This window comes from Caenimonas soli, from assembly GCF_013155545.1.
Classification (GTDB): Bacteria; Pseudomonadota; Gammaproteobacteria; order Burkholderiales; family Burkholderiaceae_C; genus Ramlibacter; species Ramlibacter soli.
Genome location: NZ_JABJVV010000009.1, coordinates 218885 through 276261 on the forward strand (window position 1 = coordinate 218885; position 57377 = coordinate 276261).

A 57377-nucleotide genomic window follows, 5' to 3' on the forward strand; every position below is an offset into this window, starting at 1 on the left:
TGCTTGCTGAATGTCGAAGCGCCGCAGGCCGGGCAAACCGTGAGCGGCGCGTCCGAGATTTTTTGCAGCGCGTCCTTGGCATGGCCGCAGGAGCCGCATTTGTACGCATAGATGGGCATTGGCGCTAACGGAGGTAATTGAGGTGCAAAGCCTTCAATTATAGGCGGGGGCTCAGACTCAACCCTGGCCCGCCTTATGTCCTCACTGGGGCGTCAAGCCCGCCATGGCCTTGCGCGGCTCCTGGCGGTTCCGCAGCATCTGGGGCGCCAGTGATCCCGCGACCATGCCGGCGAAGGCGGCAATCAGGCCGGCCAGCTGGCCCGGGAACGCCTTGCTCAGCTCCTCGCCGCCCACTTGCGGGAAGAACATCACCCAAACCGCGATCCCGGCTGCGACCGAGACGATGGCGCCCTGGGTGGTGGCGCGCTTCCAGTACAGGCCCATCACCAGCGGCACGAAGGCGGCGACCAGGGTGACCTGGTAGGCGGTGGACACCAGGTCGTAGATGGAGGTGCCCTTCATGGCGATGGCATAGGCCAGCACGACGCCGGTAAAGGCCACGATGGTCAGGCGCATGGCCAGCAGCTGCTGCCGGTCGGTCATGCCGGGGCGCAGGTTCTTCAGGATGTTCTCGACGAAGCTCGTCGAGGGCGCCAGCAGGGTGGCCGAGGAGGTGCTCTTGATGGCCGACAGCAGCGCGCCGAAGAACAGGATTTGCATCACCAGGGGCATCTTGGTCAGCACGAACGTCGGCAGCAGGCGCTGGTAATCGTTCTTGGCCAGCTCCATCGCGCCGTCGCCCATGACCACCACGGCGCTGGCAACGATGAACATGGGCACGAAGGCGAACAGGATGTAGCTCACCCCGCCGATGACCGCGCCGTTGCGCGCCGTGTCGGCGCTCTTGGCGGACATCACGCGCTGGAAGACGTCCTGCTGGGGGATGGAGCCCAGCATCATGGTCAGCCCGGCCGCGATGAAAAACGCGATCTCGGTGAAGCTGGGTTGAGGGAAGAAGTTGAGCAGGTTCTGCGAGGTAACCATCGAGATCACCTGGCCCGAACCGCCCGCCAGGTCGCTGGCGAAAACAGCGATGACGGACATGCCGATCACCAACACGATCATCTGGATGAAGTCGGTCCAGGCCACGGCCAGGAAGCCGCCGATGACCACATACACCAGCACCGCCATGGTGCCGACGATCATGCCGGTGGTTTCGGACATCGCGCCATTGGTGAGCACCGAGAAGACCAGGCCGAGCGCCGTGATCTGCGCCGCCACCCAGCCCAGGTAGCTCAGGATGATGGCGACCGAGCAGAACACCTCGATGCCGCGGCCGTAGCGCTGCCGATAGAAATCGCCGATGGTCAGCAGGTTCTGCTTGTACAGCTTCGCCGCGAAGAACAGCCCCACCAGCACCAGGCAGGTGCCGGCGCCGAACGGGTCCTCCACGACGGCGTTCAGGCCGCCCTGCACGAACTTGGCCGGGATCCCCATCACGGTTTCGGCGCCGAACCAGGTCGCGAAGGTGGTCGTGACCACCATGATCAGGGGCAGGCGCCGGCCGGCAATGGCAAAGTCAGCCGTGTTCTTGATGCGGGTGCCGGCCCAGACGCCGAGGGCCAGGGTCCCCAGCAGGTACAGGACGACAAACGAGATCAGCGTGTAGTTCATCGACGGCCCTCCAGCCAGCTCTTCCTGTCGAAATTATGCCCGAGGCTGAGGCGCATTCAGAAGAAGCGCACTCGCACCACGATCTGCATGACGATCAATCCCAAGGCAAATCCGATACCGCCGTAGATAAGACTTTGCAGCAGCCGGTTGGTTCTTTTCTGCTCAGCCAGCAGTTCCAGCAGCTCGCGCCGGTCGTCCGCCGGTTTTTGCTGCAGGAACTGGTACAAGAGCCGCGGCAGCTCGGGCAGCAGCTTGGCGTAGCGCGGCGCCTGGTCGCGCAGTTCGTCCATCAGCTTTTGCGGGCCGACCTGTTCGAGCATCCACTTTTCCAGGAACGGCTTGGCGGTGTTCCACAGGTCCAGATCCGGGTCGAGCTGGCGGCCCAGGCCCTCGATGTTCAGCAGCGTCTTTTGCAGCAGCACCAGCTGGGGCTGGATCTCGACCTGGAAGCGCCGCGAGGTCTGGAACAGGCGCATCAGCAGCATGCCCAGCGAAATCTCCTTGAGCGGGCGGTCGAAATACGGCTCACAGACCGAGCGCACCGCCGCTTCGAGTTCGTCCACGCGCGTGTCGGGGGGCACCCAGCCCGACTCGATGTGCAGCTGTGCCACCCGCTTGTAGTCGCGCCGGAAGAACGCCGTGAAGTTCTGCGCCAGGTATTCCTTGTCGTGCTCGGTCAGCGTGCCCACGATGCCGAAGTCCAGCGAGATATAGCGCCCGAAGGTTGCGGGCTCGATGCTGACCTGGATGTTGCCGGGATGCATGTCCGCGTGGAAAAAGCCGTCGCGAAACACCTGGGTGAAGAAGATGGTGACGCCGTCGCGCGCCAGCTGGCGGATATCGACGCCGGCCTGCCGCAGCCGCTCGAACTGGCTGATCGGAACGCCGTTCATGCGCTCCATCACGATCACGTCGGGGTGGCAGTAGTCCCAGTGCATTTCGGGAATCAGCACCAGGTTCAGGCCGTCCATGTTGCGGCGCAGCTGCGCGGCGCTGGCGGCCTCGCGCACCAGGTCCAGCTCGTCGTGCAGGTACTTGTCGAATTCGGCGACCACCTCGCGCGGCTTCAGGCGCCGGCCGTCGGCCGACAGCCGCTCCAGCCAGCCCGCCATCATGCGCATCAGGCTCAAGTCTTTCTCGATCACGGGCAGCATGCCCGGGCGCAGCACCTTCACCGCCACGTCGCGCAGGATGCCGCCCTTGTCGATCAGCGTCGCGAAGTGCACTTGCGCGATCGAGGCACTGGCGACCGGCTCGCGCTCGAAGCTGGCGAAGATGGTGTCCACCGGACGGCGGAACGCCCGCTCTATGGTGGCGATGGCAACGCTGGAATCGAAGGGCGGCACGCGGTCCTGCAGCCGCGCGAGTTCGTCGGCCACGTCGGCCGGCAGCAGGTCGCGCCGGGTGGAGAGCACCTGGCCGAACTTCACGAAGATCGGCCCCAGGTGTTCCAGCGCCATGCGCAGGCGCTGGCCGCGCGGCGCCTTCAGGTTGCGGCCGAAGGAAAGGACACGGGCCATCGAACTCAGCCAGGGCCGCTGGAAGCTGTTGAGAACCAGCTCGTCCAGTCCGTAGCGCAACGCCACCCAGACGATGATGACCCCGCGCAGATAGCGCGTCATGCCCCGGCCTGCCCTGAGCCGTTCGAAGCCTTCGGAGCCGGCGACGCCGCCGGCGGCTGGACCGGCGGCTGGGCCGCGAATTCGCGCAGCGCGGTCACCATCCGCCGTCCCACGTCGCCGATGGCGTGTGCGGGGGCGTCGCCGACCAGCCGCGACAGGTCTTCCTCGAGGTCCCAGCGCACGTGCTCCACCAGCCAGTTGATCTCCGCGGCGAACTGCACGTCGCCGGCGATGCGAACCGCCGGCTTGTCGCCCCGCAGCGCGGCCTGGGCCAGCTCCCAGGGCGACTCTTCGGTCACCGTGAGCGTAAGGTCCGGCTGGCCCCCATTCGGGGCGACGTCCAGCAGCCCGGCGGGCGTGGCCATCAGCCGCACGACGAAAACACGCCAGCGTGCCTCGACGACGCGGCCGGCCTGGCGCGCCAGCCGGGCCTGGGCCTCGGACTCCTGCATCAGCACGTGATTGGCGAGCAGCACGAGTCGCCGCTGCACTTCCTCCACCACCCACGCCGGGGGCTGAAGGCTGCTGGTCAGCCTGGAGAACAGGTCGTCCAGAAAAGGAAAAGGGGACTGTGTTGCCATAGTCCCCGATTTTGACCTAAAGGCCGAGCACTACTGGAGCGCCTGCACCCCCGCCACCAGCCAGCCGCTGTGGCCGGCCTTGGGCTTGGTCATGTTCCACACTTCGCGGAACGGGCTGGGCCCGGCGCCCGGCTCCTCGCGGATCATCCCGGAGAACTCCACGCTGGCCATGTAGTCTTGTCCCAAGTCTTCGATACCCAGCAGCTGCGCGTCGAGCATCACCACCTCGGTCTTGTTCGGCTGGCCGCCCAGGTGGCTTTCGCGCTCGTTCAGTTGCGACTTGATCTCGCCCAGCATGTCGTCCGTCATCATCGAGCGCAGGCTCGCGACGTCGGAGCGGTCCCAGGCGTCCTGGAGGGTGACGAAGTTGCGCTTGGCCGCGGCCACGAAGCCTTCGGTGTCGAAGCCCGGGGGCACGCCCCAGTTCTGCGATCCGGCCAAGGCCGCGCCGATCTGCACGCCGGCGCCCTGGCCCTTGCCCGCATCGAACGCCATGGCGTTGCGCTCCCACGGCCGGGCGGAGGCATCGTTGCCCACCTTGTCCGGGCTGTATTGCGGCGGCAGCGTGGGATTGTCGGCGCCGGCCCCCGCCCCCTGGAAGGCGAACGGCCGGTTCGGCGATTGGGCATTGCGGCGCGACCGCATGATCATGCCGATCACGACCATGACGACCATCGCCAGCAAGGCGAACATCAGGAACTGGCCGAAAGCTTCGCCCAGGCCCAGCGAATGCGCCAGCCAGGCCAGGCCCAGGCCCGCGGCCAGGCCGCCGAGCATGGCGCCCCAGGGGCGCTTGGGCGCCGCCGCGGCTGCACCAGGATTGGCGCCGGGCTGCGCGGCAGGCGCGGCCTGGTTCTGTCCCTGGGCGGGCGTGGCAGGCTTGGCCGCCTCGCGTTGCGTCACGTTGCCCGATTGGCGTCCGACCGAGCCGCCACCCCCGAGGCGGCGGGCCGCCTCGGATTCGAAACTCGCGAAAGCCAGCACCGCCACCAGTGCCCATGACCAAATTCTCATACTCATATTGCCTCCATAAGGCGAAGCCGCCTCAACACTTGATTCCAACATGCAATGCCACTACGCCGCCTGTCAAATTGTGATAGTCCACATGGCCGAAACCCCTTTGCTTCATGAGGGTCTTCAGCTCTTCCTGGCCGGGGTGCATCCGAATCGACTCGGCCAGGTAGCGGTAACTGTCGCTATCGCCGGCCACCAGCCTGCCGAGTTGCGGCAGGATCTTGAATGAATACCAGTCGTAGGCCTTCTCCAACGGCTTGGCGACCTTGGAAAACTCCAGCACCAGCAGCTTGCCACCGGGCTTGAGCACCCGGTTCATCTCCGCGAGGGCGCCGTCCTTGTGGGTCATGTTGCGCAGGCCGAAGGCCACGCTGACGAGATCGAAGCGGCCATCGGCAAAGGGAAGCTTCTCGGCATCGCAGACCACGGTGGGCAGCGACACGCCGGCGTCGAGGAGCCGGTCGCGCCCGGTGCGCAGCATCGCCTCGTTGATGTCGGTGTGCACCACCTGGCCGGTGGCGCCGGCCTTCTTGGCGAACGCCAGCGCCAGGTCGCCCGTGCCGCCCGCGATATCCAGTACCTGCTGGCCCGGCCGCACGTTCGCCACGAGCACGGTGTAGGCCTTCCAGGCGCGATGCAATCCCATCGACATCAGGTCGTTCATCACGTCGTAGCGCGGCGCGACCGAATCGAACACACCGCGCACGCGGCGGGCCTTCTCTTGCTCGTCGACGGTTTCGAAGCCGAAATGGGTTTTGCTCATGTCGTGACGCTCAATGGCCGCAGGCGTGGCCGGCCTTCTCGGGCATGGGTGCGTCGCGTTCCACGCCCGCTGCTTTCAGCCGGCGCTCGTAGTCGGCCCACAGCTGGGTCTGCTGGGAGCCCAGGAAGTAAAGGTAGTCCCAGGAGAAGATGCCGGTGTCGTGCCCATCGGAGAACGTGGGCTGCACTGCGTAATTGCCCACCGGCTCCAGGCCGGCGAGGTCCACGTTGCGCTTGCCGGTCTGCAGCACTTCCTGGCCCGGGCCATGGCCCTGCACTTCGGCCGACGGGGAATAGATGCGCATGAGTTCGAACGGAATCCGGAACTCGGCGCCGTCGGAAAAAACCACCTCGAGCACGCGCGACTGCCCATGCACGGTCAGGGAGCGCGGAGTGGGACTATCGGAAGTGAGACCGGCCATAGCCGGATTCTAGGCCCTGCCGCGTTAGAAGCGCATCGACAGGTTGACATAGAACCTGTCGTCGCCCTGTTGCGGCGCGGCGGAGTTCAAGGCGAGCGGCACGCGGCTGCCCTTGACCAGGCGCCCATAGTCCAGCGATACGGCGAAAGGCTCCTTGGCAAAGCGCAGGCCCAGGCCGAGGCTGGCCAGACGGTCGCTCGAAGGCCTGTTGAAGCCGTCGGGGCTGTTGTTGCCCAGCCAGCCCGCATCCAGGAAGCCCAGCAGCCGCAGACCCGTTGCCAGTTCGGGGGTGGTGATTTCGAACGAAGCCGAAACACCCTTGTCGCCCGTGATCGGGCGGTCGATGCTGGTGCCGCGCACCGAGCCCACGCCGCCCAGGCCGAATTGCTCGCCCGAGATCAGCACGTCGGGGCTGTACTGGTACTGGCTGCGCGCCGACCAGATCCAGGTTTGCGCGAACGGGGCGGAGTAGCTGAGGCCGCCGCGCAAGGCCTTCCAGTGCACGGTGCTGATGCGCGGATCCTCGTTCTGATAGGACGCGAGGTCGTTGTTGCGGCCGCTGCCGGTATTGAACGCGAGGTCGACGTTGTAGGCCCGCACGGCCGCATCCGATTCGGTGCGTGCCGAATAGCCCAGGGTGATGGGGCGGCTGCGCCGGTCCACGCCGACGACGATGCCGCTGATCTGCGTTGCGTCGAACACCTTGTCTTCGAGGCCGAAGGTCACATAGCTGCGCCGGCCGCCCTGGGGCGCCAGGTACAGGGTGTAGTTCACACCCAGCGTGTGGCCCGCGCCGGTGCTGGTGAAGGTGCCGAAGTTGCCCACCACGTCGGAGCGCGTGTAGCTGGCGCCGATCACGCCGCCCAGGCTGTACAGCGGCACCTTGTACGCCAGGCCCAGCTGCTTGACGTCTTCCGTACGCTCGATCGAGGTGGTGTAGGCGCCGACGAACTGGTGGTCCCGGTTGAACAGGTTGGTGTGGCCGCCCGATACCGTCAGGCGGTCGCGCCCGGACGATTCGGAGCCGGCATTGGACAGGCCCACGGCGAAAGTCCAGGGGCGGCTTTCCTTCACGGTGACGGTGGCCTCGATCTTGTCCGGCTCATCCGCTTCACGCAGGCCCACCTGGATCTGCTTGTTGGGGTTCTCGTTGGCGATGGCCGTCTGGATGGCCAGTGTCTTGAAATTGGGGCTGTGCCCTTCGCGCAACTCGGGCAGGCTACGGCGGATGTTGCCCTCGTCGTAGATGCTGCGCCCGTCCATGTTGACCTTGGCGACCGTGAACTTCACGATGGTCAGCGAAACGGTATCGCCCACTTCCTGCGGCGGCAGGGCCACGCGGTGCAACCCATAGCCCTTGTCGCGCAGCGCGGCTTCGAGGGCCGCGGTGGCCTTCTGCAATGTCTCTATGGTGGCGTCGGCCCGCAGGAAAGGCGCGAGCACGCGGGTGGTCTCGCCGTCACCCAGCGGGTTGTCTCCGGTGACCTTGAAGCCCTTGATGGCAAAAACCGGGGATGGCGCGGCGGCTGCCATGGGGGCGGGGGCAGGCGCGGGAACCGGTGCGGGCGCCTGGGCCAACGCAGGGGCGGTTGCGGCCATCGCCGCCAAAGCCAGCACGCCAAGACGGGCGCGCCCGCCGCTGCGCGAACGGGGCGCACAAAACCCTGTGATCATATTTACCCTCGCCCCTCTTGTATTCAGATCCGGATGAGCAGGAATTCTCTCACTACCTGCACTGGTTGTTCGGCCTCACGCCGGACTCGGCCAGCACGTTCACCAGCAGCGGATTCCTGGCGGTCGGCAGCGGGATGCGGTCGAAGTCGATGAACTTGGGAATGTTCACCGGCCGCTTGGCGTCGCCGGCGTTGCCCGCGAAGCCGGCCTCGCCCTTGCCCAGGTGCAGGATTTCGCCGGCGGTCGCGATCTCGATGTGGCCGTCGCGGACGAACACGAAAAGGCCTTCCTCCGCATCGGAGACGTTGTCGCTGGAAAACAACTTGGGCGGCACGTTGACCGAATCGGGACGCGGACCGTCGATCGCCGGTTGGCTGTCGATGGGCCTGATGCCGCTGGGGGAAATGAACAGGCCCTGCCCCTCCTGCAGCACTTGCAAGGCGGTCTGCCCCGTCGGCGTGACGGCGATGGAGCCCAGCCACGTGAAGAGCGTGAGGCCCGAGCCCGAATCGCCGGCTTCCCCGGCGCAAGCGCCGGTGCAATTGATATCCAGGCCGGTGCCGCGGATGCCGATGGTGGCCGTGGCCGTGCTGAAGCCGACGTTACGGTTGTTGGCCTTGGCGATCAGGCCGGTGAGGGCCCGGACCGAGCCCTTGAGCACGGACACCAGGAAGCGGCCGTCCCCGGCGTTCTGGTCGTCATAGACAAAGTTGTCCACGCGAAAGCGGGTGGTGGACCCCAGCGTGATCCGGGTGTCGTCGCGGAACGCCAGCACGGCCCGCGTGCTGCTGCCGGTTTCGATCAGGTCGCCCGGGTAGATGCTGCCGCCATCGACCAGGCGGCGGCGCTGGCCGGCGCCGTCCACGGCGTTGACTTCGCCTTGGGCTGAAATGATCTTGGCGCTGGCCTGCACGGCGTTGGGGCGGGCGGCGGCGATCACGCGCGCCGACTCGGCGCCGCAATCGCGCGAGCACACACGGGCGTCGAAATCGGTGCCGCGAATGCCGATGGTGGCGGTGTTCGTCTGTACCTTGGCGGCATTGGGCGAATTCTTGGAAATCAGCCCCGTCACGGCCCGGAAGCCGCCGCGCACCAGCTGCATCAGCATGCTGTTGTCCGGCGCGTTCGCCTTGAATTGGTACTGCTGCAAGACCAGCTCGGAGTTGGGCCGCACGGTCATGCGGGTGCCGTCTTCCAGCTTGATGATGGCCGAGGCGCCGTCGGAGGTGGTGAGCCGGTCCCCTTCCTTCAGGGCCAGGCCCTTGCCCAGCGTGCGGGGCGTCTGGCCCGGCGTTTGGGCGAAGCCCACACCGCGGGCGAACTCGACTTCGCCGGCCGATTGCGCGCCGGCACCGGCGGCTGCGGCGAACAGGCAAATCCCCAGGATGGCGCGCGCCAGGGGCAATTTATTAATATTGGGGGCGACCATGGCTCAATAACCTCCGGAAACCATTCTTTCCTCTGCACACCTCTGCTCATCGGGGTTATACACGGTTGCGCCACGTGCACCTACCCCCCGTTGGCCCATTCGCAGTGTCAACGGGAGGATTTCACGAAGCTGTGCAATTTCCGGACCCGGGGCGCGCCCGGGCCCGCGCATCAGACCAGTACGCGCTCGATGCCGCCGCTGTTGGCGGCGTGCACGTAATCGGGCATCCAGTTGTCGCCCAGGATCCGGTTGGCCATTTCCACGACGATGTAGTCCGCTTCCAGCAGGCCGTTCTGCAAGTCGTTGCCGTAGCGCGCGAGGCCTTGCAGGCAGCTGGGGCAGCTGGTCAGGATCTTGATGTTTTCCTTCTCGCCCACGGCGCCGCTGGCGCGCAGGGCGGCCTCGTCCTTGCGCAGTTCTTCTTCCTTGCGGAAGCGCACCTGGGTGGAGATGTCGGGACGGCTGACACCCAAGGTGCCCGATTCGCCGCAGCAGCGCTCGGACTTGCGCACGTTGTCGCCCACCAGCGCCTTGACGGTCTTCATCGGCTCCTGCAGCTTCATGGGGCTGTGGCAAGGGTCATGGAACATGTACCCGCCGCCCGCCCCGTTGGACGCATCGAGCTTGATGCCTTTTTCGAGCAGGTATTCGTGGATGTCGATGATGCGGGAGCCGGGGAAGATCTGGTCGAACTCGTACCCTTGCAGCTGGTCGTAGCAGGTGCCGCAGCTGACCACCACGGTCTTGATGTCCAGGTAGTTCAGCGTGTTGGCAACCCGATGGAACAGCACACGGTTGTCCGTGATCATCTTCTCGGCCTTGTCGAACTGGCCGGAGCCGCGCTGCGGGTAGCCGCAGCACAGGTAGCCGGGCGGCAGCACCGTTTGCACGCCGGCGTGCCAGAGCATGGCTTGCGTGGCCAGGCCCACCTGCGAGAACAGGCGCTCCGAGCCGCAGCCGGGGAAGTAGAACACCGCCTCGGTCTCCGAAGTGGTGGTCTTCGGGTCGCGGATGATGGGGACGTAGTCCTTGTCCTCGATGTCAAGCAGCGCGCGCGCAGTTTTCTTGGGCAGGCCGCCAGGCAGCTTCTTGTTGATGAAGTGGATGACCTGTTCCTTGACCGGCGCCGACCCGCCATGCGTGGACGGCGGGCGCGTCACCTGCTTTCGGGCAAAGCCGCGCAGCAAATCGTTGGCCAGGCGCTGCACCTTGTAGCCGATGCCCACCACGGCGCCACGGATCAGGTTGATCGCTTCCGGGCTTGTCGCATTGAGCATCAGCATCGCCATGGCGTTGCCGGGACGGAAGCTCTTTTGCCCCATCTTGCGCAGCAGGTTGCGCATGTTCATCGACACGTCGCCGAAGTCGATCTTCACCGGGCATGGCGATTCGCACTTGTGGCACACGGTGCAGTGGTCGGCCACGTCCTCGAACTCTTCCCAGTGCTTGATCGACACGCCGCGGCGCGTCTGCTCCTCGTACAGGAAGGCCTCGACCAGCAGCGAGGTGGCCAGGATCTTGTTGCGCGGGCTGTACAGCAGGTTGGCGCGCGGAACGTGGGTCGCGCACACCGGCTTGCACTTGCCGCAGCGCAGGCAGTCCTTGATACTGTCGGCGATGGCGCCGATGTCCGACTGCTGCATGATCAGCGACTCGTGCCCCATCAGCCCGAAGCTGGGCGTGTAGGCATTGGTCAGGTCGGCATACACCGAGGTGGCCGAATCGGCCTGGGCGTGGCGCAGCAGCTTGCCCTTGTTGAAGCGGCCTTCCGGGTCCACCTGCTGCTTGTAGTCGGCGAAGGGCTTGAGCTCCTCGTCGGTGAGAAATTCCAGCTTGGTGATGCCGATGCCGTGCTCGCCCGAGATCACGCCGTTGAGCGATCGCGCCAGGATCATGATGCGCTTCACGGCGCCGTGCGCCGACTGCAGCATCTCGTAGTCGTCGCTGTTCACCGGGATATTGGTGTGCACGTTGCCGTCGCCGGCGTGCATGTGCAGCGCGATCCAGACGCGGCCCTTGAGCACGCGCTTGTGGATGGCGTTGGCCTCGTCCAGGATGGGCGCGAACGGCTGGCCGGCAAAGATGGCCTGCAGCGGCGCGCGGATCTGCGCCTTCCAGCTGGCGCGCAGTTCGTGGTCCTGCAGCCGCGGGAACAGGATCTCGACGTTATCCAGCCAGCTCTCCCACAGCTCGCGGACCTCGCGCACCTTGCTCAGCGCCTGGGCCACGCGGTCTTCCAGCAATTCGGCGGACGGGATTTCGCTGGCGTCGTCCTGCTTGCCCAGCGGCAGGTTGCCGCGGCTGAAGAAGGTTTCCAGCTCGCGGGCCAGCTTGATCTTGTTGGCCAGCGACAGCTCGATGTTGATGCGCTCGATGCCGTCGGTGTACTCGGCCATGCGCGGCAGCGGGATCACCACGTCTTCGTTGATCTTGAAGGCGTTGGTGTGCTTGCTGATGGCGGCCGTGCGCTTGCGGTCCAGCCAGAATTTCTTGCGCGCCTCGGGGCTGATGGCGATGAAGCCTTCGCCACTGCGCGAGTTGGCGATGCGCACGACTTCCGAGGTGACACGCGCCACGTCGTCGGCGTCGTCGCCGGAGATGTCGCCCACCAACACCATCTTGGGCAGCCCGGCCCGCTTGGACTTGGTGGAATAACCCACCGCCTTCAAGTAACGGTCGTCCAGGTGCTCCAGGCCCGCGAGCAGCACGCCGGAGCGCTTCTGTTCGGCGAACATGAAGTCCTTGATCTCCACGATGCTGGGCACGGCGTCCCGCGCGTTGCCGAAGAACTCCAGGCAAACGGTGCGGGTGTGCTCCGGCATGCGGTGCACCACCCAGCGGCCGCTGGTGATGAGGCCGTCGCAGCCTTCCTTCTGGATGCCGGGCAGTCCGGAGAGGAACTTGTCGGTCACGTCCTTGCCCAGGCCCTCCTTGCGGAAGGTGTGGCCGGGGATGACCAGGCTCTGGGTGCGGATCGGCGTCTTGCCGTCGGCTTCGAAATACTTCAGCTCGAAGCTCGCCATCTCGGCGTCGTGGATCTTGCCCAGGTTGTGGTCCATGCGCGTGACTTCCAGCCACTGCGCCTCGGGCGTCACCATGCGCCAGGAAACCAGGTTGTCCAGCGCCGTGCCCCAGAGCACGGCCTTCTTGCCGCCGGCATTCATGGCGATGTTGCCGCCGATGCAGGAGGCCTCGGCCGACGTCGGGTCCACCGCGAAGACGAATCCCGCGCGCTCGGCCGCGTCGGCGACGCGCTGGGTCACCACGCCGGCCTCGGTCCAGATGGTCGGCAGGGGCTGGGCATGGCCCGGGACCGAGACGAATTCGACCTCGGTCATGGCTTCGAGCTTCTCGGTGTTGATCACCGCGCTCTTCCAGGTCAGCGGTACGGCGCCCCCGGTGTAGCCGGTTCCGCCCCCACGCGGAATGATGGTCAGGCCCAGATCGATGCAGCCCTTGACCAGGCCGGCCATCTCGGCCTCGGTGTCGGGCGTGAGCACGACGAACGGGTATTCGACGCGCCAGTCCGTAGCGTCTGTCACGTGCGAGACACGCGACAGCCCGTCGAACTTGATGTTGTCCTTGGCGGTGAGGCGGCGCAAGGCACGCTGGGTCTTGCGCCGCAGGTCGGCCATCTCCTTGAAACTGGCATCGAAAGCCTGGACCGCGCGCCCCGCGGCTTGCAGCAGCTCGCCCACCAGGGCGTCGCGCTCGGCATCGGTGTCGGGCGTGCGGCGCTTGCCCACCTCGGCCAGGCGGTGATTCAAGGCATCCACCAGCATGCGGCGGCGCTTCGGGTTGTCCAGCAGGTCATCCTGCAGGTAGGGATTGCGCTGCACCACCCAGATGTCGCCCAGCACCTCGTACAGCATGCGGGCCGAACGGCCGGTGCGGCGCTCCTCGCGCAGCTTGTTCAGGACGTCCCAAGCATGCGCACCCAACAACCGTATAGCGATCTCGCGATCGGAGAACGAGGTGTAGTTGTACGGGATCTCGCGCAGGCGCGGTGCGTCGCCATCGACGGCGGCGACGAGTTGGGTGATCGTATTGGGTGCGTTCATCTAGGCCAGAAAATGTCAGCCAAACGAATGCAACACGGCTGAAGAGAGATGTTACCGCAGTGCAGCAACCCCGCCCTTCCTTATGGAAACCCCGCTTGTGAGCCAACCGGGCGGTCGGTTAAATCGCCTGTCACAAATAGTCCGTAACCTTCAAAAAGGTTCTCTCATCCAGGAGTTTTCATGAAACTGCAACTTTCCGCCGCGGCCCTCGCACTCGCCTTTGCCCTGCCGGCCCAGGCCCAGACCGAAGTCCAGTGGTGGCATTCCATGGGCGGCGCACTTGGCGAATGGGTCAACGACCTCGCCAGGGACTTCAACGCCAGCCAGAAGGACTACAAGGTCACGCCGACCTTCAAGGGCAGCTACGCCGAGTCGATGACCGCCGGCATCGCCGCCTATCGCGGCGGCAACGCGCCGCACATGATCCAGGTGTTCGAGGTGGGCACGGCCACCATGATGGCCGCCAAGGGCGCCGTCGTCCCGGTCGCCAAGGTGATGACCGACGCCGGCCTGAAGTTCGACCCCAGCATCTACGTGCCGGCGGTCTCGGGTTACTACACCGCCCCCAACGGCCAGATGCTGAGCTATCCCTTCAACAGCTCCACGCCGGTCTTCCACTACAACAAGGACGCCTTCAAGGCCGCCGGCCTCGACCCCGAGAAGCCGCCGACCACCTGGCCCGAAGTCGCCCTGGCGGCCGCCAAGCTGAAGGCCTCCGGCCACAAGTGCCCGTTCACCACCAGCTGGATCAGCTGGACCCAGCTGGAAAGCTTCTCGGCCTGGCACAACGTGCTGTACGCGAGCAAGAACAACGGCTTCGGCGGCCTCGACACGCGCCTGGCGTTCAACAGCCCGCTGCACGTGCGCCACATCGAGAACCTGGCCAACATGGCCAAGAGCGGCCTGTTCGTCTACAAGGGCCGCGAGAACAAGGCCGACGCCACCTTCGTCTCGGGCGAGTGCGCCATGGCGACCGGTTCATCGGCGCTGGCCGGCGGCGTGAAGCGCAACAGCAAGTTCGCCTATGGCATCGGCACCCTGCCCTACTACCCCGACGTCCAGGGCGCCCCGCAGAACACCGTGATCGGCGGCGCCAGCATCTGGGTGATGGCGGGCAAGAAGCCCGAGGAATACAAGGCCGTGGCCGCCTTCCTCAACTACCTGTCCAAGCCCGAAGTGGCGGCGGCCAGCCATCAGCGCACCGGCTACCTGCCGGTCACCAAGGCCTCGTTCGACCTGACCGAGAAGTCCGGCTTCTACAAGCAGAACCCGGGTTACGACGTCTCGGTGAACCAGATGGTCCGCAAGACCACCGACAAGTCGCGCGGCGTGCGCCTGGGCAACTTCGTCCAGATCCGCACCATCATCGACGAGGAACTCGAAGGCGTGTGGCAGGGCACGAAGCAGCCGAAGGAAGCCCTGGACAACGCCGTGAAGCGCGGCAACGAGCAGCTGGAGCGCTTCCAGAAAGCCAACAAGGCCTGAGGCGGTGCGCGCCTGCGGGCGCGCTTTATTCTGACCTGACAATAAGAACCATGGAAAAACGGGTCCTTTTCAAATCGTCGTGGCTGCCCTGGGTGTTGATCGCGCCGCAGATGGCGATCATCCTGGTGTTCTTTTTCTGGCCGGCCGGCCAGGCGCTGTACCAGAGCGTGCTGCAGGAAGACGCCTTCGGCGCCACCCGCGAATTCGTCGGCCTCGACAACTTCGAGCGGCTGTTCGCCGACCCGGGCTATCTCGCCTCGTTCCGGATCACCGCCATCTTCTCGGTGCTGGTGGCCGTGGGCGGCCTGGCCGTCTCCCTGCTGCTGGCCGTGATGGCCAACCGCGTGGTCCGGGCCGCGGGCATCTACAAGACGCTCCTGATCTGGCCCTACGCCGTGGCCCCGGTGGTCGCCGGCGTGCTGTGGCTGATGATGTTCGCCTCGCCCTACGGCGTGATCCGCTACGCCCTGATCGAAATGGGCTTCGAGTGGAACCACGTGCTCAACGGCGACCACGCGATGGCGCTGATCGTCATGGCGGCCATCTGGAAGCACATCTCGTACAACTTCCTGTTCTTCCTGGCCGGCCTGCAGTCGATCCCACACTCGCTGATCGAGGCCGCCACCATCGACGGCGCCTCGCCCTGGAGGCGCTTCTGGACCATCGTCTGGCCGCTGCTGTCGCCCACCACCTTCTTCCTGCTGGTGATCAACGTCGTCTACGCCTTCTTCGAGACCTTCGCCATCGTCGACGCCGCCACCAACGGCGGCCCGGGCAAGGACACCTCGATCCTGGTCTACAAGGTCTACTACGACGGCTTCAAGGCGATGGACATCAACGGCTCGGCCGCGCAGTCGGTGGTGCTGATGGTCATCGTGGTCGCGCTGACGGTGATCCAGTTCAAGTTCGTCGAGAAGAAGGTGCACTACTAGCATGATCCAGCGCAATCCGATCCTCGATTTCCTCTCGCACCTGATCCTGATCCTCGGGGTGATCGTGGTCTTCTTCCCGATCTACGTCACCTTCATCGGCTCGACGCAGACGGCGGAGCAGATCATGACGAGCAACCCGATCTCGCTGCTTCCCGGCAGCAACATCGTCGAGAGCTACCGCTTCGCGCTGTTCGGCGGCAAGACGGAAGCGGGCGCCAGTGTGTCGCCGGCGCTGCCCATGATGGGCATCAGCCTGGCCAGCGCGCTGATCATCGCCATCGGCAAGATCGCGATCTCGATCCTGTCGGCCTTCGCGATCGTCTACTTCCGCTTCCCCGCCAAGAACCTCGTGTTCTGGATGGTGTTCGTCACGCTGATGCTGCCGGTGGAGGTGCGCATCGGGCCCACCTACGAGGTGGTCTCGGACCTGCGCATGCTCAACTCGATGGCGGGCCTGACGGTGCCCCTGATCGCTTCGGCCACCGCCACCTTCCTGTTCCGGCAGTTCTTCATGACGGTGCCGGACGAACTGGTGGAAGCCGCCCGGATGGACGGCGCCGGGCCGATGCGCTTCTTCAAGGACGTGCTGCTGCCGCTGTCGAAGACCTCGATGGCCGCCCTGTTCGTCATCCAGTTCATCTACGGCTGGAACCAGTACCTGTGGCCGCTGCTGGTGACCACCGACGAGAAGATGTACCCGATCGTGATGGGCATCAAGCGGCTGATCTTCGGCGAGGTCTACATCGAGTGGAACGTCGTGATGGCCACCGCCATCCTGGCGATGCTGCCGCCGGCCGTCGTCGTGATCCTGATGCAGAAGTGGTTCGTCAAGGGCCTGGTGGATACGGAAAAATAATGGCTGCAATCTCTCTTAGAAACATCATCAAGCGCTACGGCAAGGGCAAGCACGAGCTGCAGGTCATCCACGGCGTCGACGCCGAAGTGGCCGATCGCGAATTCATCGTTATCGTCGGGCCTTCCGGCTGCGGCAAGTCCACGCTGCTGCGCATGGTGGCCGGGCTGGAAGAAATCTCCGGCGGCGAGATCTGGATCGGCGACCGGGTGGTCAACAACCTCGAACCCGCCGAGCGCGACATCGCCATGGTGTTCCAGAACTATGCGCTGTACCCGCACATGAGCGTGTTCGACAACATGGCGTACGGCCTCAAGATCAAGAAGATGCCCATCGCCGAGATCAAGCAGCGCGTCGACAAGGCCGCCGGCATCCTCGAGCTGTCGCACCTGCTGGATCGCAAGCCCCGCCAGCTCTCCGGCGGCCAGCGACAGCGCGTGGCCATGGGCCGGGCCATCGTCCGCCAGCCCCAGGTGTTCCTGTTCGACGAGCCGCTGTCCAACTTGGACGCCAAGTTGCGCGCCCAGACCCGGCTGGAGATTCAGAAGCTGCACCGCGAACTGGGCATCACCTCGCTGTTCGTCACCCACGACCAGGTCGAGGCGATGACATTGGCGCAGCGCATGATTGTCATGAACGCCGGCGTCATGGAGCAGTTCGGCACGCCTGAAGAGGTGTACCACCGGCCCGCTTCCACCTTCGTGGCGAGCTTCATCGGTTCGCCGCCGATGAACCTGCTGAAGAACGCCCCGGGCAGCCGCGCCGGAACCATCATGGGCATCCGGCCGGAGCACCTCGACATCGGCAGCACCGGCTGGCCGCTGCGAGTGGAGACCACCGAGTTGCTGGGCGCCGAGCGGCTGATCTACGGCCGGCTGGGTGACGAGCAGATCATCGTACGCAGCGAGGAAAACCAGGCCGTGCCCGCGCCCGATTCGATCATCCACGTGGCGGTGCGCGAGGACCGCGTCCATTGGTTCAACGCCGAAACGGGCAAGCGTCTGTAATGGAACCCTGGCCGTACCCGCGCTGGATTGCGCATCGCGGCGCGGGCGAGCTGGCGCCTGAGAACACGCTGGCCGCGTTCCGACTGGGCGCGCAGCACGGCTACCGCATGTTCGAGTGCGACGTGAAGCTGTCGGCCGACGGCGTTCCCTTCCTGTTGCACGACAGCACGCTGGCACGCACCACGAACGGAGCCGGCACCGCCGGCGACCTGCCCTGGAGCGCGCTGTCGCAGCTCGATGCCGGCAGCTGGCATTCGCGCACCTACGCAGGTGAGCCGCTGCTGACGCTCGACAACGTGGCGCGCTTCTGCCTTCGCAACGGCTATCTGCTGAACATCGAGATGAAGCCAACGCCCGGGCTGGAGCAGCACACGGGCGAAGTCGTGGCTCGCGAAGCCGCGCGCCTGTGGGCCGGCGCCGAGGTGCCGCCGCTGCTGACTTCGTTCCGGCCCGAAGCGCTGGAGGGCGCGCAAAACGCCGCGGCGCATCTGCCGCGCGGCTTGCTGCTCGATACGCTGTGGAAAGGCTGGCTCGAAACGGCCCTGTCGCTGGGCTGCGTGGCAGTCGTCTGCAACCAGGCGCTGTGGGATTTGAGCTCGGTGACGCAGGCCAAGAGCGCGGGCTTCAAATGCCTGAGCTACACGGTCAACGACGAATGGGCCGCCCAGCGGCTGATCGCGCTCGGCACCGACGGCATCATCACCGACCGGGTAGACCTGTTCCCGCCGGGGTAATGGATTGCGGATCAAGTCCGCAATGACACTACTTAAGGTCGCCCGCCAGCGAAGCCAGGGATTCGGGCGCGATGGTGGTGTGGGCCGGGTAGTTGCGGTGGTCGCAGCCCAGCTTGACGCCGGCGCCGGCCTTGATCGCCGACACCATCGCCGGCGTGAACTCGAAGCGCACGAAGTGCACCGCCGAGGTTTTCTCGTCGTTCTCGCGGTCCATGTCCTCGTCGGCGATGGCATAGACGCGCTCGTGGCCTTCCACCTCGACGAACATCTGGTCCTCCACGCCGATCAGCCGTGCCAGCTCGCGCTTGCGCTCGTTCTCGTCGGGGTACTCGATCATCATCGTGGCCTTCCAGTTGCTGCCATCGGGCATCAATGGGGCATAGGCCTCGATCTCCTGGTCGATCCCCTCTTCCTCGAAGATCTTCTCGACGCGCAGCATTTCCTGGATCTGGTAGCGGATGCTGGTCTCGCTCTCGAACTGCAGCGTCATGTGCTCGCCCAGCGGAACGCTGCGCAGCTTGCGATGCGCGATGACGTCGGCCTTGTGCGCCTTGCGGTACTTGCTGTACGCCTCCAGCGTCATCAGGCTGTCGCGGGTGATTTTTCCGGTGAGTTGCATATTGTTCTCCTGGATTGCGGGTCGAGCCCGCAATGACAGGCTATTTCAAGCCGTAGGCGATACGCACCAGCGACAGCGGATGCTCCAGCTTGGGCGTACCCAGCGAATTTCGATCAAACCCCTGGTTGATGTGGTGGCCGCCCAGCGGGCAGTCGGAGCTGATGTAGTCGGGCTGGCCGCCTTCGGGGTGCTCGGCCATCCGCTTGAACAGCGGCTTGCCGATCTTCATGGCGATTTCGTGCGTGCGCTTTTTCACGCCGTAGGTACCGGCGTGGCCCGAGCAGCGCTCATTGGTCTGCACGAAGGTGCCGGGCACCATCTTGAGCATCTCCTCGGTCTTCTTGCCGATGTTCTGCACGCGCGAGTGGCAGGGCACGTGGTAGCTGACCTTGCCCAGCGGCTGGCTGAAATCGGTCTTCAACAGGCCATCGCGCTTGCGGGCCATCAGGTACTCGAACGGGTCCCACATGGCTTCCTTGACAGCCTGGACGTCCGGATCGTCGGGGTACATCAGCGGCAGTTCCTGCTTGAACATCAGGGTACAGCTGGGCACGGCCGACAGGATGGCGTACCCGCGCTTCGCATAGTCGACCAGCACCGGGATGTTGGCTTCCTTGGCTCTATTCACCGAGTCCAGGTCGCCCAGCTCCAGCTTGGGCATGCCGCAGCATTTCTCCTTGCTCACCAGGACGTACGGCACCTCGTTGTGGGCCAGCACCTTGAGCAGGTCCAGGCCGATGCCCGGCTCGTTGTAGTTGACGAAGCAGGTGGAGAAGATCGCGACCTTGCCCGGCGTCTTCAGGCCGTCCTTGATAGTGAAGTCCTCAGACTGGGGCGCGGCCGACCGGAACTTGCGCGTGGCCAGGGCCGGCAGCCAGGCGTTGCGGTCCACGTTCAACACGTTCTCCATGGCGGCGCGCGCCGGCTTGGTCTGGTTCACGGCGTTGGCGATCTGCACCACGATCGGAATGCCGGCGAACTGGCCGTGCACATCGGTGGAGGACAGGAATTTCTCGCCGAAGCCGACCTCGCCCTTCTTGAACTTGATGGCCTTGGCGCGCAGCATGGTGTGCGGGTAGTCCACGTTCCACTCGTGCGGCGGAACGTAGGGGCACTTGGTCATGAAGCACAGGTCGCACAGGTAGCACTGGTCGACCACATTCCAGTAGTCCTTCTTGTCCACGCCATCGACCTCGCCGGTCTTGCCTTCGTCAATCAGGTCGAACAGCGTGGGGAAGGAGGCGCACAGGCTGACGCAGCGGCGGCAGCCGTGGCAGATATCGAAGATCCGCTCCAGCTCCGTGAAGGCGGCTTCCTCGTCGTAGAACTGGGGGTTCTTCCAGTCGATCGGATGCCGAGTCGGCGCTTCCAGGTTGCCTTCACGGGGTGCTGTCATGGGATCAATCCACCAGTTCGTTCAACGCCTTGGTGTAGCGGTTCGCGTGCGAACGCTCGGCCTTGGCCAGGGTCTCGAACCAGTCGGCCACTTCGTCATGGCCTTCCTCGCGCGCCGTCTTGGCCATGCCCGGGTACATGTCGGTGTACTCGTGGGTTTCGCCGGCGACGGCGGACTTGAGGTTGTCGCGGGTCGCACCGAACGGCATGCCGGTGGCCGGATCGCCGCACTGTTCAAGCCATTCCAGGTGGCCGTGGGCGTGGCCCGTTTCGCCTTCGGCCGTGGAGCGGAACAGCGCCGCCACGTCGTTCTGGCCTTCCACGTCGGCCTTGCTTGCGAAGTACAGGTAGCGGCGGTTGGCCTGGGACTCGCCGGCGAACGCGGCTTTCAGGTTCTCTTCCGTCTTGGAGCCTTTGAGTGCTGCCATGGGAAATCTCCTAATGGGTTGATGAAACGATCGATCGCCTTGAACACGAAGCTCAAAGACACAATCAGACTAGCCCTCCTTGGCCGGGCCGTCCAATTGGCCGGCTCAATGAGGTCTATTGAGTATGACTATCGGTAGCTTCACCCGATAGTCTACGCGAATCCGACTTGCCAGCGCAATTGGCTGCCGATACGATTACGTTATAGTAAATGCATTACGCATTAGTAAATCCAAGGAGAGTTCATGGCCGCCGTTCTGAAAGACGCCGCCCTCCCGGCACCGCCGCCCATCCATCAGCTGCACCACTTCGCCTATCGGGCCAAGGATGCGGAGGAAACGCGGCATTTCTACGAAGACATCCTGGGCCTGCCGCTCTACCACATCATCCAGAGCGACTTTGTTCCCAGCACGGGCGAATACTGCCCGTACACGCACTTCTTTTTCCGCCTGCAGGATGGCTCGTTCATCGCCTTCTTCGACCTCGGCAACGACGAGGCAGCCCAGCCTTCGCCCAACACGCCGCTGTGGGTCAACCACATCTCCTTCCGCGTGGCTTCCCAGCAGGCGCTGCTGGACATGAAGGCCCGGCTGGAAGCCCATGGGGTGGAAGTGCTCGGCATTACCGACCACCACATCTTCCATAGCATCTATTTCTTCGACCCCAACGGCGTGCGGCTGGAGCTCACGGCCCAGCTCGCCGATGAGTTCCAGATGCTGGAGGAAAGCAAGACAGCTCATGCGCGACTGGGCGAATGGACGGCCCGCAAGGAGCAGTGGCGCAAAGACCGCGCTGCCGGAAAAGCGGCCGAGCCGCTCAAACCGCAAAAAAATGACCGCCCGGAAGTAGCGGGGAAAAGATAGGCTGTCATGCCGGACTCGATCCGGCATCCACCTGGGCGCGCGAAGATGGATCCCGGATCAAGTCCGGGATGACAACAAATAGGAGACAACACTTGGGAGCCAGCGAATTCACCCAGGGCAGCGGCTACGTACTGCCCGAGTACCCGTTCGTCGAACCGCCGGAGATCGCCTCGGGCGAAGTCAGCCATCACCCCATCGTCATCGTTGGCGGCGGGTTGGCCGGCCTGACGCTCGCCTGTTCGCTGGCGCGCTACGGTGTGGAGGCCGTGCTGCTGGACGAGGACAACACGGTGGGCGTCAAGGGCGCCTCGTCGCGCGGCATCTGCTACACCCAGAAGTCGCTGGAAATCTTCCAGCGTTTGGGGCTCTACGAGCGCATTGCCGCCAAAGGCATCCAGTGGAGCGTGGGCCGCACCTTCGCCGGCAAGGATGAGGTGTATTCGTTCGACCTGCGCCAGCAGAGCGCCTACAACCTCTCCAGCCAGCCCCCGTTCATCAACATCCAGCAGTTCTATATAGAGGGCTACCTGGTCGAACGCATCCAGGAACTCGGCCATGTGCAGCTGCGCTGGAACAACCGCGTGACCGCCTTCGAGCAGAACAACGAATGCGCGACGCTGACGGTGACCACGCCCGCCGGCGACTACCGCATGCGCGCCGACCACGTGATCGACGCCACCGGATCGCACACGCCCTTCCGCAAGTGGGTCGGCGCCTCGGTCACGGCGAAGAAGGGAGACGACCGCTGGTGCATCGCCGACGTGCGCTTCGGCAAGCAGGCGCCGCACGCGACCGAGCGCCACACCTGGATCGAGGCGCCCTTCAACGAGAACCGTGCCGTTTGGCAGCACCCGATGGGGGACGAAGTCTGGCGCATCGACTACCAGATGGCGCCCGACGCGGACCCGGAGACGGTGAGCCGCGAGGATGTGGTCCGCGAGCGTCTCGCCAGGCACTTCGGCGATTGCGAGGGCATGGAACTCGTCTGGGTCGGCCCCTACGCCTATCGCAGCGAGTGCGTGGACCACTTGCGCCATGGCCGGGTGTTCTTCATGGGCGACGCCGCCAAGGTGGTCAGCCCCTTCGGCGCCCGTGGCGGCAACACCGGCATCGCGGATGCGGACAACCTGGCCTGGAAACTGGCCGCCGTGATGAAGGGCCGCGCCGCGCCGGCGCTGCTGGACAGCTACCACGAAGAGCGGCATGAGGCCGCCAGCCAGAACGTGCTGGTGACCAATCGCACGGCCCGGTTCCTGCGACCCGCCGAGGGCGTGGAGAAGGTCTTCCGCGACGCCGCCCTGGGTCTGGCGCGGCAGTATGTGTTCGCGCGCCAGCTGGTCAACACGGGCCGCATGGCCATCGCCAACCCCTACACCCGCTCCAGCGCCTGCGAGGCGACGGGCGGCCAGCCGGTGCAGAACGTGTCATTCGAGTGGCCCGACGGCTCCAAGGGCACCGTGAACGACCTGCTGCAGTGGGCCGACGGCCGCTTGCTCCTGTTGCTATTCGGCGGCGACACCAACGGCGGCAGCCTGCAACGGCTGCAGGCCCTGGCCGAAAGCGCGCCGCTGCGCTGCGTCCAGGTGCTGGGCCCGGACGAGGCGGCCGCCGCCGTGGAATACGTGCGCGACCCCAAGGCCCATCTGCAAGGCGCCTGCCATGTGTTCGGCCATGCCTGGGCGCTGATCCGCCCCGACAGCTACGTGGCCGCCACGGGCGAAACCGTGGACGCCGGACTGGTTCACGCCGTGGGCAAGGCCTTGGGTGCAACCGAAACCGGGCAGGAGCAGGAGGCGGCATGAAGACAGCACTGAACTTCCAGGATGCCGACGGTTTTTACGAGCTGCTGCTCGACGCGCACGCCGGCCTGACGCAGGAGCAATCGCAGCTTCTCAACGCCCGGCTGATCCTGCTGCTGGCCAATCAGGTGGGCGATGCCAAGGTGCTCAAGGAGTGCGTGGAGGCCGCACGGGAAAGCCCCAAGTAAAATTGGGCATGAGCGACACACGGCAGCAACCAGGCCTCGACAGCCTTTCAAAATCTTTCGAACCCGCCGCCATCGAGGCGAAGTGGGGACCCCAGTGGGAAGAACGCGGCTACGCGCGTGCCGGCTATCGCGGCACGGGCGAGCCCAAGCAAGGCGAACCCGCCTTTTCCATCCAGCTGCCGCCGCCCAATGTAACGGGCACGCTGCACATGGGCCACGCGTTCAACCAGACCATCATGGACAGCCTGACGCGCTACCACCGTATGCGCGGCTTCAACACGCTGTGGGTGCCCGGCACCGACCATGCGGGCATCGCCACGCAGATCGTGGTGGAGCGCCAGCTGCAGGAGCAGGGTTTGTCGCGCCATGACCTGGGGCGCAAGAATTTCGTCACCAAGGTCTGGGAGTGGAAAGAGAAATCCGGCGACACCATCACCACACAGATGCGCCGCATGGGCGACAGCGTGGACTGGTCGCACGAATACTTCACCATGGACGAGGACCTTTCGCGGGTCGTCACGCAGACCTTCGTTCAGCTTTATGAGCAGGGCCTGATCTATCGCGGCAAGCGCCTGGTCAACTGGGACCCGGAACTCAAGACCGCCGTGAGCGACCTGGAAGTCGAAAGCGAAGAAGAGGACGGCTTCCTCTGGCACATCGACTACCCGCTGGCCGATGGCAGCGGCGCACTCACCGTCGCGACCACCCGTCCGGAAACCATGCTGGGCGACGTGGCCGTGATGGTCCACCCGGAAGACGAGCGTTACAAACACCTCATTGGCCGGAAGGTGCACCTGCCGCTGTGCGACCGCGACATCCCGATCATCGCCGACGACTATGTGGACAAGGAATTCGGTACCGGCGTGGTGAAGGTCACGCCCGCCCACGATCCCAACGACTATGCCGTGGGCCAGCGCCACGGCCTGCCTATGATCGGCGTGCTCACGCTCGATGCCAAGATCAACGAGAACGCGCCCGAGAAATACCGCGGCCTGGACCGCTTCGTGGCCCGCAAGCAGGTGGTGGCCGACCTGGAAGCCCAAGGCTTGCTCAGGGAAACCCGCAAGCACAAGCTGATGGTGCCGCGCTGCGGCCGCACCGGCCAGGTGGTGGAGCCCATGCTCACCGACCAGTGGTTCGTGGCCATGAGCAAGGTCAGCGACAAGGACCCCACGGGCAAGTCGATCGCGCAGAAGGCCATCGATGCGGTGGAAACGGGCGCGGTGAGCTTCGTGCCCGAGAACTGGGTCAACACCTACAACCAGTGGATGAACAACATCCAGGACTGGTGCATTTCGCGCCAGCTCTGGTGGGGCCACCAGATCCCCGCCTGGTACGACGAGGACGGCAAGGTCTATGTGGCTGCGAACGAGGCGGCAGCGCAGGCCCAGGCGCCGGGCAAGACGCTGACGCGCGACCCCGATGTGCTGGACACCTGGTACTCGTCGGCCCTGGTCCCCTTCTCCACGATGGGCTGGCCCGCGCAGACCAAGGACATGGACCTGTACCTGCCCTCTTCGGTGCTGGTCACGGGCTACGACATCATCTTCTTCTGGGTGGCCCGGATGATCATGATGACGACGCACTTCACCGGCCAGGTGCCGTTCCGCCATGTGTACATCCATGGCCTGGTGCGCGACTCGCACGGCAAGAAGATGAGCAAGTCCGAGGGCAACGTGCTCGACCCGGTGGACCTGATCGACGGCATCGCGCTCGGCCCGCTGCTGGACAAGCGCACCACCGGCCTGCGCAAGCCGGAGACCGCGCCCACGGTCCGCAAGAACACCGAGAAGGAATTCCCCGATGGCATCCCGGCGTTCGGCGCCGACGCCCTGCGCTTCACTTTCGCGTCGCTGGCATCGCTGGGCCGCAACATCAACTTCGACGCCAAGCGCTGCGAGGGCTACCGCAACTTCTGCAACAAGCTCTGGAACGCGACCCGCTTCGTGCTGATGAACTGCGAAGGCCAAGACCTGGCCGAACAGGACGCCTCTCTCACCGAGGCCGACCACTGGATCATCTCCACGCTGCAGCGCGCCGAAGCCGACGTGGCCAAGGGCTTCGCCGAGTACCGCCTGGACAACGTCGCCACCACCATCTACCAGTTCGTCTGGGACGAGTTCTGCGACTGGTACCTGGAGATTGCCAAGGTGCAGATCCAGACCGGAGACGCGGCACAACAGCGCGGCACCCGCCGCACGCTGATGCGCGTGCTCGAAGCCATCCTGCGCCTGGCACACCCCGTCATCCCGTTCATCACCGAGGAACTCTGGCAGAAGGTGGCCCCGGTGGCCGGCAAGACCGGCGATTCGATCAGCGTGGCGCCCTACCCCGCCGCCAACAGTGCCGCGATCCGTCCCGAAGCGGAAGCCTACGTCGCCAAGCTCAAAGCCGTGGTGGATGCCTGCCGCAACCTGCGCGGCGAGATGAACGTGTCGCCGAGCACGAAGCTTCCCGCCTATGTGGCGGGCGATGCCGCCTTCATGCGCCAGGCCGCGCCCGTGCTGCAGGCACTGGCCAAGCTGAGCGAAGTGAAGGTGTTCGACGACGACGCGGCCTGGGCGAAGGCCGCGCAAGCCGCGCCGGTGGCCATGGTCGGCGACGCGCACCTGTGCCTGTTCATGGAAATCGACGTGGCCGCCGAGAAGGTGCGCCTGGGCAAGGAAGCCGCGCGGCTGGAAGGCGAGCTGGGCAAGGCCAACGGGAAACTTTCCAACCAGGCCTTCGTGGCCAAGGCCCCTCCCGCGGTGATCGAGCAGGAGCGCAAGCGCATCGCCGACTTCACGGCCACGCTGGCCAAGATCCAGGAGCAGCTGAAGCGGCTCTAGGATGTCATCCCGGGCGTGACCCGGGATCCACCGAGGCGCGCCAACATGGATGCCGGACCAAGTCCGGCATGACAACCCATCTTGCGGGGCAAGGCCCCGCACACTTAGCGGATGATGAACTGGGGCGCGTCTTCCATCGTCACGGCAGGCGCGCGGTCCAGGGCGCTTGCGTGCGAGGCGGATAGCGATTCGTGGATGCGATGCGCCACGTACCAGCTGGCCCGCAGCCGCGACTCGCGTGTGTGCGAACCCAGCCGGGGCGTGAGGAACAGGTTGTTCAATTCGTGCAGGGGCGTGCCCTTGGAGGCGAAGCCCGCTTCCGCCCCATCGAGCATGCAGGCCTCGATGCGCCCGTCGGTCAGCGCGCGGGCCAGCGCATCCGAGTCGAACAGCAGGGACCGGCTGATGCCCACCCAGAGCTGACCCGTCTTGCAATGGGCCAGCAGCTTGTCGTTGATGAAGCCCTGGTAGCGCGACGCATACAGCACCTGCACGGAGATCGCGTCCGACGACGACATCAGTTCCTGCAGGCCCACCGGTTGCACCTGCAGGCGGCTCCAGATGGGGGCGGTGTGATGGACGGCCGGGTCGTAGCCGACCAGCTTTGCGCCCAGCGCGCGCAGCATGAGCGCCAGGGTGTGGGCCGTGGGCGCCAGGCCGAAGATCCCGACCACGCTGCCATTGAGTTCGCGGCCCAGGCGGATGTCGGCGTGGCGATCGCCAATGAGCGAGGAGCCGATGCCGCGGCGATAGAGCAGCAGCAGGCTGGCCAGCAGGTATTCGGCATTGGAGCGCACGTTGGCCGTGGTGGCCTGGATCACGCGCACCTTGCGTTCGCGGCAGGCTTCCAGGTCGGTGTTGTCGGTGCCCACGTGCATGCGCGCCACGGCCTTGAGCAGCGGCGCGAAATCGAGGAACTCCTGGGTGACCACGACCTTGCGCGGAAGCACCACCGCCTGCGCTTTGTAAACCGCCTTGCGCAGGGCGATCGGGTCGCCCGCCAACTCGGGGCGGCACTCGACGGAATGGCGCGCCTCGAGCCACGCGAGGGCCTCTGGCACCAACCGTTCAAGAAGTAAGATATCCACGGGCGTATGCGTCCTTGTCTTACAAAAGCCGCTCTAGTTCAGTCTGATACTGGGGGCTCATCAGCCCAAAGTGGGCAAACTTTAGCGGTAATCTCCCTGTCAGTCCATGAACAAAATCACAGAAATTCGCAAGGCGGTCTTTCCCGTAGCGGGCCTCGGCACCCGGTTCCTTCCTGCTACCAAGGCGCAGCCCAAGGAAATGCTGCCTATCGTGGACAAGCCACTGATCCAATATGCGGTGGAAGAGGCTTACGCCGCCGGCATCCGCCACATGATCTTCGTCACCGGCCGCAATAAGCGTGCCATTGAAGACCATTTCGACACCGCCTACGAGCTGGAAACCGAGCTGGAGGCCAGCCACAAGCACGAACTGCTGGCGCTGGTGCGCTCGCTCTCGCCCGAAGACATGGACTGCTCCTATGTGCGGCAGCCACGTTCGCTGGGTTTGGGGCACGCGGTGTTGTGCGCCCAGCCGCTGGTGGGCTGCGAGCCGTTTGCGGTGCTGCTGGCCGACGACTTGATGTGCGGCCCCGAAAACGGCGACCCGGTGCTGACACAGATGGTCGAGGTATTCAAGCGAGTGCAAACATCTTTGCTGGCCGTGCAGGAAGTGCCGGCCGATCACGTCAAGCGTTACGGCATCGTCGCCGGCGAGCCGGCCGGCGAACGGCTCATCAAAGTCAACCAGATGGTGGAAAAGCCCTCGCCCGAAGCAGCGCCATCGCGTATGGGTGTGGCAGGCCGCTACATCCTCACGCCCGGCGTCTTCGCCCATATCCGCAACAACTCGCGCGGCGCCGGCGGCGAGATCCAGCTGACCGACGGCATCGCCCAGCTGATGACCACCGAAGGCGTTCATGCCTACCAGTACCACGGCAAGCGCTACGACTGCGGCAGCAAGCAAGGCTTTCTGGAAGCCACCGTGGACTTCGCGCTCAAGCACCCCGAGGTGGGCCCCGAGTTCCAGGAATACCTCAAGGCCCACTCGATCCGGCGTTGAACGTCAGCGCCTGCGCAGCACGTGGATGTATTCCACGCCCACGGTCTGCTGCTCCACCAGTTCGTTGCCAGTCTGCTTGGCGAACGCCTGGAAGTCGCGCACCGAGCCCGCGTCGGTGGCCACCACCTTGAGCAGTTGGCCACTTTGCATGTCGGTCAGGGCCTTCTTGGCCTTGAGGATCGGCAGCGGGCAATTGAGCCCGCGCGTATCGATTTCCTTGTCGATGTTCATGCTTCAAGTCCTTGGCGGCAGCTCGATGAACTGCGGCTCATGTCCGCGGCCGCGCAGCCAATCGGCCAGCGCATAGCCCGTACTCGAGGGCCAGCACTTCACGGCGTCGTAGTCGTACAGCTTGTAGTCCACCAGTTCGGGTGACAGTTGCACCTCGCCGTGCGCCACCGCGTGATAGGCGATGATGACCTGGTTCATGCGCTGGAAGTCGTACACGCCGATCAGGTTGAGCTCGGTCGCCTCGAGGTTGGTCTCTTCCTTGATCTCGCGCGCTATGCCGTCTTGCGGCGTTTCGCCGGCCTCCATGAAGCCGGTGATCAGCGCATACATCTTGTGCGTCCAGGCCGCGTTGCGCGCGAGCAGGATACGGTCCTGGTACTGGATCACCGCCGCCAGCACCGGCGTGGGATTGTTCCAGTGCGTCCAGCCGCAAGCCAGGCAGCGCAGGCGCTCTTTCGCGCCGCCGTCTTCCTGCTTGGCGACCAGCTCCAGCGGCGTCGCGCATTGGGGGCAAAACTTGTAGCTCACGCCGGGAACACCCCTGTCGACAAATACCGATCCCCCCGGTCGCACACAACAAAAACAATCGTTGCGTTCTCCACGGTCTTGGCGATCTCCTGGGCCACCCAGCAGGCGCCCGCAGCCGAAATGCCCCCGAAAATCCCTTCCTCGCGCGCCAGCCGCCGGCACATCTCCTCGGCGTCCTCCTGGCTCACGTACACCAGTTCATCCACGGTGCTGGGATCGTAGATCTTGGGCAGGTATTCCTGCGGCCATTTGCGGATGCCCGGGATGCGCGAGCCTTCGCTGGGCTGGGCGCCGATGATGCGGATGGCGGGGTTCTTCTCTTTCAGATAGCGCGAGACGCCGGTGATGGTGCCCGTGGTTCCCATCGCGCTCACGAAATGCGTGATCTTGCCCTTGGTGTCGTCCCACAGCTCGGGCCCGGTGGTCTCGTAGTGGATGCGCGGGTTGTCGGCATTGGCAAACTGGTCCAGCACCCGGCCCTTGCCTTCTTTCTGCATGTTTTCGGCCAAGTCGCGCGCGTACTCCATGCCGCCGCTCTTGGGCGTGAGCACGAGTTCGGCGCCGAACGCCTTCATGGTCTGCGCCCGCTCGATGGACAAGTCCTCCGGCATGATGAGCACCATGCGGTAGCCCTTGATCGCCGCGGCCATGGCCAGGGCGATGCCGGTGTTGCCCGAGGTGGCCTCGATCAGCGTATCGCCGGGCTTGATCTCACCGCGCTCCTCGGCGCGCTTGATCATCGACAGCGCCGGCCGGTCCTTCACCGAACCGGCGGGGTTATTGCCCTCGAGTTTGCCCAGGATCACATTGCCGCGGCCGTGGTTCTCGGTGGCGCCGATGCGCTGAAGTGCCACCAGCGGTGTCTTGCCGATGGCGTCTTCAATGGTGGGATAGGTCATGAGTGTGGAGGCCATACTCCTCACTGTGCCATAATTTCCGGCTTCGCTTCTCGCACCGCCGGAGTGGTGAAATTGGTAGACGCAGGGGACTCAAAATCCCCCGGGGTAAAACCCGTGCCGGTTCGATTCCGGCCTCCGGCACCACAGGTTTTCAGCATAGTGAGTGCCGCCCTCAACGGGCGTATGTCATGCCTTCTTCCCAGACGGCCTGCATCTTCGCCAGGAATTCCGCCGGCACACGGGCATCACCTTTGGCCTCTTCAAGGGTCTGGTGCATAGCTGCCGCAATGGCTTCGAGCGTGCGCCCAGGCTGACTCACGCCACAAATCCGGCGCCCGAAATCGTGAAGCTCCTCTGTTGTCGGATAAGCCTTGGACTGGTGCTTGCCAGCAAATAGCTTAAGGGCAAGCGTGCGGTCCTCGAGCTCAGGGCCTCCTTGGTACTGCGTGTACTTGTAGATGGAGGTCGTCACCACATCGAACATCGGCGCGAGCCACACCTCGGCAGTGGAGCGATACAGCACGCCGAAGTTTTTCAGGTGTGCGTTGCCGTTGCGCACCATGATGGAGAAGGCCACTTGCTGGAAGAAGCGGTGCAGGTTTTCGCTGTGCAACTGCAGCTGGCGCAGCAGCTCAGCGATTCGCTGATAGCTTCCCTGGTACTTGCGGTCCGACATGATGTCGCGCACGCGCAAGCCTGCCAAGGCGGCGATGTCCTCGAAGCCGAGCCGCTCGAGGTGGCCGTTGTCGTGCACCACCATGTCGAAGCGGTCCAGAATCAGCAGCTGACCATCGTCGGAGAGGGCGAACGAGGGCACTTCGATACCGGCGCGACGGGCGGCGCTCAGGCACAAGTACTCGTTGGCGGCCAGGCAGGGGTAGGCAGGACTGGCAGCCTTCACGATGAGCGAGGGGATGGGGACCGCCTGGCGGTCCGGGACCATGATTTTGGGCTGCACGCCCGCGATGCCGGCGCCCGTGCTCAGGTAGGCGGCCACCAACTCGTTGAAAACCTCGGGCGTGTATTGGGTCTTGAGCAGTTCTTCTTTGCTCAGGGGCCGCGGCAGAGCGGCAACAGGCTGCTCCGGAAGGCTATATCCCAGCCGGCCGATACCGTTGCGACCCACCAGCGCTAGCAGGTGCATCGGTGTCATCGGCTGTTTGGGGAACATCTCCCGAATCTTCATGAACAGGTCGCCCTCGGGCAGGTTCTGGTCCATAGGCGGGAACAGGTCGCCGTCTCGCCAGGTGAGGCTTTCCGTGGGCTGCATGAGCAGAGCAACGGCAGGTTGCTCTGGGTTGGGGTCCAGGTAGCGGAACTCGTAGTTAGACGTCTTGAGCAGCTGACCAGCGTCCTGCACGTCGCCGATGGAGACCTCCAGCAGACGAATCTTCTCAGGAAGCATCGTCGTCCTGGAACCGGCTGGCGACTTCCTTGGCCGAGGGCAGGCCTGCGCGCTCCAGCCGCATTGCCAGACCCAGCGCGCCCAGCACGGCCATCAGCGAGGAAACGGTCGTGTCCTCGCCGGCCTCAAGTCGGTAGACGACCTCGCGGACCTTCCCGGCCTTCCCGGCGAGCTGGGACTTGCTCATCCCCAGGGCTTCCCGGCGCTGGCGCAGCTTGTCCCCGAGCTCATCAGGAAGGCGAATCATGTCAGTCATAGCTTGCATTATGACGAATATTGCTGGATTTGAAAGGTATAGCTTGCAACGCCCTCAGCTCACCGGGCTTTTTGGGGCCGGCACGCCGCCCTACGGGTATGTCGAGCATGAGCTTGCATCGCCGCTTCTGGCGGACTACATTGCCCACAAGATCTACCGTACTTGTGAGTGAAAAAGGTAGCGCCGCCCGGAAGGGTCCCACCTGGAGTGGGAAGTCGCGGAACGCGATGAGAGAGTCTCACATGCAACGGCCGCGCTCAAAGCGGCCGTTGTCATTTCAATAGCGCGCCCCCAACAGCCCTCGCAACAAGGGCATTTTTGTGTGACCTATTTCCTGCTGGCATGCAAATACCCCATTTGGAGGTTGTACTCATCCATAAAGCCGTGATAGCCTTGATGTACAAGTTGTAACAATAACAGAGGGTTTTCACGGATGTCCAGTGTCTTGGTCTCGCATGAGCCGGCCGGTGGCCGGCTTTTGCCCGACAGTTGGCGCGAGCCTGTCGATCTGAATCCGGCGCTGGCTTGTCTGGGACAGGCGCAGCGCGTACTGATGCTGCAAGGGCCGGTCGGACCGTTTTTCGACCGGGTCGCGCAATGGTTGATCGGCCGGGGCACGCAGGTCAAGCGCGTCACATTTCAGGGCGGCGACGACCGTGATTGCCAGGCGCTGGACCCCATCCGGTTTACCGAGGCCGTGGCCGCTTGGCCCCAGACGCTAGGCACTTTGCTGCACGGCTGGAGGCCAGACTGCATCGTGCTGTTCGGCCAGTCGCGGATTTACCACAAGGTCGCCCTTGAGCGAGCCCGCGCGCTCGACATTCCCTGCGTCGTGATGGAAGAGGGCTACTTCAGGCCGGGCTACGTCACCATGGAACTCGGCGGCGTCAACGGCTACTCCACAACCCTCGACCGGTTCGTCTGGGGAGAGCCCGATGCGCCGGCAGAGATGCAGCCAACGGGCATCACCCCAGACATCAGCCGCTCGCATTTCCAGAAGATGGCGTGGCACGCCTCGCAGCACTACGTGGCGATGCGGGCCGAGCAGCGCCTGTACCCGCATTACCAGCACCACCGCGTAGCCAACCCCAACTTCTACGCCCGCTACTGGGTGCGTTCATGGCTGCGAAAAGGCTGGCACCGGGGCACCGACCGTCAGTTCCAGCGCTGGCTTTTCGATTCGGAAACGCCCTACTTCTTCGTGCCGTTGCAGCTGGACGGCGACAGCCAGATCACGCAGCACAGCCTATTTCCCAACAACATCGACTTTGTTGTCCGCGTGATTCGCTCGTTCGCCGCACACGCACCGGCAGATTCCATCCTCGTTTTGCGCCAGCACCCGCATGCACGCGGAGGGACCAGCCATGAACCGTTGATCCGGGGCCTGGCGTCGGAACTGAAGATTTCCGCTCGCGTTCATCACATGGTGGAAGGCGACACGCCCGACCTGGCCCAAAGGTCACTGGGCGTTGTCCTGATCAACAGCACCGTGGGGCTGCAGGCGCTGGAGCGCGGCGCACCCTTGATGGTGCTCGGGGAAGCGCCGTACAAGCGCCCCGACCTCACCTTTGCCGGCGAGCTAGACCATTTCTGGACGCGACGCCGCCCCCCGGACCCCGAGGCCGCGGAAGCATTTCTTGCCCAGGTCAAGAACCTGACTCAAGCGCCCGCAAGCGTTTACGCGTTGCGCAACGAATCCCTGGGCTGGTCGGCCCTAATGTGAATCCGGAAGACAACATGCTCATTCCAGTCATTCTTTGTGGTGGCACCGGCTCCCGGCCGTGGCCCGTCTCCCGCGAAAGCAATCCCAAGCCCTTCATGCGGCTGGCCGATGGCCAGAGCCTCTTGCAGAAGACCTTTCTTCGTGCGGTCGCACTTCCGAATGTCAGCGAAGTCGTCACGGTCACCAAGCGCGAGCTATTCTTCAAGACGGAAGATAAATACCGCTCGATAACGCCTCATAGTCGTCCATCCTCCTAAGGTTTCCTATCCGCCAGTTGCGAGAATGTCAGTAATGGATTCCAACCCTCTCTTTCCTCCTTCCTCCACGAGAGAGGAGGAGTCACCTCGAATCGCAATGAGCCACTCTTCAACGACCGACATCGTTCTTCATATCGGTTTTCACAAGACCGGAAGCAGTGCGCTTCAGAACTATCTTTTCTCCCAGGGAAATTTCTCTCGACCTTACGACACCATCTTTCCGACTTGCACATGGCTGAACAATGCTGACTTGGCTTGGGTCTGCATTGGTCGCCGCTTCGAGTGGCAGGACAGGGACTACAACCTTGAGGATGTGGCTTCTCACTATCGGAGCGCCGTGGAGCGGTCTATTGCGAGGAACCGGCGTACGGTGATCTCAAGCGAAGAGTTCTGCAGGCTGAACGAGCACTACCACCAGTCATTTTTCGTTCGACTGGGCAAAGCCTTGCCCATCGACAACGTCAAGGTGCTTGCGTATATTCGCGATCCACTCGACTTCTTAGTATCTCGGTATTGCCATGAGGTGCTGTACTCGGAATCGAGGTCTTTCGAGGATTTCGTTAGCGGTGAGATTTCTACCTCGGATTTCTGCATCAGACTCAAGCCATGGTTGGACTTCTTCGGACCAGACCGAGCCATCATTCGGGAGTTCAAGGGGGGTGACTTCAGCATCGTCGATGACTTCAATGACCAGTTCGGGGTTCCGGGAATCGCCACAGCTAGCGAGACGTTCGTGCACCGCCGAATCGGCGCTGGGGCGAACTTCGCAATCGCGGAAGCTCTGGCGTTGATCAACGCCTCTGTCAAAGAGCAAAAGCTCCGCGAAACGCTCCGCAATAGGCTTCTCGCGCTTGAGTTCAGAGCCCTGGCGAAAACGGAGGTTCGGGCAGCGGCCTTGGACGCCCTGGCGAACTCTGTGAAAGATGAACTAGGCCTGCTTGCCCAGCGCCAGCAAGACTACTTGCTACCTCGCGGGAACCCCACGCCCCTTCAGACCGGGTAGGAAAAACTTCGATCAGCGATGACTCGGTCGATCAAGAGATGCATTCTGCTCCTGAGGACGGTGCCATCAAGAAAAGCCCAGTGTTTACTGCAGAAAAAACCGGCGTCTCGCCAACCAAGCCTTCAATACATAGTGCAGATCACGATAGAGGGCGGCTGGTCTAGGGCCCGGGCGCATGGAAGGGCTGCTATTACTTAACGCTAAAGGCAAACGAATCAACTTGCATACCCACTACGAGCCGGCAACCGTTGAGCAGCCGTTATAGTTCACCCTTCGGAGTTGTCTAAGTGCAGGCAGGAACACCGTAAGCGACGATGCCATCGTCCGATGTAAATGACCACGATGGACGCTTGAATCACCCGCGTATAAAGGCACACAGCTAGCTCACACCGCCTCGAAGCCCGTCTGGCGGAGACTGACGGCACGCATTGTGCTTAAGAAGTTACGGACGGGTCCCGGCGCGAAATCGCCCTCTAATCAGCTTTTTTATGTTTAGCGCTATTCGGATGCGGCTCCCCCGCGTCAACTTGCTCCTTCTGCTGACAGTCGTCATTCCGACAGTGCTGGCCACAATCTACTTCGGTCTCGTCGCCTCCGACGTTTACGTGTCGGAGAGCCAGTTTGTCGTTCGGAGTCCAGAACGTCAGGCGACCTCACCACTGGGTGTTTTGCTGCGCGGTGCAGGATTCTCCCGTGCACAAGACGACAGCTATACCGTACACGAATTTGTGCTTTCCCGTGACGCGCTTCAGGTCTTGAATAAGGAGATGAACTTAGGCCAAGCATACGGCGCCAAGACGGTCGATGTGCTGAGCCGGTTTGCCGGTATCGACCCGGACAACAGTTTCGAGGCGCTGCACCGCTACTATCGCGGCAAAGTCCAAGTACGAACCGACGCCAGTTCAAACATCACGACGCTATCGGTCAACGCCTTCACGGCAGAAGACGCTGCCCGCGCAAACCGCATGCTGCTTGAGGCTAGCGAATCGTTGGTGAACCGCCTCAACGAACGGGGTCGGCAGGACATGATCCAGTATGCGATGGCAGAGGTGCTGGCCGCGCAGAAGCAGGCCAAGGGTGCCGCCTTCGCACTTTCCCAGTATCGCAACAGCCAAGGCGTTGTCGATCCCGAGCGGCAGGCTGCTGTGCAGTTGCAGCAGATCGCGAAGCTGCAGGATGAACTGATTGCCTCGAGCACCCTGTTGACTCAGTTGAAGAGCGTTTCACCGCTGAATCCCCAGGTGCAGGGTCTGGAAACCCGCATCCGGATGTTGCGCCAAGCAATGGACAACGAGTCTTCCAGGATCACGGGCGGCCGGAGATCGCTGGCGGATAAGTCGGTTGACTTCCAGCGCTTTGCGCTTGATTCGGATTTTGCGAACAAGCAGGTTGCCACTGCGCTCTCAGGCTTGGAACAGGCGCGAAACGAAGCGCGGCGGCAGCAGGTTTACTTGGAGCGTGTAGCGCAGCCGAGCACGCCCGACTACCCGGCCGCCCCACGCCGAATTCGTGCGGTGCTGACTACGCTGGCATTGGGCCTGCTCGCGTGGGGCATCGCAGCACTCGTTGTGAGCAGTGTGAATGAACACAAGGCGCACTGACGTGCCTGAGGGCAGCCGGAGACCTCAGCTGAGCGATGCTTGGCGCATCCAACGCGCCGTGCTCCACGCTTTGCTAATGCGGGAGATCCTTACCCGGTACGGCCGGCGCAATATCGGGTTCCTTTGGTTATTCATCGAGCCGATGCTGTTCACTTTGGGGGTCACAGCAATCTGGAACTACACCAAGCTGCTGCACGGATCAGATCTCCCAATCGCGGCCTTCGCGATCACGGGGTACTCCTCCGTGCTGCTATGGCGGAACTGCGCCAACCGCTGCTCCACAGCGGTCAACCCGAACCTCGGCCTGATGTACCACCGCAACGTCAGGCCCATTGACGTATTCCTCGCCCGCATCATTCTTGAGATAGCAGGTGCCACTGCAACGGCGACGTTCCTGACAATCCTGTTTGCCGCGACAGGTTTCATGGAGCTGCCCCATGACCTTGGGCTCGCGGTCGTAGGTTGGTTGTTTCTCGCCTGGCTTGGCGGCGCTATCGGGCTGGTCGTTGGCTGCTTCAGCGAACACAGCGATGTCGCTGACCGACTTTGGCACGCATTCGCATATCTATTCTTTCCGTTCTCCGGTGCCGTTTACATGGTGAGTTGGCTCCCCGAGGGTACGCAAGAACTTGCCTTGCTTATACCGACCGTCCACGCGATTGAGATGCTCCGCGCCGGCTACTTCGGGCAGGATGTGGTGGCGCATTACTCTCCTTTGTATTTGCTTGCGTCCTGCCTGCTGCTCACGCTGACGGGCTTCAATATGGTGGCAAAGCTTAGTCGTCGCCTGGAGTTCGAATGATCGCGCTCGAAGGCGTCTCCAAGAACTATCGGATCAGCAGCGGTGTTCGGTCCGTGCTCCGCGACGTGAACCTAACTGTCCGTCGTGGTGAGAAGGTTGGCGTGCTTGGCCGCAATGGGTCCGGCAAGTCAACACTCCTACGCATCGTTGCGGGGACGGAACAACCGAGTTCTGGGAGTCTCACCCGAACCATGTCGGTATCGTGGCCGCTTGCATTCACCGGCGCGTTCCAAGGTGCGTTGACGGGTAAGGACAACCTGCGGTTCGTTTGTCGAATCTACGGCGTCGACTACGAAGACGCGTTGATCTTCGTCGAAGATTTCACCGAACTGGGACGGTATCTCAACGAGCCGATGCAGACGTATTCGACCGGCATGCGTGCGCGCCTGGGATTCGCCATTTCGATGGCGGTCGACTTCGATTGCATGTTGATCGACGAGGTGATTGCGGTCGGCGACAGCTTCTTCCACCAGAAGTGCTATGAAGAACTGTTCGTCCGACGAGCGGACCGGGCCATGATCGTCGTGTCGCACGATCCCCATCTCGTGAAGACCTATTGTTCAACGTTCATGGTTTTAGACCGGGGCGATCTCCGGCAGTTTGACTCCGTGGACGAGGCTTATCGCTACTATGAAGCGAGTCAAAGTGCGGTGAGCACAGCATGACCACTTTGCTGGAATCCTGCAAAGAGACGCTGCAGGCGGCGCCGCGCCATTGCTCTTTTTGTTCGAGTCCCGTGCTGTTCCCATTTCTGTTCTTGCCAGACCGCGATGGAGGCCCAACGCGCGTGTGGCAGTGCTACAGATGCGGCTCTCTCGTACCAGACCACGCGACCAGCGGCACGTCTGCAGCGAACGAAGTTCAGATTCAGGTCGATTTCCATGAGAACTTCTTCGGCAATGACGGACCGGAATCCCTAGACCGCCTCCACGATGACCTGTTTGAGATGGTTGGCTCGCTCGAGCCCCACCTTGGCTTCGCCAAAGACGGTAATGTGCTGATTGAACTGGGGTGCGGCCGTGGCGGCTTGCTCAGTGCGCTTCGCACGAGGGGGTACCGCGCGATCGGCTGCGAGCCCTCCGCCCGGCTGGTCGCGATGGCACGGCAGCACTATGGCCTCGGCCACCACTTGCAACACGCAACGGCGGAAGAGTTCCTGGAAGAACGGGCACGCCGACGCGGCGAGAAAGCGGCTGCAGTGCTGATGTGGCATGTTCTTGAACATGTCCGCTCCCCGTTGCGACTGATCGAGAGTACGCTCGAGGTGTTGAAGGACGACGGGCGGCTGATTCTCCAGTTACCACTGCTGCACCGGGAGTTTGTCTATCGGGAGCATCTATTCTTCCCTTCGCGGGCCTCCGTCAAGTACATCGAGATGCGGCTTGGACTCTTCCTAGTGCAGCAGACGGTTGACCACCGCAATCGTTTCGTGACACTTGTTTTTGGGCGATCCGCGCAGGGGCACGCTCACCCAGCCTACGAAGTGGACCTACTGGATCTCGCCGCAGCACGGGCGGAGCCCATGCTCGTGCGGGAGGACTACATCGCACTCCTAGAGCGCGATGTGGCCTCACTGCGTCAGGGCGTCTCGCGGAAACAGATAGAGCAGCGCGTCGAACTACTCGCCACTGCCGACGAGATCCTCGACGTGTTTTCTGATTCCTTTGGTCGCTCGAAAAAAAGCCCTGAGAAACCCAACCACTCTCCACCGGAACCACTTGTGACGTCAACTACATTCTTGACCAACTCGACTTCTGCTCAGGATCAGGCCATGCCCGAGCCGCGCGAAGGAGATATTCGTCGCCTGCTTGAATTTCAGCAGGCGCTGTCGTCCAACGCTCTTTTTCGCAAGCTGCAGAGCGTAGGCCTGATGCCGAAAATTTCTGCTCCGCCCGATTCGGATCGCTCAACAGCCTTCAGTAGGCGCGAAGGAAACCGGTACTGGTGGCACCGCGTTCCTGGCAACGATTACGTGCCGCCGGTCTACGCCGGGCTTCGCCACGAGGAATGGGCACTCCTGAAGAAATGGTTCGATGACGGCGATGCACATTTCTCCGGAACCGGCGAGTGCAATGTGCCGTCCATGTCTCTGCTGCACGGACTGATCGGCGGCAATGGCATGTCGCGAGTTGTGCAGTGCGGCCACTACATCGGGTACTCGACGCTTTTGCTAGGATTCTTGTTGCGTAGTATGGGCCGCCGACAGGCGCTGTACTCGGTCGATATTGACCCGGCGGCGACCCGCTACACGAACACTTGGGTAAAAAAGGCCCAGCTGCAAGACGTGGTACGCCTCTCCGTCCGGAACTCCGCCGACCCTGAAGCCGTGGCCGAGGCTCAGCGATACCTTGGTGGCGCTGCGCAGATCGTGTTCATCGACTCGAGCCATCAGTATGCGCACACACTGGAGGAACTGGATGCCTGGTTCCCGGCTTTGTGTGAGGGGGGGTTCCTGATCCTTCATGACACTTCGGCATACGCGGCAACGTTCGATCCGAAAGGCGGCGGAGTTGGCAAGGCAGTCACCGAATGGTGTGAGCGCAAAGGTCTGAGGTCCATGGCGCTGAATGGGTTTGTCGACGGGGGAACTCCCGGGGACTACCCTTACTTGGACGGCTGCGGACTCACCCTAATCCAGAAACCAAAAACTATCTGACAAACATGGCTAACATCGCATGGCTAGTGCCCAGCCTCATTGAAGGCTCAGGCGGGCATCGCACGATTCTTCAGAATGCCTCCTATTTGGAGCAATTCGGACACAGCACGACCCTTTACTTAGAGAACGACTCGGCGATCCGGGCGTCTGAGAACGGTGCCGATACCATCCGACGCTTGTTCGGCTATGAATTCAGCGACGTCCGTGTCGGATGGAACGACGTCCAGCCTGCGGATCTCGTGTTCGCGACGATCTGGTACAGCGCCGCCATCGTGCGCAATCTCGCCTTCCCATGCCGCCGCGCCTATTTCGTCCAGGACTGGGAGGCATCCTTCAATGCTGTCGGCGACACCTACCTGTTCGCGGAGAATTCGTATCGGTACGGGCTCGTTCCAATCACAATTGGCAACTGGCTTGCGCGCGAGATCGAGCACCGCTTCGCAGTTACTGGATTCAGTTTCGATTTCTGCGCGGACACATCGATATACCACCCGATCCCAAATGTAAGGCGCGAGCGCGCAATCTGCTTCATCTGCCAGCCAGAGAAGCCAAGACGCGGAGCTCGTCTTGGCATCGAGGCGCTCGGCATCGTCAAGCATCTGATGCCCGATGTAAAGATCTACCTGTACGGTTCTAGTTCAGTGCCGCACCTGTGGTTTGATGCCACCCATCTTGGGCTCATGAATTTGCACGAGTGCAATGCGCTCTACAACCGCAGCGCCGTGGGCCTGTGCATTAGTTCCACCAATCCTTCCCGCATCCCGTTCGAAATGATGGCGGCCGGGCTTCCGCTCGTCGAACTCCACCGCGAGAACACTTTGTACGATCTCCCGGAAGGCGCGGCGTTGTTATGCGACCAGACCGCAGAATCGATTGCCGAGGGCTTGCTGCATCTGCTTCGGAACGATTCTGCGCGAGAAATCATGTCCGCAAAAGCGGTTGACTTCATGAATAGCCGTGGTCAAGAGGTAGGGTTCCGGCAGTTCGCCAGCGCCGTCGATTGGATTCTGACGAATCCCATAGGTGCCGCACCGTCCTTGCGTGACCTGACGCCCATGTACCGCACAGCACCGGTCGTTGCATCACCTTTTGCCTCCAGCGTTCCAACTCGGTCGGGCGCTCCAATCAAGTTCAGCGCGCCACCCACACCTGGAGGAATGGCTTACCGGGTCGCCAAGAGTATCTATCGCGCCATCAACCGCTCGCGCCAGTCGATGTAGTGCCGGTTACGCTCCAACTCCATACGTTATGCAAGTGAATGAATCTACCCGTCCTCCGGCTGGCGCCAGGCTGGTGAGCTACGACATCTGGGACACAGTCCTTAGGCGCACGTGCCATCCGGATGCGATCAAGCTCGAATGCGCGCGCCTCCTCCTCCGTGCACTGGGTCCCTCTGCCAAACCGCACCTAAAAGACCCCTGGATCGTTCTTCGAACGCGCCAGCGTGTCGAAGCTGCTATCGGCGCCGAGACTCGCGTCAAAGGCCTCGACGACGAGTATGTGCTGGAGGACGTGCTTCGCCGGCTGCTCAGTGAAGTCGCGCGGGCTGATTGCCCAATTGCACCCGCGGTGGCGGAGCGGCTGATCGAGATCGAGCTGGAACTTGAACGACAATCAATTTATCTTGATCCCTCCATTTTCAGTGTGATGGATGCGGATGGGGCTGACCGCAGGATCTACATCTCCGACTTTTACATGCCCAAGCCGCAGCTTGAGCAACTCCTAGCGGCAGTTGGCGCGGACCGCCGGTTTCACGGCGGTTACGTGTCATGTGACGTCAGCTTGAACAAGCGCTCCGGCAGGCTCTTCCCCCACGTGCTGCAGCTCGAAGGAGTGCAGGCCGCCTCCCTCGCTCACAAGGGTGACAACCCGTATTCCGATGTAGAAGTTCCGGCCCGATTGGGTATCCAGGTGGAACACTTCGAGCCTCCGAACGAGCACAGCTTGCGCAGGAAGCGGGAGACGGCCTTTCACGAACGACGCGCGCAGGTGCAAGGGTTCAAAGACGAAGTGGGCCGCTTGGTGAAGGTGCACGCTGATGCAGGTGATGAGCGCACGCTACTCGACGTCAGCACATTGCTACTTGGCTATGCGACTTGTATCGTTGAGCAGGTGGCGGCGCTAGGCGTTGAACGGGTATTTTTCTTCACTCGGGAGGGCGAGTTCTTCAGCCAACTGTACGACATCGCTCGGCGACATTCCCCGTTGCGACACCTGCTCCCGGAGCCGACGTTGCTGGAGGTCAGCCGCGTGGCCACCTTCGGCCCTTCGCTACGAGACCTCAGTGCGCAGGAATTGATGCGGCTATGGAATCTCTACAGCTCGCAAACGCCGAGAGCGTTCCTGCGTTCTCTTGGGCTTGAAGATCAAGTAGCCCTGAACGTGCTCGAGCGGCACAATCTTGCACCTGATGAATCCGTGCAGTACCCATGGCAAGACGCAAAGTTTCTCGCGTTCCTGAAAGATCCGGACTTCGCCGACGTAGCGTCTAGCGAACTTGCCCGACGTAAACAGTTGCTGATCGATTACTGTGCTGCGAAAGGTTTGACACAGGATCTCGCCAGCTGCGTGGTGGTTGACATTGGTTGGCGCGGCACCATCCAAGACAATTTGGCCGAGGCGTTTCCCTCTGTGCAGTTTCACGGGATCTACCTTGCGTTGGACCGCGTTCTGAACCGCCAGCCAGCTAACGCTACTAAGGTCGCGTTCGGGCCGGACCTGAATACCGGGGCTTCTAACGAACTCGGTCGGCTGCTCCGATGCGTCGCACCGATCGAGATGCTGTGCAACTCGCCTTCCGGAAGTGTGACCGGCTATCACCGAGACCCGTTGACGGGTGCGGTCAACGCGACTCGGTTACGCGATCCTCACGAAGACATGGTCTACCAGCGATTCACAGGCAATCTTCAGCGCCGGGTGCTCGAGGTGCTCGATCAGTCGCTGGCAGCCAATCCGCACGCTCGTGTGGCCGCAGACGAATTGCTCCCGCATGCGATGGCCGCCTGGAGCCGACTGATTTACGAACCGGAAAAGTCGTTCGCTAGCGCGTTCTTCTCACTGCGGCACAATGAATCGTTTGGTGTCGGTCGATTCGTCGATAAGCAGCGGCGCCTACCTATGTTGTGGCCTTTGAAGCTGCTGCTGTCAAAAGGCTACAGCAAGTCGTTCGTCAGCGCCTTGAATGAACTGAGCTGGCCGCATGGCTACGCCGTCCAAGCCGAGGACCGCTACCTCATCCCTGTTCTTAAGACCTTTTATCCACACCGGTACTAGAACCCCTCCGGCAGCTTGGGCATCTCCACAAAAGAACTGCCCGTTATTTTCCGCACCCATGAACATCGCGATCGCCTCGATTGTCACCCCGGAATTCCTCGGGCATGCCCTAGCCGCGTGGCGCCGCGCCGACTTTTCCGGTGGCGCGTTCAAGGTCGTCGTGTTCGGCGTCGGCTTTGGCGCCGAACCCGACCTTGCACCGGAGTCGGTCGGCAGCATTCAGTTTGAGTTCCGCCACGTGGAGCAGCGCCTCACGTCCCAAGAGCTCCAACTATTGGTGCAGCGGTACACCCCTGCCGAAGTTTGCTTCGCGCTCAAGCCTATTGTGATGCAGTGGCTTCTCGATGAAACCTTCGACTACGTCCACTACCTTGACGCGGATATCCATTTCTACGCTCCGGTGCGTCTGCTCCAAGACGCAGTTGAACAGCCCGGCGACATCTTCTTGAGTCCGCATTGCCTGTTCTCCCTGCCCTTGGACGACCGCCGCCCGACAGCACTCACTTTGCTCCGCAGCGGGTCGTTCAACGGGGGATACGTTGTCGTTAAGCGCACCGGGGAGGGCGTGAGATTCCTGCGCTGGTGGAGAGAACTGGTAATGGTCCATGGGCAGAACGACCCGCGGAACGGGACCTGTGGTGACCAACGCTGGCTGGATTGGGCGCCCGCGATGTTCCCGACCCTCAAAGTCCTGCGCCATCCCGGGATCAATGTGGGCTATTGGAACCTGCACGAGCGAGAGATCACGCGGTGTAAGGGTCAATACTTTGCCAATGGCGAACGACTCATCTTCTTCCATGCCAGCGGTTTCACACCAGAACGTGCGACCGCAGTGTCTTGCTACCAGGACCGCATCGCTCCACCCCTAGACAGTCCCTTGTCCGATCTCCTTCATGATCTTGCTCAACTCTTCCATTCCGCTGAAGACGACCACGTCAACTCGGGCCGCTACGCATACCGGCGTTGGTGGCATGGTTCGTCGAAGGTCGTCCGCGCGTATCGGCGGCACCTTTGCAGCAGCTTGTTGGACCATGCGCGCCGCGTGGCAGCTGGAAGCTCGCCGCCGCCCGAGATCGGTACGAGCCATGCAAACTAGGGATGCGCTCACGTCGGTCATCACTTCCATCAGTCACCATCTGGGAGAGCCCCTCCCGCCAGCCTCTTCAATAGTAGCCTCGCGGTCCCGCCTTCCTGCGCTCACGAAGTCAAGGTGCTGAGGGGAAGCCGGGAACAGCTGGTTGCCGCCCAGTGCAAATAATATGAAGTTCAAATACATCAAGACCATCGTGCTCGCCTGTACCCTAGGGCTAGCCGGCTGCTCCACCTACAGCCCGTTCCTGCCTTCCGCGGGCCCGAGCGCGAAACTGGTGATCGACGCCCCCGCTGACCAGCCGGATACCGGCATCCAGGTCGTGGAACTGTCTGACGCCGTCGTTCAGCGAATTGTGGCCAGTCGCCGGCGCAACAGCTTCGTTGAAATCTTTGGTGCCGGCTCGGCCGCGGCGCCTAAGATTTCAATTGGCGCGGGTGACGCACTTGAAATTTCGGTCTGGGAGGCGCCGCCCGCGGTACTGTTCGGCGGTGGCATTACGGACGCGCGGGGTATGAACTCGTCGTCGCGCGTCGCAGTTCTGCCAGAGCAAATGGTCAGCAGCACGGGCGCCATCAACATGCCTTTCGCCGGCACCATCCAGGCGGCTGGGCGGACGACGCAGGAGATCGAACAAGAGATCGCGCGGCGACTTAAAGGCAAGGCCAACGACCCGCAGGTACTGGTTCGCGTGTTGCGCAATGTGTCGAGCATGGTGACCGTGGTGGGAGAAGTCAACACCAGCACCCGAATGGCACTAACACCGCGCGGCGAGCGCCTGCTAGACGCACTGGCCACCGCCGGCGGCGTCCGGCAGCCGGTTGGCAAGATCACGCTGCAAGTCACCCGCGAAGTGACGGAACAGGGCCGCCGTGTCGCCCGCGTGATGGCCCTGCCCTTGGACACCATCATTTCCGACCCCTCGCAAAACATCATGCTGCTGCCGGGGGACATCGTTACGGCACTGCATCAGCCCAACAGCATGATGGTGCTCGGCGCAACAGCGCGCAACGAGGAACTCAATTTTGAGGCCCAGGGCATCACGCTGGCGCAGGCGTTGGCCCGTGCCGGCGGCCTGCAGGATGCGCGCGCCAACGCAGCCGGTGTGTTCATCTTCCGTTTCGAAGATCCGGCCGTTCTGGGTGGCCCGACTCCGGCCCGCACCACGGCTGATGGCAAGGTTCCGGTTGTGTATAGGGTGGACCTGAAAGACCCGGCAGCCTTCTTCTATGCCCAGGGGTTTCCCATGCGCAACAAGGACGTGATGTACGTCGCCAACGCACCGGCCGCCGAGCTGCAGAAGTTCCTGAACCTGGTTTCCTCGGTCGTCGTCCCTGCGGTGACGATCCAGAACCTGGGCAATTAGCCTTAGCGGCCATGCAAGGCTCGCTGCTGATCGACATCAGCCGCCTCATGGGGCGCACCAACCGCGGGCTGTTGCCGACCGGGGTAGACCGCGTCTGCCTGGCCTACATCGCGCATTTCGCGTCCCGGGCCCAGGCCGTCATCCAGCACGAAGGGTGGCGGCGCATCCTGTCTCACGGGCATTCGCAGGAACTCTTTGCCCTGTTGCAAAGCCCGGGCTCCAGTTTCTTTCGGGATGCCGCCAAGATCATTGCCCGCGCCTGCGTTCCACCCTGGCCTTCGCAAGATGGCGGCGGGCGCATTTACTTCAATCCCGGCCACTCCGGGCTTGACGATGCCGGCATGGGCGCGTGGCTGAGCCGAACCCGGCAGCGCCCTGTGTTCATGGTTCACGACCTGATCCCGCTGACCAACCCCGAATATTGCCGCCCCGGCGAAGGCGAACGCCACGCCAATCGCCTGCGCACGCTGCTTGGTGCCGGGGCGGGCGTGCTGACCAACTCGCAGGCGACGCTGGACGAGCTCGAGAAGTTCGCCGCTGCGAACGCGCTGCCCTTACCGCCGGTGGCCGTGGCCCCGCTCGCGCCGGCGGCACTTTCATTGGCGCCGAATGCTCCCCGGCCACTGGTCCAGCCCTACTTCGTGGTGCTAAGCACGATAGAGCCGCGCAAAAATCACTGGTTGTTGCTGCACATTTGGCGCGATCTGGTGGTGCAGCTGGGCGCGCAGGCACCGCATCTGGTGGTGATCGGCCAGCGTGGCTGGGAGTGCGAGAACGTGGTGGACATGCTGGAGCGCTGTGAGCCGCTCAAGGGGTTCGTGCACGAACTGCCGTCCTGTACCGATTCCGAACTGGCCGCCTACCTCCGCCATGCGCAAGCGCTGCTGTTCCCCTCGTTTGCGGAAGGGTACGGAATGCCGCTGGTGGAAGCGCTGATGCTGGGCACGCCGGCAATCGCCAGCGACCTGCCGGTGTTTCGCGAAGTGGCCGGCGATGTGCCCGACTACCTGGGCCCGCTCGATGGCACGGGCTGGACCCGCGCCGTACGTGACTACGCGTCGCCGGGCAGTGGCCGCCGTGCGGCGCAGTTGGAACGGCTTGCTGCGTTCGAAATACCTACCTGGCCCAAGCACTTCGAGCGGGTGGAAGCCTTGATGGAGCGGCTGCAATGAGGCCCGGCCCGCTGGGCCCGGAGTTCGAGGGTCCGGTGTTCGCCCACGGCTTTTCGCTGCGCAAGCGGGCCTATGTGCGCGGCTTCGCCGACCGGCAGGACGTGCGGTTCGTGCGCCGTGGCCAGGCCGTGGCCGCAGGAGCTCACCTGCTGCTGTGGGGCAGTGCGCCGTTGCCGTTGGGCTTGGCGCCAAGCGTTCGCACGGTGCGCGTCGAGGATGGTTTCGTGCGGTCCGTCGGGCTCGGCGCCGACCTGACTCGCCCACTCTCATGGGTGTTCGACGACCAGGGCATTTACTACGACGCCACCCAAGAAAGTGCAATCGAAAACCTGCTTCAGCAAACACAGTTCGGCAGTGCAGAAATCGCTCGCGCGCAAGCACTGCGCGAGCGCATCGTGCAGGCGGGCCTCACCAAGTACAACCTGGCGCCGCGCCGCTGGCAGCGGCCGGCCACGAACCGCAAGGTCGTTCTGGTCGCCGGGCAGGTGGAGACGGACGCATCGATCGCACGCGGCGCACTCGACATTCGCGGCAATCTGGCGCTGCTGCAAGCGGTTCGCGCTGCCAGACCCGAGGCTTGGCTGGTGTACAAGCCGCATCCTGATGTGGTCGCGGGGCTGCGCGGCGCCGGCGCCGGCGAGGCACAGGCCGGGCAATATTGCGACCAGGTCGTGATCGATGCCTCGATGCATGACCTGCTGCTGCAGGTGGACGAAGTGCATGTGCTGACTTCGCTGACGGGGTTCGAGGCGCTGCTGCGGGGCAAGCCTGTGGTCTGCTGGGGGCACCCGTTCTACGCCGGCTGGGGTTTGACCGAGGATCGTCAGCCCCATCCGCGCCGCACGCGCCGCCTCACGCTCGACGAATTGGTTGCAGGCGCCTTGCTGCGCTATGCGGTCTATCTGAGCCGCGTCACCGAGCGCCGTTGCACGCCCGAGCAGGCCATGGACGAACTGCTGCAGTGGCGCGCGCGCCAGCCCAACCCTGAGCGCTGGTGGCGCCGTTGGCTGCGCCCCTTCATCGCGCGGCCCTGAGATGAGAGTGTGCCTGGTCACGTTCGGCAGCGCGGGAGATGTGCACCCGATGCTGGCGCTTGGCAAAGCGCTAGGCACGCGCGGGCACTCCGTCACGCTGCTGACCAATCCCGCGTTCGCCGAAGCAGCTGCCACGAGCGGGCTGGACTTCGTACCCGTGGGCGAAGAGCGCCACTACCGCGAGACCATCAGCCATCCCAAGCTCTGGCATCCGATCGATGGCTTCGGCGTCATGTGGCGCTACCTGCTGCGCCCTGCCCTTGCGCCCACCTACCTGCGCATCGCCGAACTCGCCGCAGCCAGGCGCTGCATCGTGATCGCGAGCCCGCTCGCCATGGGTGCGCGAGTCGCGCAGGAAAAGCTGGGCATTCCGCTTATCACCACATACACGTCGGCGACGATGTTGCGCACCGTGTGCGATCCGATGACCATGGCGCAGTGGCGAGTGCCAGCGTGGCTGCCGGCAGGCTTGCGACGGGCCGCGTGGGCCTTGCTGGACCGCTACAAGCTTGAGCCGCTGGTGCGGCCCGCGCTCGAAGGGTTGCGTGGGGAATTGAAACTGCCGCCGCTGCGCGAACCGGTGTTCGGGCGCTGGATGCACTCCCCGGCCGGAGGGCTTGCACTGTTTCCAGCCTGGTTTGCGCCGGCGGCAAGCGACTGGCCGGAACAGGTCGTGCAGGCCGGCTTTCCGCTGTATGAGGACGACGCAGTCCAGCCCGATCCACCAGAGCTGGAGGCGTTCCTGCGAGCCGGTCCGCCGCCGGTGGTGTTCATGCCCGGCACGGCCCAACACGATGGAGGTCACTTCTACGAAGCAGCCATTCGTGCCTGCGCCGCCACGGGCCAGCGCGGGTTGCTGCTGGGAGCCGTGCCGGTAGAAATCAGCCGGAGCCTGCCCCGCCATGTTCAGGCGGCTCCGTATGCGCCTTTCGCGCGGTTGCTGCCCCGGGCGCGGGCTCTGGTCCATCATGGCGGCATCGGCAGCTCGGCCCAGGCACTGCGCGCCGGCATTCCCCATTTGGTGGTGCCAAGTGCCTATGACCAATTCGATAACGCGATGCGGCTGGAGCGCCTGGGCGTCGGCCTGAGCCTTCCGCCTGGCTTGGGTGGGCTGGCTGGCATGTCCACTCGCCTGGGCCAGCTGCTTGGCATGGACTCGGTGGCCCTGGCGTGCGCCCGCTGTTCCGAAAAGACCCATGCGCGTGACGCGCATGAATCAGCCGCGCGGCTGGTGGAGCGCTTGGCATGACGGCGAAGAACGTGCGACGCCGCCATGTGTTCTTCCTGAGCGGGTTCGACCCCAAGGGAGCTTCGTATTACCACGGGCTGTACACCAAGGAAGCGGCGTTGCAGGCTGCTGCGACAGACACCGCCTATCAGGTAGGCCCGCGAGTGCGCGCCTCCAACGGCAACACCCTGTGGCAGGTGCGTAGCGAATTGCAAGGCCAGCCCACGGAGAGCACGCTGGAGTACGTCCGATGGGACGACATCGTGCGGGCAAACTGGCCACGCCGTGCATGGGCCGTCCTGGTGGGCAGCCTGCGAGGCTATCGGGCGGCGTTGGCCGCACCTTCCGCGTTGCGCAAGGTCTGGCATGCATCCCGCAAGACCCTGGTGGCGCTGGCCATGCCTGCTGCCTTCTGGCTTGCGGCGTTGGTGCTGGGGCTGGGTCTGGGATTGCTGCTGGCGCCACTGGCGTGGGGCGCGGGCGTGGCGGTGGCAATCGCAGTGTGGTGGGGTGCTCTCAGGCTGGAAAGGCGCCTCGGCACCACCTGGCTGTTGCGCATCTACCAGTTCGCCGGTGATTGGTCGCAGGGACGCGTCGAGACCTTGGACGAACGCCTGGACCGGCTCGCTGACGACATCGCCCAGCGGCTGCGTGACCCGCAGGTCGATGAAGTTTTGCTGGTGGGGTTCAGCGTCGGAAGCATGCTGGCCGCGAGCGCCGCCTCCCGCGTTCAGCAGGCCGCGCAGACGCAGCCTCAGGATCTCTCCCGCTTCTCGCTCATGACGCTGGGGCATTGCATCCCGTTGTTGGGATTGATGGCCGGGGCCCACGCCTTCCGCACCGAGCTTGCGCGGCTGGGACGGGACCCGCATGTTCACTGGGTGGACTTTTCATCGCCGACGGATTGGGGCAGCTTCGCGCTGGTGGATCCGCTGGCCCTGTGCCTGGGCCCGCCAGGCGTTGGCCGGCCCTATGGTCCGCGTATGGCGTCACCGCGCTTCCACATGATGTTCGAACCCGCGATCTACGCCCAGATGGTCAGGAAGAAGCGCCGCATGCACATGCAGTACCTGATGGCAGGCCAGCGCCCCACACTCTACGATTACTTCGCGATCACGGCCGGCCCACTGCGCCTGCCGGACCGGCTGACTGGTAAAACGGCCCCATGAGTCATTTCTGTCCCGCGTACCCCAAGCCGCGCAAGCACCGGGCGCCACTGCTGCGCATGTTCTTCAGCGCGCGGCATTCTTGGATGGACGCGTTGTACGAGCGCAGCTATGCCATGCAGATGGGCGAGGTGCACTTGCCGGGCCTCGACCTGTACATGGTCAACGAACCGGGCCTGGTGCGACGCGTCATGGCGGACGAGGCGGCGAGCTTTCCGAAGAGCGCACTGCAGGGCGAGGCACTGGAGCCGCTGCTCGGCGAGAGCATCTTCACGACCAATGGCGCGCAATGGAAGCGGCAGCGCCAGATGATGGACCCGGCCTTCGCGCAGGCCCGCCTCAACGTGGCCTTCCCGGTGATGCGCGCGGCGGCGCAGGACATGCTCGAGCGCCTGCGCCAATTGCCCGATGGCACCGAACAGGACGTCGAGATCGAGATGACGCATGTCACCGCCGACATCATCTTCCGCACGATTTTCTCGGTGCCCATGGAAGGGGCGGACGCGCACCGCGTGTTTGCCGCGTTCGCGCGGTACCAGGCGCTGGCGCCGCGGCTGATGCTGCCGTCGCTGTTCGGTGTGCGCTGGCTGGTGTGGCCATGGGACATGTGGCGCAGCCGCCGGGCCGCGGCCGAAATTCGCGGACTGCTCGAGAAGATGGTTCGCCCGCGCTACGAAGCCCGCCAAGCCGGCCGGCCGCATGAAAACACCGACATCCTTGCCGCTTTCCTCGACGCCCGTGATGCGGTTACCGGCGAGCCATTCGAACTGGAGGAACTGGTCAACCAGGTGGCCATGCTGTTCCTCGCCGGACATGAGACATCGGCCAGCGCGCTGACCTGGGCCTGCTACCTGATCGCCAAGGCCCCCGACGTCCAGGAGCGCATGCATGCCGAGGTACTGCACCATCTGAGCGACCGCGAACCTGACCACACCGATATGAAGCAGCTCACCTTGACATGGAACGTGTTTCGCGAGGCGCTGCGCCTGTTCCCGCCAGTCGGGTTCATGGCGCGCGAAGCGTCCAGCGCCTGCCCGATGCGCGACAAGCAGGTGCCGCAGGGCGCCACCGTCGTGGTGTCACCATGGCTGATCCAGCGCCACCGCCAGTGGTGGCCGCAGCCGGACGCGTTCAATCCGGACCGCTACGACGATGATGCGTCGCGCGAGCCGCTCAAGAACGCCTACCTGCCCTTCGGGATGGGACCCAGGGTGTGCATGGGCGCGTCGTTCGCGCTGCAGGAAGCGGCCCTCATCTTGTCGAGCCTGGTGCGCCATTTCCGGCTCGAGGCCGTGCCGGGCCACGTGCCGATGCCGGTGGGGCGGCTCACCATACGTTCGGCCAATGGGGTCCGGCTGGTGCTGCACAAACGGGAGCCGTCATGAAGGAGCGAATGGCGGGGTTCCTGGTGATGACGGCCGTGGTGCCGCTGGCCGTTATCGGCTACCTCATTCTGGTCATCGTGGGCTTCACCGGCCCCAACTCGCGCGGCCGTGCCGGCGTGCGCGCGCTGGACCATTTCGTTAACGCCGCCGTGTTCAATGGCTATGCGTGGGAGAGCGTTTCGTCCCACGCCTGGCGCGCCCGCGAGAAGCGCTGGGCCCGCTTCATCATCTGGGCGACCGACCGGTTCCAGAAAGACCATTGCAGACGCGCCAACAAGCGCGAGCAGCCGGTGGTCGATCTGGTGCTGACCAAGGGCCTCGAGAAGCAGACCATCTTCTAAGGGGCAGCTCAAGTCATGTCCCCTGTCCGGCGGCGCTGCGTTTTTTATGTGAGCGGGTTCGACCCGAAAGGCGCTTCGCACTACCACTCGCTCTACCGTGAGCAATCGGCATTGCAAGCAAAAGCCGGCGGCCTGTCGATCGAGGTGGGGCCGCGCCGCCGCCTGCCTGGCGGCAACGCTTGCTGGGACGTGCGTGCCGAAGATGCGGGGCAGGAGGTGCGCACGCACTATGAGTTCATGCGCTGGGATGACGTGGTGCGCTCGCACTGGCCGCGCGCCCAGTGGCAGCTGTGGCGCGACGTGTTCTCCACCACGGCGTTCAACCTCAGGCACGGCGCGCTCTGGAAGATGTACAAGCTGTCCTGGCCACCAGTATTGGCGCTGCTGATGCCCTTCGTTCTGTTGTGCGCGATGCTGGCCGGGATACCGCTGCTCGCAGGATTTGCCGCATGGCTGGCGCTGCGGGCTGGCGGGGGCGTGTTGCCGGCGATCGTGGTGGCGCTCACGACGGGGCTTGCGCTGGCTTGGGTGGGGCGCCGCCTGGAAACGCGCTACAGCATGTATTGGATGATGCGCAGCTACGCGTTCACGGCGCAACAGGCGCAGGGGCGCACGCCCGGCCTCGAGTCGCGCCTGGACGAACAGGCTGCGCGGCTGGCGCAACGGCTGCAGGAGGGCCAGGACGACGAGGTGCTGGTGGTCGGCCACAGCTCGGGCGCAATCATGGCCGCTTCCATTGTGGCAAGGGCTCTGCGGCTGCTGAGCGCTTCAGGACCCGAACGACCCGCGTTGTCGCTATTGACCCTGGGCCAGTGGATTCCGTTACTGGGCTTGCTGCCGCAGGCCAAGGACTTCCGCAGTGAGCTGTCGCGCCTTGCGATGGCGACCGGGCTGAACTGGATAGATTTTTCCGCACCGCCGGACGGCTGCTGTTTCGCACTCACCGATCCCGTGGCCGGCAGCGGCCTGGCCATTCCCGACAGGGCACCGAACCGGCCCAAACTGCTGTCTCCGCGATTCGCCGAGATGTTCGATGCGCCTGCCTACCAGGCGCTGCGCCGCGACAAGTTCCGCATGCATTTCCAATACTTGATGGCATCGCAGCGGCCAGTGCGGTACGACTACTTCTCCATCACCGCCGGGGCCAAGGGCCTCGCCGATGCATTCGCCGACCTCCCGAGCGTCGTCGATTACGCGGGCCTGCGCCCGCACAGACGCAGCTAAGTCACTCGTTCAACCAACGCCTTGGCGTGTTTTCTCAATTCCGGCACGGCCGTTGCCTCCCAGAACTGCGCCTTGAGCAAGGGACCGATGTAGCGTACGTGCTTGAGGGCTTGCCCGTCGCGCCGCACGAGCCGGTAAGCGGTATCGACTGACAGCCCCAGTGCCAGCGCGTCCACAGTCAAGCCGCCGCTGTCCCGCAGCTGCGCGATCAGCGGATCGTGCACGCGATTCAGATCGCTCGACGGCCCGGTGCAATTGATGACCGAGGCAAAGGTGGTCTGCACCGGCTCGGCTGCGCCACGCATCCGCCACGTCACTCGCGGGCCGTCGGGCGCGCAGACTATGTCCACCAGCCGGCCTTGCATGATCGTGAGCTGGCCCGCATCCATCGCCTGCCGGATCCGTTTGAAAATAGCGGGCGCCGCGCGGTGCCGATGGGTGTCCCAATAGGGCATGAGGTGGCGCAGGAACTGCTTTTGACCACGCGCGCCGAGCTGCTGCCATAGCCGCGGTGTATGGGAGCGCAGGCCGCCGATCACGTCGCGCCAGTCGTGTCCAGCATCCCTCGCATGCCCTATGAGCCGGCGGATCTCCCGCAATTGACGCAGCGCGCGCGTTTCGTCATTGAGGAAATCGGGCGGCACTATGCCCGCGGTTGGGGGCGCTTCCTGCTCGCGATGAGGCTGTGGCAGCAAGGCGCGCCGCGACAGCATGGTGACCGGCCCGCGGTGGCCGTGATCCAACAGGCGCAGAACGACATCGTATGCAGTGAGACCGCTGCCAATCAACAGCACCGGCGCGTCGGGCGCGAGGTTTGCCGCCGCGCCGGGCGCCCAGACGTCGTTTACCAAGCCGGGGCCGCTCCAATCGACGGCCGTGGCAGTGTGCGGAGGCTTGGGCGTGAAATTCCCCAAGGCCAGTATCACTTCGGTCGCTTCGATTACACGGCCCGAGCCGAGCCGCAGAACCGGGGCTTCGCCCACGCCCAGCGTTTCGAGCTGGAGTACTTCGGCTTCGAGCAACTCCAGCTTGACGCCGTCCGCAGCCGCTGCCTGCGCGTTCAACAGGCAGCGCTCCAGGTAGTCGCCGTACAGGCTGCGCGGCACGAAATCGGCCGCGCGGTAAGGCAAGCCGCGACCACGCAGGTAGTCGATGAAGCCGGATTCCCGGTCCGGGTCAATGCTCATTCGCCCGGCGGGTACGTTCAGCAGGTGGCTGGGCGAGTTGGTGCCGTAAGCGATACCGCGGCCGAACGAAAGGCTGCGATTGATCAGGCAGACGCGCGCGGGCGAAGTGAGTCTTTGCAGCAGCTGCACGGCGACCGCCATTCCGGAAAAGCCGGCGCCCACGACGGCGTAGGTTGGGCGCTTCGTCATTGATGAGCTTTCATATACACTGGGCGAAATATATGTTTTAAGCGCCGGTTCTATTTAATGTTTAATACAGAAAATCGGCGGGGGCCGCGCGCTTTGTGAACGGAAATCACATCAGCGTGGACGATCTGAACGCCCGCCGCCGGCAGGCGGTGCGCCTCAGGCTGCAGGGCGAGAAGCTGGCCGTGGTGACTGCCAGCACCGGGCTGAGCACGCCCACGGTGATATCGGCGGTGAAGTCTTACCGGTTGGGCGGATGGACGGCAGTGGACGTGAGCCCGCGCCGGGGCCGCCCGCCCAAGACTGACCCGGGACTGGACCTCGCACATGTCGAAGCGCTGGTGCAGGCCATGCTGGGCGGCCCGCCCGACCTGGCCGCCACACTTCCCGACACCTTATGGAGCCGCAAGGCGGTAGCCGCATGGCTGGCGCAGCGAACCGGGGCGCAACGCAGCGCCGGCGCAGCAACCCGGCTTTGCGAGTTGCTGGGGCTGGATTTCGACGATGACTCGCTTGCGCCCCCTGTCATCGGTGCGGCCGACAAGCCTGTGCGCTATCACGGCGCCGAACGGCACCTGGCCGCGTGGCCGGGCGTCCCCGCGGACAGCGGCAAGATCGGCTTGCTATGCATCAAGGCCGCACGTGGGCAATTGCTGTGGCTGGCCTTTGCCGGCCCGCTCGAGGCGCGCCACTACCTGGCGCTGCTTGACCGCCTGCCCCGAAGGCGAGGTGCGATCGAAGTGGCGATCGCGGGCTCGGCCCGGCTGCTACGCGTGCCGGAATTGAGCGACTGGCTGGCAGGCCAGGCTGGGGCCCTGCAGCTGATCGACCCGGAGCTAGGCGCACCCATCCAGATCGCACCGCCCCCCACCCCGAGCACCACATTGACCGCACCAGCCCACAGGACTGCCATGCCCTTGACCCATCTTCAACGCCTGGAAGCCGAGAGCATCCACATCATGCGGGAGGTGGTCGCCGAAGCCGACAAACCCGTGATGCTCTACTCGGTGGGCAAGGACAGCGCCGTGATGCTGCACCTGGCCATGAAGGCCTTTTATCCGTCCAAGCCGCCCTTCCCGCTCATGCACGTGGACACGCGCTGGAAGTTCCGCGACATGTACACGTTCCGCGACCGCATGGTCAAGGATCTTGGGATGGAGCTGATCACCTATGTCAACCCCGAGGGCATCGCCAAGAACATCAACCCCTTCACGCACGGCTCGGCGATCCACACCGACATGATGAAAACGGAAGGGCTGAAACAGGCACTTGGCAAATACGGCTTCGACGCTGCGTTCGGCGGCGCGCGGCGGGACGAAGAAAAGTCACGCGCCAAGGAGCGCATCTTCTCGTTCCGCTCGGAGCAGCAGCGATGGGACCCGAAGAACCAGCGCCCCGAACTCTGGAAGCTATACAACGCGCGCAAGCACAAGGGTGAGTCGTTGCGGGTCTTCCCGCTGTCGAACTGGACAGAGCTGGACATCTGGCAATACATCCATCTGCAGAACATTCCGATAGTTCCCTTGTACTTCGCGGCACAACGCCCGGTAGTCGAACGCAACGGCACGCTGATCATGGTTGATGACGATCGCATGCCGCTGATGCACGGCGAGGTTCCGATGCTGCGCAAAGTGCGCTTTCGCACGCTGGGCTGCTACCCGCTCACTGGTGCGATCGAGTCGCAGGCCGATACGCTGCCGGCCATCATCCAGGAGATGCTGCTGACCCGCACATCGGAGCGGGAGGGACGGGTGATCGACCACGACTCGGCGGCTTCCATGGAAAAGAAAAAACAGGAGGGGTACTTCTGATGACACACGTCAGCGACCTCATTGCCACCGACATCGGCGGGTACCTGCGCGCGCATGAGCAGAAGAGCCTCCTGCGCTTCATTACCTGCGGCAGCGTGGACGACGGCAAGAGCACCTTGATCGGTCGGCTTCTGTACGACTCCAAGATGCTGTTCGAGGATCACATCGCGGCCTTGGAGGCCGACTCGCGCAAGTGGGGCACCCAGGGCGACAGCCTGGATTTCGCGTTGCTGGTGGACGGCCTGGCCGCTGAGCGCGAACAGGGCATCACCATCGACGTGGCCTACCGCTTTTTTTCCACGGAGCGGCGCAAGTTCATCGTGGCGGACACGCCCGGGCACGAGCAGTACACGCGCAACATGGTGACTGGCGCATCCACAGCCGATGCGGCCGTGCTGACGGTCGATGCGCGCAAGGGCGTTTTGACGCAGACTCGGCGCCACAGCTATCTCGCCTCGCTGCTGGGGATTCACCACCTGGTCGTGGCCATCAACAAGATGGACCTCGTGGACTACAGCGAAAAGACGTTCTTGCGCATTGTCGAGGACTACCAGACGTTCGCGCAGCAGCTCGGGCTGGCGAACGTGACCTTCATCCCGGTATCGGCGTTCAAAGGCGACAACATCGCCGCCCCCAGCGAGAAGATGCCCTGGTACCGGGGGACGACGCTGATGGGCTACCTGGAAACGATCGAAGTAGATGAGCAACGCACCCAGCGTTCGCCCTTCCGCATGCCGGTGCAATGGGTCAATCGACCCGACCTCGATTTCCGCGGGTTCTCCGGGACGGTCGCCGGCGGCAAGGTGCGTCCGGGAGACCGGGTGCGAGTGCAGCCGTCCGGTCGGGAAAGCACCATCGAACGCATTGTTTCTTTCGAAGGCGACCTGCCGGAAGCCGTCGCCGGCCAATCGGTCACGCTGACGCTGGCCGATGAAGTCGACGTCTCGCGCGGCGACCTGCTTTCGCAGGCCGATGCGCCGGCAGGAGTAGCCGACCAGTTCGAGACGACGGTGGTGTGGATGCACGACGAGCCCTTGCTGCCCGGCCGCTCCTATCTGCTCAAGATGGGTACGCAGACCGTCACCGCGTCGGTGATG

Annotated in this window: 49 protein-coding genes, 1 tRNA gene and 2 pseudogenes (2 of these 52 running past the window's edge); 32 read left to right on the top strand and 20 right to left on the bottom strand. The window is 63.8% G+C overall.

Going from position 1 to position 57377, the window contains the following annotated elements:
- The 10 genes from HNE04_RS16055 to HNE04_RS16100 all read right to left on the bottom strand — a co-directional run.
- Window positions 1-119, bottom strand: the 5' portion of a protein-coding gene (locus HNE04_RS16055; RefSeq protein ID WP_172221061.1) for an FmdB family zinc ribbon protein. It extends 301 nt beyond the left edge of the window; only the first 119 of its 420 coding nucleotides appear in the window; its start codon is at window positions 117-119; its stop codon lies beyond the left edge, outside the window.
- 82 nt (window positions 120-201) lie between these two features.
- Window positions 202-1674: a sodium:solute symporter family protein gene (locus HNE04_RS16060; RefSeq protein WP_172221064.1), complete on the bottom strand. Its 1473-nt coding sequence runs from the start codon at window positions 1672-1674 to the stop codon at window positions 202-204.
- Between the two features lie 56 nt (window positions 1675-1730).
- A complete protein-coding gene (gene ubiB, locus HNE04_RS16065) occupies window positions 1731-3296 on the bottom strand; it encodes a ubiquinone biosynthesis regulatory protein kinase UbiB (RefSeq protein WP_172221067.1) in 1566 nt (521 codons plus the stop codon).
- The gene (locus HNE04_RS16070) at window positions 3293-3877 is read right to left on the bottom strand and encodes a hypothetical protein (protein WP_172221070.1); all 585 of its coding nucleotides are present in this window, start codon (window positions 3875-3877) and stop codon (window positions 3293-3295) included. Before HNE04_RS16070 ends, ubiB begins: the two co-directional genes overlap by 4 nt.
- A 30-nt stretch (window positions 3878-3907) precedes the next feature.
- Window positions 3908-4891: a Tim44 domain-containing protein gene (locus tag HNE04_RS16075; RefSeq protein WP_172221237.1), complete on the bottom strand. Its 984-nt coding sequence runs from the start codon at window positions 4889-4891 to the stop codon at window positions 3908-3910.
- Between the two features lie 31 nt (window positions 4892-4922).
- Window positions 4923-5654 carry a bifunctional demethylmenaquinone methyltransferase/2-methoxy-6-polyprenyl-1,4-benzoquinol methylase UbiE gene (ubiE, locus tag HNE04_RS16080; protein WP_172221073.1) on the bottom strand — a complete coding sequence of 244 codons (732 nt, stop codon included), beginning with the start codon at window positions 5652-5654 and terminating at the stop codon, window positions 4923-4925.
- 10 nt (window positions 5655-5664) lie between these two features.
- Entirely contained in the window at window positions 5665-6075 is a 411-nt protein-coding gene (locus HNE04_RS16085; RefSeq protein WP_172221077.1) for a gamma-butyrobetaine hydroxylase-like domain-containing protein, read from the bottom strand.
- Window positions 6076-6099: 24 nt separating this feature from the next.
- Complete coding sequence (locus HNE04_RS16090; protein WP_172221080.1) at window positions 6100-7749, bottom strand: ShlB/FhaC/HecB family hemolysin secretion/activation protein; 1650 nt, start codon at window positions 7747-7749, stop codon at window positions 6100-6102.
- A 52-nt stretch (window positions 7750-7801) separates the two neighbouring features.
- Complete coding sequence (locus tag HNE04_RS16095; protein WP_172221083.1) at window positions 7802-9178, bottom strand: FecR family protein; 1377 nt, start codon at window positions 9176-9178, stop codon at window positions 7802-7804.
- A gap of 170 nt (window positions 9179-9348) precedes the next feature.
- Window positions 9349-13239: a DUF3683 domain-containing protein gene (locus tag HNE04_RS16100; RefSeq protein ID WP_172221086.1), complete on the bottom strand. Its 3891-nt coding sequence runs from the start codon at window positions 13237-13239 to the stop codon at window positions 9349-9351.
- Window positions 13240-13419: 180 nt separating this feature from the next.
- Between HNE04_RS16100 and ugpB the strand changes: the two genes are divergently transcribed.
- The 5 genes from ugpB to ugpQ are packed head-to-tail and all read left to right on the top strand — an operon-like array spanning window position 13420 to window position 18250.
- Window positions 13420-14724, top strand: a complete 1305-nt coding sequence (gene ugpB, locus HNE04_RS16105; RefSeq protein ID WP_172221089.1) for a sn-glycerol-3-phosphate ABC transporter substrate-binding protein UgpB — start codon at window positions 13420-13422, stop codon at window positions 14722-14724.
- 50 nt (window positions 14725-14774) lie between these two features.
- Window positions 14775-15656 (top strand): sn-glycerol-3-phosphate ABC transporter permease UgpA, encoded by an 882-nt coding sequence (gene ugpA / locus HNE04_RS16110; protein WP_172221092.1) that lies wholly within the window; start codon window positions 14775-14777, stop codon window positions 15654-15656.
- A 1-nt stretch (window position 15657) separates the two neighbouring features.
- Window positions 15658-16512 (top strand): sn-glycerol-3-phosphate ABC transporter permease UgpE, encoded by an 855-nt coding sequence (gene ugpE / locus HNE04_RS16115; RefSeq protein WP_172221094.1) that lies wholly within the window; start codon window positions 15658-15660, stop codon window positions 16510-16512.
- Entirely contained in the window at window positions 16512-17516 is a 1005-nt protein-coding gene (locus tag HNE04_RS16120) for a sn-glycerol-3-phosphate import ATP-binding protein UgpC (protein WP_172221097.1), read from the top strand. The genes ugpE and HNE04_RS16120 overlap by 1 nt, the downstream gene beginning before the upstream one ends.
- Complete coding sequence (gene ugpQ, locus HNE04_RS16125; protein WP_172221100.1) at window positions 17516-18250, top strand: glycerophosphodiester phosphodiesterase; 735 nt, start codon at window positions 17516-17518, stop codon at window positions 18248-18250. The genes HNE04_RS16120 and ugpQ overlap by 1 nt, the downstream gene beginning before the upstream one ends.
- 28 nt (window positions 18251-18278) lie before the next feature.
- Here ugpQ and HNE04_RS16130 read toward each other — a convergent pair whose 3' ends face one another.
- From HNE04_RS16130 to HNE04_RS16140, 3 genes are read right to left on the bottom strand one after another with little or no spacing between them, the layout of a single operon-like run.
- Window positions 18279-18869 (bottom strand): DUF3501 family protein, encoded by a 591-nt coding sequence (locus tag HNE04_RS16130; RefSeq protein WP_172221103.1) that lies wholly within the window; start codon window positions 18867-18869, stop codon window positions 18279-18281.
- Window positions 18870-18909: 40 nt separating this feature from the next.
- Entirely contained in the window at window positions 18910-20265 is a 1356-nt protein-coding gene (locus HNE04_RS16135; RefSeq protein WP_172221106.1) for a heterodisulfide reductase-related iron-sulfur binding cluster, read from the bottom strand.
- 4 nt (window positions 20266-20269) lie between these two features.
- Window positions 20270-20692, bottom strand: a complete 423-nt coding sequence (locus HNE04_RS16140) for a rubrerythrin family protein (RefSeq protein ID WP_172221109.1) — start codon at window positions 20690-20692, stop codon at window positions 20270-20272.
- 243 nt (window positions 20693-20935) lie between these two features.
- Here HNE04_RS16140 and HNE04_RS16145 point away from each other — a divergent pair, with 243 nt between their 5' ends.
- From HNE04_RS16145 to HNE04_RS16160, 4 genes are all read left to right on the top strand, one after another.
- The gene (locus tag HNE04_RS16145) at window positions 20936-21553 is read left to right on the top strand and encodes a VOC family protein (protein ID WP_172221112.1); all 618 of its coding nucleotides are present in this window, start codon (window positions 20936-20938) and stop codon (window positions 21551-21553) included.
- Between the two features lie 68 nt (window positions 21554-21621).
- On the top strand, window positions 21622-23355 hold the full coding sequence (locus HNE04_RS16150; protein WP_172221115.1) for an FAD-dependent monooxygenase: 1734 nt from the start codon (window positions 21622-21624) through the stop codon (window positions 23353-23355).
- On the top strand, window positions 23352-23540 hold the full coding sequence (locus tag HNE04_RS16155) for a DUF2783 domain-containing protein (RefSeq protein ID WP_172221118.1): 189 nt from the start codon (window positions 23352-23354) through the stop codon (window positions 23538-23540). Before HNE04_RS16150 ends, HNE04_RS16155 begins: the two co-directional genes overlap by 4 nt.
- A gap of 8 nt (window positions 23541-23548) precedes the next feature.
- Entirely contained in the window at window positions 23549-26368 is a 2820-nt protein-coding gene (locus tag HNE04_RS16160) for a valine--tRNA ligase (RefSeq protein ID WP_172221121.1), read from the top strand.
- A gap of 104 nt (window positions 26369-26472) precedes the next feature.
- On the opposite strand, the gene HNE04_RS16165 is transcribed toward HNE04_RS16160, so the two are convergent.
- Entirely contained in the window at window positions 26473-27456 is a 984-nt protein-coding gene (locus HNE04_RS16165; protein ID WP_172221124.1) for an NAD(P)-dependent oxidoreductase, read from the bottom strand.
- A gap of 106 nt (window positions 27457-27562) precedes the next feature.
- Here HNE04_RS16165 and galU point away from each other — a divergent pair, with 106 nt between their 5' ends.
- Entirely contained in the window at window positions 27563-28456 is an 894-nt protein-coding gene (gene galU, locus HNE04_RS16170; RefSeq protein WP_172221127.1) for a UTP--glucose-1-phosphate uridylyltransferase GalU, read from the top strand.
- Window positions 28457-28459: 3 nt separating this feature from the next.
- Here the strand turns inward: galU and HNE04_RS16175 are convergent, their stop codons facing one another.
- From HNE04_RS16175 to cysM, 3 genes are read right to left on the bottom strand one after another with little or no spacing between them, the layout of a single operon-like run.
- Window positions 28460-28687: a sulfurtransferase TusA family protein gene (locus tag HNE04_RS16175; RefSeq protein WP_172221130.1), complete on the bottom strand. Its 228-nt coding sequence runs from the start codon at window positions 28685-28687 to the stop codon at window positions 28460-28462.
- A gap of 3 nt (window positions 28688-28690) precedes the next feature.
- Window positions 28691-29215, bottom strand: coding sequence for an NUDIX hydrolase (locus HNE04_RS16180; RefSeq protein WP_172221133.1), 525 nt, complete (start codon window positions 29213-29215; stop codon window positions 28691-28693).
- The gene (gene cysM / locus HNE04_RS16185) at window positions 29212-30114 is read right to left on the bottom strand and encodes a cysteine synthase CysM (RefSeq protein WP_172221240.1); all 903 of its coding nucleotides are present in this window, start codon (window positions 30112-30114) and stop codon (window positions 29212-29214) included. The genes HNE04_RS16180 and cysM overlap by 4 nt, the downstream gene beginning before the upstream one ends.
- A 57-nt stretch (window positions 30115-30171) precedes the next feature.
- Here cysM and HNE04_RS16190 point away from each other — a divergent pair.
- Window positions 30172-30258, top strand: a tRNA-Leu gene (locus HNE04_RS16190).
- A 28-nt stretch (window positions 30259-30286) separates the two neighbouring features.
- On the opposite strand, the gene HNE04_RS16195 is transcribed toward HNE04_RS16190, so the two are convergent.
- Together HNE04_RS16195 and HNE04_RS16200 are read right to left on the bottom strand one after the other, a co-directional pair.
- Entirely contained in the window at window positions 30287-31519 is a 1233-nt protein-coding gene (locus tag HNE04_RS16195) for a type II toxin-antitoxin system HipA family toxin (protein WP_172221136.1), read from the bottom strand.
- Window positions 31509-31775 (bottom strand): helix-turn-helix domain-containing protein, encoded by a 267-nt coding sequence (locus HNE04_RS16200; protein ID WP_172221139.1) that lies wholly within the window; start codon window positions 31773-31775, stop codon window positions 31509-31511. Before HNE04_RS16200 ends, HNE04_RS16195 begins: the two co-directional genes overlap by 11 nt.
- A gap of 433 nt (window positions 31776-32208) precedes the next feature.
- Here HNE04_RS16200 and HNE04_RS16205 point away from each other — a divergent pair, with 433 nt between their 5' ends.
- From HNE04_RS16205 to HNE04_RS16290, 18 genes and pseudogenes are all read left to right on the top strand, one after another.
- Entirely contained in the window at window positions 32209-33498 is a 1290-nt protein-coding gene (locus tag HNE04_RS16205) for a capsular biosynthesis protein (RefSeq protein ID WP_172221142.1), read from the top strand.
- 14 nt (window positions 33499-33512) lie between these two features.
- A pseudogene (locus HNE04_RS16210) lies at window positions 33513-33728 on the top strand (sugar phosphate nucleotidyltransferase); the annotation flags it as partial.
- A 61-nt stretch (window positions 33729-33789) separates the two neighbouring features.
- On the top strand, window positions 33790-34758 hold the full coding sequence (locus tag HNE04_RS16215; RefSeq protein WP_172221149.1) for a sulfotransferase domain-containing protein: 969 nt from the start codon (window positions 33790-33792) through the stop codon (window positions 34756-34758).
- 506 nt (window positions 34759-35264) lie between these two features.
- Complete coding sequence (locus tag HNE04_RS16220) at window positions 35265-36359, top strand: hypothetical protein (protein WP_235965061.1); 1095 nt, start codon at window positions 35265-35267, stop codon at window positions 36357-36359.
- Window positions 36340-37161: an ABC transporter permease gene (locus tag HNE04_RS16225; protein ID WP_172221155.1), complete on the top strand. Its 822-nt coding sequence runs from the start codon at window positions 36340-36342 to the stop codon at window positions 37159-37161. The genes HNE04_RS16220 and HNE04_RS16225 overlap by 20 nt, the downstream gene beginning before the upstream one ends.
- On the top strand, window positions 37158-37826 hold the full coding sequence (locus HNE04_RS16230; RefSeq protein ID WP_172221158.1) for an ABC transporter ATP-binding protein: 669 nt from the start codon (window positions 37158-37160) through the stop codon (window positions 37824-37826). The genes HNE04_RS16225 and HNE04_RS16230 overlap by 4 nt, the downstream gene beginning before the upstream one ends.
- The gene (locus tag HNE04_RS16235; RefSeq protein WP_172221161.1) at window positions 37823-39817 is read left to right on the top strand and encodes a CmcI family methyltransferase; all 1995 of its coding nucleotides are present in this window, start codon (window positions 37823-37825) and stop codon (window positions 39815-39817) included. Before HNE04_RS16230 ends, HNE04_RS16235 begins: the two co-directional genes overlap by 4 nt.
- Window positions 39818-39822: 5 nt before the next feature.
- Window positions 39823-41037 carry a rhamnosyltransferase WsaF family glycosyltransferase gene (locus HNE04_RS16240; RefSeq protein WP_172221164.1) on the top strand — a complete coding sequence of 405 codons (1215 nt, stop codon included), beginning with the start codon at window positions 39823-39825 and terminating at the stop codon, window positions 41035-41037.
- Window positions 41038-41110: 73 nt separating this feature from the next.
- On the top strand, window positions 41111-43090 hold the full coding sequence (locus HNE04_RS16245) for a hypothetical protein (protein ID WP_172221167.1): 1980 nt from the start codon (window positions 41111-41113) through the stop codon (window positions 43088-43090).
- 58 nt (window positions 43091-43148) lie between these two features.
- Window positions 43149-44186, top strand: coding sequence for a hypothetical protein (locus HNE04_RS16250; RefSeq protein WP_172221170.1), 1038 nt, complete (start codon window positions 43149-43151; stop codon window positions 44184-44186).
- 163 nt (window positions 44187-44349) lie between these two features.
- The gene (locus HNE04_RS16255; RefSeq protein ID WP_172221173.1) at window positions 44350-45546 is read left to right on the top strand and encodes a polysaccharide biosynthesis/export family protein; all 1197 of its coding nucleotides are present in this window, start codon (window positions 44350-44352) and stop codon (window positions 45544-45546) included.
- 11 nt (window positions 45547-45557) lie between these two features.
- Window positions 45558-46718 carry a glycosyltransferase family 4 protein gene (locus HNE04_RS16260; protein ID WP_172221176.1) on the top strand — a complete coding sequence of 387 codons (1161 nt, stop codon included), beginning with the start codon at window positions 45558-45560 and terminating at the stop codon, window positions 46716-46718.
- Complete coding sequence (locus HNE04_RS16265) at window positions 46715-47752, top strand: capsular polysaccharide export protein, LipB/KpsS family (protein WP_172221179.1); 1038 nt, start codon at window positions 46715-46717, stop codon at window positions 47750-47752. Before HNE04_RS16260 ends, HNE04_RS16265 begins: the two co-directional genes overlap by 4 nt.
- A 1-nt stretch (window position 47753) precedes the next feature.
- The gene (locus tag HNE04_RS16270) at window positions 47754-49001 is read left to right on the top strand and encodes a glycosyltransferase (protein ID WP_172221182.1); all 1248 of its coding nucleotides are present in this window, start codon (window positions 47754-47756) and stop codon (window positions 48999-49001) included.
- Window positions 48998-50149: a hypothetical protein gene (locus HNE04_RS16275; RefSeq protein WP_172221185.1), complete on the top strand. Its 1152-nt coding sequence runs from the start codon at window positions 48998-49000 to the stop codon at window positions 50147-50149. Before HNE04_RS16270 ends, HNE04_RS16275 begins: the two co-directional genes overlap by 4 nt.
- On the top strand, window positions 50146-51531 hold the full coding sequence (locus HNE04_RS16280; RefSeq protein WP_172221188.1) for a cytochrome P450: 1386 nt from the start codon (window positions 50146-50148) through the stop codon (window positions 51529-51531). The genes HNE04_RS16275 and HNE04_RS16280 overlap by 4 nt, the downstream gene beginning before the upstream one ends.
- Window positions 51528-51872, top strand: coding sequence for a hypothetical protein (locus HNE04_RS16285; protein WP_172221191.1), 345 nt, complete (start codon window positions 51528-51530; stop codon window positions 51870-51872). Before HNE04_RS16280 ends, HNE04_RS16285 begins: the two co-directional genes overlap by 4 nt.
- A 15-nt stretch (window positions 51873-51887) precedes the next feature.
- On the top strand, window positions 51888-53096 hold the full coding sequence (locus tag HNE04_RS16290) for a hypothetical protein (RefSeq protein WP_172221194.1): 1209 nt from the start codon (window positions 51888-51890) through the stop codon (window positions 53094-53096).
- On the opposite strand, the gene HNE04_RS16295 is transcribed toward HNE04_RS16290, so the two are convergent.
- Window positions 53093-54472: an FAD/NAD(P)-binding protein gene (locus HNE04_RS16295; protein ID WP_172221196.1), complete on the bottom strand. Its 1380-nt coding sequence runs from the start codon at window positions 54470-54472 to the stop codon at window positions 53093-53095. The two genes, HNE04_RS16290 and HNE04_RS16295, sit on opposite strands and share 4 nt — an antisense overlap.
- A 149-nt stretch (window positions 54473-54621) precedes the next feature.
- Between HNE04_RS16295 and HNE04_RS28305 the strand changes: the two are divergent.
- The 3 genes and pseudogenes from HNE04_RS28305 to cysN all read left to right on the top strand — a co-directional run.
- Window positions 54622-54768: pseudogene (locus HNE04_RS28305) on the top strand (hypothetical protein); the annotation flags it as partial.
- A gap of 585 nt (window positions 54769-55353) precedes the next feature.
- On the top strand, window positions 55354-56280 hold the full coding sequence (gene cysD, locus HNE04_RS28555; RefSeq protein WP_407926606.1) for a sulfate adenylyltransferase subunit CysD: 927 nt from the start codon (window positions 55354-55356) through the stop codon (window positions 56278-56280).
- A protein-coding gene (gene cysN, locus HNE04_RS16305) for a sulfate adenylyltransferase subunit CysN (protein ID WP_172221198.1) crosses the window boundary here: on the top strand, window positions 56280-57377 show its 5' portion. Its footprint extends 810 nt past the window's final position; the window shows 1098 of its 1908 coding nt (coding positions 1-1098); the start codon lies at window positions 56280-56282; its stop codon lies off the right edge, out of view. The genes cysD and cysN overlap by 1 nt, the downstream gene beginning before the upstream one ends.

Coding starts and splice junctions, on each gene's coding strand:
- HNE04_RS16060 (WP_172221064.1), bottom strand. CDS start 1,674: ATGAACTACACGCTGATCTCGTTTGTCGTCCTGTACCTGCTGGGGACC.
- ubiB (WP_172221067.1), bottom strand. CDS start 3,296: ATGACGCGCTATCTGCGCGGGGTCATCATCGTCTGGGTGGCGTTGCGC.
- HNE04_RS16070 (WP_172221070.1), bottom strand. CDS start 3,877: ATGGCAACACAGTCCCCTTTTCCTTTTCTGGACGACCTGTTCTCCAGG.
- HNE04_RS16075 (WP_172221237.1), bottom strand. CDS start 4,891: ATGAGAATTTGGTCATGGGCACTGGTGGCGGTGCTGGCTTTCGCGAGT.
- ubiE (WP_172221073.1), bottom strand. CDS start 5,654: ATGAGCAAAACCCATTTCGGCTTCGAAACCGTCGACGAGCAAGAGAAG.
- HNE04_RS16085 (WP_172221077.1), bottom strand. CDS start 6,075: ATGGCCGGTCTCACTTCCGATAGTCCCACTCCGCGCTCCCTGACCGTG.
- HNE04_RS16090 (WP_172221080.1), bottom strand. CDS start 7,749: ATGATCACAGGGTTTTGTGCGCCCCGTTCGCGCAGCGGCGGGCGCGCC.
- HNE04_RS16095 (WP_172221083.1), bottom strand. CDS start 9,178: ATGGTCGCCCCCAATATTAATAAATTGCCCCTGGCGCGCGCCATCCTG.
- HNE04_RS16100 (WP_172221086.1), bottom strand. CDS start 13,239: ATGAACGCACCCAATACGATCACCCAACTCGTCGCCGCCGTCGATGGC.
- ugpB (WP_172221089.1), top strand. CDS start 13,420: ATGAAACTGCAACTTTCCGCCGCGGCCCTCGCACTCGCCTTTGCCCTG.
- ugpA (WP_172221092.1), top strand. CDS start 14,775: ATGGAAAAACGGGTCCTTTTCAAATCGTCGTGGCTGCCCTGGGTGTTG.
- ugpE (WP_172221094.1), top strand. CDS start 15,658: ATGATCCAGCGCAATCCGATCCTCGATTTCCTCTCGCACCTGATCCTG.
- HNE04_RS16120 (WP_172221097.1), top strand. CDS start 16,512: ATGGCTGCAATCTCTCTTAGAAACATCATCAAGCGCTACGGCAAGGGC.
- ugpQ (WP_172221100.1), top strand. CDS start 17,516: ATGGAACCCTGGCCGTACCCGCGCTGGATTGCGCATCGCGGCGCGGGC.
- HNE04_RS16130 (WP_172221103.1), bottom strand. CDS start 18,869: ATGCAACTCACCGGAAAAATCACCCGCGACAGCCTGATGACGCTGGAG.
- HNE04_RS16135 (WP_172221106.1), bottom strand. CDS start 20,265: ATGACAGCACCCCGTGAAGGCAACCTGGAAGCGCCGACTCGGCATCCG.
- HNE04_RS16140 (WP_172221109.1), bottom strand. CDS start 20,692: ATGGCAGCACTCAAAGGCTCCAAGACGGAAGAGAACCTGAAAGCCGCG.
- HNE04_RS16145 (WP_172221112.1), top strand. CDS start 20,936: ATGGCCGCCGTTCTGAAAGACGCCGCCCTCCCGGCACCGCCGCCCATC.
- HNE04_RS16150 (WP_172221115.1), top strand. CDS start 21,622: ATGACAACAAATAGGAGACAACACTTGGGAGCCAGCGAATTCACCCAG.
- HNE04_RS16155 (WP_172221118.1), top strand. CDS start 23,352: ATGAAGACAGCACTGAACTTCCAGGATGCCGACGGTTTTTACGAGCTG.
- HNE04_RS16160 (WP_172221121.1), top strand. CDS start 23,549: ATGAGCGACACACGGCAGCAACCAGGCCTCGACAGCCTTTCAAAATCT.
- galU (WP_172221127.1), top strand. CDS start 27,563: ATGAACAAAATCACAGAAATTCGCAAGGCGGTCTTTCCCGTAGCGGGC.
- HNE04_RS16175 (WP_172221130.1), bottom strand. CDS start 28,687: ATGAACATCGACAAGGAAATCGATACGCGCGGGCTCAATTGCCCGCTG.
- cysM (WP_172221240.1), bottom strand. CDS start 30,114: ATGACCTATCCCACCATTGAAGACGCCATCGGCAAGACACCGCTGGTG.
- HNE04_RS16195 (WP_172221136.1), bottom strand. CDS start 31,519: ATGCTTCCTGAGAAGATTCGTCTGCTGGAGGTCTCCATCGGCGACGTG.
- HNE04_RS16200 (WP_172221139.1), bottom strand. CDS start 31,775: ATGACTGACATGATTCGCCTTCCTGATGAGCTCGGGGACAAGCTGCGC.
- HNE04_RS16205 (WP_172221142.1), top strand. CDS start 32,209: ATGTCCAGTGTCTTGGTCTCGCATGAGCCGGCCGGTGGCCGGCTTTTG.
- HNE04_RS16215 (WP_172221149.1), top strand. CDS start 33,790: ATGGATTCCAACCCTCTCTTTCCTCCTTCCTCCACGAGAGAGGAGGAG.
- HNE04_RS16220 (WP_235965061.1), top strand. CDS start 35,265: ATGCGGCTCCCCCGCGTCAACTTGCTCCTTCTGCTGACAGTCGTCATT.
- HNE04_RS16225 (WP_172221155.1), top strand. CDS start 36,340: ATGAACACAAGGCGCACTGACGTGCCTGAGGGCAGCCGGAGACCTCAG.
- HNE04_RS16230 (WP_172221158.1), top strand. CDS start 37,158: ATGATCGCGCTCGAAGGCGTCTCCAAGAACTATCGGATCAGCAGCGGT.
- HNE04_RS16235 (WP_172221161.1), top strand. CDS start 37,823: ATGACCACTTTGCTGGAATCCTGCAAAGAGACGCTGCAGGCGGCGCCG.
- HNE04_RS16240 (WP_172221164.1), top strand. CDS start 39,823: ATGGCTAACATCGCATGGCTAGTGCCCAGCCTCATTGAAGGCTCAGGC.
- HNE04_RS16250 (WP_172221170.1), top strand. CDS start 43,149: ATGAACATCGCGATCGCCTCGATTGTCACCCCGGAATTCCTCGGGCAT.
- HNE04_RS16255 (WP_172221173.1), top strand. CDS start 44,350: ATGAAGTTCAAATACATCAAGACCATCGTGCTCGCCTGTACCCTAGGG.
- HNE04_RS16260 (WP_172221176.1), top strand. CDS start 45,558: ATGCAAGGCTCGCTGCTGATCGACATCAGCCGCCTCATGGGGCGCACC.
- HNE04_RS16265 (WP_172221179.1), top strand. CDS start 46,715: ATGAGGCCCGGCCCGCTGGGCCCGGAGTTCGAGGGTCCGGTGTTCGCC.
- HNE04_RS16270 (WP_172221182.1), top strand. CDS start 47,754: ATGAGAGTGTGCCTGGTCACGTTCGGCAGCGCGGGAGATGTGCACCCG.
- HNE04_RS16275 (WP_172221185.1), top strand. CDS start 48,998: ATGACGGCGAAGAACGTGCGACGCCGCCATGTGTTCTTCCTGAGCGGG.
- HNE04_RS16280 (WP_172221188.1), top strand. CDS start 50,146: ATGAGTCATTTCTGTCCCGCGTACCCCAAGCCGCGCAAGCACCGGGCG.
- HNE04_RS16285 (WP_172221191.1), top strand. CDS start 51,528: ATGAAGGAGCGAATGGCGGGGTTCCTGGTGATGACGGCCGTGGTGCCG.
- HNE04_RS16290 (WP_172221194.1), top strand. CDS start 51,888: ATGTCCCCTGTCCGGCGGCGCTGCGTTTTTTATGTGAGCGGGTTCGAC.
- HNE04_RS16295 (WP_172221196.1), bottom strand. CDS start 54,472: ATGACGAAGCGCCCAACCTACGCCGTCGTGGGCGCCGGCTTTTCCGGA.